The 56,348-nt window shown below is 59.0% G+C and carries 52 protein-coding genes and 3 tRNA genes (2 of these 55 running past the window's edge); 32 read left to right on the forward strand and 23 right to left on the reverse strand.

Annotated features, from left to right (window positions below):
• A protein-coding gene (rmf, locus tag V6943_RS10880; RefSeq protein WP_021207445.1) for a ribosome modulation factor crosses the window boundary here: on the reverse strand, positions 1-121 show its 5' portion. 95 nt of this gene lie to the left of the window's left edge; the window shows 121 of its 216 coding nt (coding positions 1-121); it begins with the start codon at positions 119-121; its stop codon lies off the left edge, out of view.
• Positions 122-463: 342 nt separating this feature from the next.
• On the opposite strand from rmf, the gene rlmKL reads away from it, so the two are divergent.
• Positions 464-2,644: a bifunctional 23S rRNA (guanine(2069)-N(7))-methyltransferase RlmK/23S rRNA (guanine(2445)-N(2))-methyltransferase RlmL gene (gene rlmKL, locus V6943_RS10885; RefSeq protein ID WP_197444613.1), complete on the forward strand. Its 2,181-nt coding sequence runs from the start codon at positions 464-466 to the stop codon at positions 2,642-2,644.
• Positions 2,645-2,719: 75 nt separating this feature from the next.
• Here the strand turns inward: rlmKL and dacB are convergent, their stop codons facing one another.
• Positions 2,720-4,228, reverse strand: coding sequence for a D-alanyl-D-alanine carboxypeptidase/D-alanyl-D-alanine endopeptidase (dacB, locus tag V6943_RS10890; protein WP_197444614.1), 1,509 nt, complete (start codon positions 4,226-4,228; stop codon positions 2,720-2,722).
• 205 nt (positions 4,229-4,433) lie between these two features.
• Here dacB and V6943_RS10895 point away from each other — a divergent pair, with 205 nt between their 5' ends.
• Positions 4,434-4,778, forward strand: coding sequence for a YggL 50S ribosome-binding family protein (locus tag V6943_RS10895; RefSeq protein ID WP_197444615.1), 345 nt, complete (start codon positions 4,434-4,436; stop codon positions 4,776-4,778).
• Here V6943_RS10895 and V6943_RS10900 read toward each other — a convergent pair.
• The 6 genes from V6943_RS10900 to V6943_RS10925 all read right to left on the reverse strand — a co-directional run bounded on the left by V6943_RS10900 (position 4,768) and on the right by V6943_RS10925 (position 9,957).
• A complete protein-coding gene (locus V6943_RS10900) occupies positions 4,768-5,862 on the reverse strand; it encodes an FUSC family protein (protein ID WP_340553714.1) in 1,095 nt (364 codons plus the stop codon). The two genes, V6943_RS10895 and V6943_RS10900, sit on opposite strands and share 11 nt — an antisense overlap.
• 5 nt (positions 5,863-5,867) lie before the next feature.
• The gene (locus V6943_RS10905) at positions 5,868-7,199 is read right to left on the reverse strand and encodes a deoxyguanosinetriphosphate triphosphohydrolase (protein ID WP_340553467.1); all 1,332 of its coding nucleotides are present in this window, start codon (positions 7,197-7,199) and stop codon (positions 5,868-5,870) included.
• A gap of 144 nt (positions 7,200-7,343) precedes the next feature.
• Positions 7,344-7,646, reverse strand: a complete 303-nt coding sequence (locus V6943_RS10910) for a hypothetical protein (RefSeq protein ID WP_131648495.1) — start codon at positions 7,644-7,646, stop codon at positions 7,344-7,346.
• On the reverse strand, positions 7,643-8,023 hold the full coding sequence (locus tag V6943_RS10915; protein WP_340553468.1) for a phage holin family protein: 381 nt from the start codon (positions 8,021-8,023) through the stop codon (positions 7,643-7,645). The genes V6943_RS10910 and V6943_RS10915 overlap by 4 nt, the downstream gene beginning before the upstream one ends.
• 17 nt (positions 8,024-8,040) lie before the next feature.
• Positions 8,041-8,442 carry a DUF883 family protein gene (locus tag V6943_RS10920; protein WP_340553469.1) on the reverse strand — a complete coding sequence of 134 codons (402 nt, stop codon included), beginning with the start codon at positions 8,440-8,442 and terminating at the stop codon, positions 8,041-8,043.
• 228 nt (positions 8,443-8,670) lie between these two features.
• Positions 8,671-9,957 (reverse strand): OprD family porin, encoded by a 1,287-nt coding sequence (locus tag V6943_RS10925; RefSeq protein WP_340553470.1) that lies wholly within the window; start codon positions 9,955-9,957, stop codon positions 8,671-8,673.
• A 404-nt stretch (positions 9,958-10,361) separates the two neighbouring features.
• Between V6943_RS10925 and V6943_RS10930 the strand changes: the two genes are divergently transcribed.
• The gene (locus V6943_RS10930) at positions 10,362-10,604 is read left to right on the forward strand and encodes a glutaredoxin family protein (RefSeq protein ID WP_340553471.1); all 243 of its coding nucleotides are present in this window, start codon (positions 10,362-10,364) and stop codon (positions 10,602-10,604) included.
• 193 nt (positions 10,605-10,797) lie between these two features.
• On the opposite strand, the gene V6943_RS10935 is transcribed toward V6943_RS10930, so the two are convergent.
• From V6943_RS10935 to mobA, 3 genes are all read right to left on the reverse strand, one after another.
• Positions 10,798-10,874, reverse strand: a tRNA-Pro gene (locus tag V6943_RS10935).
• Between the two features lie 101 nt (positions 10,875-10,975).
• Positions 10,976-11,197: a YgdI/YgdR family lipoprotein gene (locus V6943_RS10940; protein ID WP_340553472.1), complete on the reverse strand. Its 222-nt coding sequence runs from the start codon at positions 11,195-11,197 to the stop codon at positions 10,976-10,978.
• A gap of 54 nt (positions 11,198-11,251) precedes the next feature.
• Positions 11,252-11,848 (reverse strand): molybdenum cofactor guanylyltransferase MobA, encoded by a 597-nt coding sequence (gene mobA, locus V6943_RS10945; protein WP_340553473.1) that lies wholly within the window; start codon positions 11,846-11,848, stop codon positions 11,252-11,254.
• 65 nt (positions 11,849-11,913) lie between these two features.
• Between mobA and moaB the strand changes: the two genes are divergently transcribed.
• The 3 genes from moaB to V6943_RS10960 all read left to right on the forward strand — a co-directional run bounded on the left by moaB (position 11,914) and on the right by V6943_RS10960 (position 14,866).
• On the forward strand, positions 11,914-12,453 hold the full coding sequence (moaB, locus tag V6943_RS10950; protein ID WP_131648502.1) for a molybdenum cofactor biosynthesis protein B: 540 nt from the start codon (positions 11,914-11,916) through the stop codon (positions 12,451-12,453).
• Positions 12,450-13,664, forward strand: a complete 1,215-nt coding sequence (locus tag V6943_RS10955) for a molybdopterin molybdotransferase MoeA (RefSeq protein WP_340553474.1) — start codon at positions 12,450-12,452, stop codon at positions 13,662-13,664. Before moaB ends, V6943_RS10955 begins: the two co-directional genes overlap by 4 nt.
• A 170-nt stretch (positions 13,665-13,834) precedes the next feature.
• Positions 13,835-14,866, forward strand: coding sequence for an acyltransferase family protein (locus V6943_RS10960; protein ID WP_340553475.1), 1,032 nt, complete (start codon positions 13,835-13,837; stop codon positions 14,864-14,866).
• A 74-nt stretch (positions 14,867-14,940) separates the two neighbouring features.
• On the opposite strand, the gene V6943_RS10965 is transcribed toward V6943_RS10960, so the two are convergent.
• The gene (locus V6943_RS10965) at positions 14,941-15,270 is read right to left on the reverse strand and encodes an I78 family peptidase inhibitor (RefSeq protein WP_340553716.1); all 330 of its coding nucleotides are present in this window, start codon (positions 15,268-15,270) and stop codon (positions 14,941-14,943) included.
• Positions 15,271-15,430: 160 nt separating this feature from the next.
• Here V6943_RS10965 and V6943_RS10970 point away from each other — a divergent pair, with 160 nt between their 5' ends.
• Both V6943_RS10970 and V6943_RS10975 read left to right on the forward strand, forming a co-directional pair.
• A complete protein-coding gene (locus tag V6943_RS10970) occupies positions 15,431-15,832 on the forward strand; it encodes a PA2779 family protein (RefSeq protein ID WP_197444623.1) in 402 nt (133 codons plus the stop codon).
• Positions 15,829-16,779, forward strand: a complete 951-nt coding sequence (locus tag V6943_RS10975; protein WP_340553719.1) for a PA2778 family cysteine peptidase — start codon at positions 15,829-15,831, stop codon at positions 16,777-16,779. The genes V6943_RS10970 and V6943_RS10975 overlap by 4 nt, the downstream gene beginning before the upstream one ends.
• A gap of 4 nt (positions 16,780-16,783) precedes the next feature.
• On the opposite strand, the gene V6943_RS10980 is transcribed toward V6943_RS10975, so the two are convergent.
• On the reverse strand, positions 16,784-18,067 hold the full coding sequence (locus V6943_RS10980; RefSeq protein WP_340553476.1) for an NAD(P)/FAD-dependent oxidoreductase: 1,284 nt from the start codon (positions 18,065-18,067) through the stop codon (positions 16,784-16,786).
• Between the two features lie 163 nt (positions 18,068-18,230).
• On the opposite strand from V6943_RS10980, the gene V6943_RS10985 reads away from it, so the two are divergent.
• From V6943_RS10985 to ggt, 11 genes are all read left to right on the forward strand, one after another.
• A tRNA-Val gene (locus tag V6943_RS10985) sits at positions 18,231-18,307 on the forward strand.
• 226 nt (positions 18,308-18,533) lie between these two features.
• The gene (gene thrS, locus V6943_RS10990) at positions 18,534-20,456 is read left to right on the forward strand and encodes a threonine--tRNA ligase (protein WP_340553477.1); all 1,923 of its coding nucleotides are present in this window, start codon (positions 18,534-18,536) and stop codon (positions 20,454-20,456) included.
• Entirely contained in the window at positions 20,456-21,007 is a 552-nt protein-coding gene (gene infC, locus V6943_RS10995; protein WP_177493022.1) for a translation initiation factor IF-3, read from the forward strand. The genes thrS and infC overlap by 1 nt, the downstream gene beginning before the upstream one ends.
• Before the next feature lie 62 nt (positions 21,008-21,069).
• Positions 21,070-21,264, forward strand: a complete 195-nt coding sequence (gene rpmI / locus V6943_RS11000) for a 50S ribosomal protein L35 (RefSeq protein WP_019339386.1) — start codon at positions 21,070-21,072, stop codon at positions 21,262-21,264.
• Positions 21,265-21,291: 27 nt separating this feature from the next.
• Positions 21,292-21,648 carry a 50S ribosomal protein L20 gene (gene rplT, locus V6943_RS11005; RefSeq protein WP_131648508.1) on the forward strand — a complete coding sequence of 119 codons (357 nt, stop codon included), beginning with the start codon at positions 21,292-21,294 and terminating at the stop codon, positions 21,646-21,648.
• A 167-nt stretch (positions 21,649-21,815) separates the two neighbouring features.
• Complete coding sequence (pheS, locus tag V6943_RS11010; protein ID WP_340553478.1) at positions 21,816-22,820, forward strand: phenylalanine--tRNA ligase subunit alpha; 1,005 nt, start codon at positions 21,816-21,818, stop codon at positions 22,818-22,820.
• 34 nt (positions 22,821-22,854) lie between these two features.
• The gene (gene pheT, locus V6943_RS11015; protein ID WP_340553479.1) at positions 22,855-25,233 is read left to right on the forward strand and encodes a phenylalanine--tRNA ligase subunit beta; all 2,379 of its coding nucleotides are present in this window, start codon (positions 22,855-22,857) and stop codon (positions 25,231-25,233) included.
• Positions 25,234-25,236: 3 nt separating this feature from the next.
• Complete coding sequence (ihfA, locus tag V6943_RS11020; RefSeq protein ID WP_003282572.1) at positions 25,237-25,539, forward strand: integration host factor subunit alpha; 303 nt, start codon at positions 25,237-25,239, stop codon at positions 25,537-25,539.
• Entirely contained in the window at positions 25,520-25,876 is a 357-nt protein-coding gene (locus V6943_RS11025) for a MerR family transcriptional regulator (RefSeq protein WP_131648511.1), read from the forward strand. The genes ihfA and V6943_RS11025 overlap by 20 nt, the downstream gene beginning before the upstream one ends.
• An 83-nt stretch (positions 25,877-25,959) precedes the next feature.
• Positions 25,960-26,036, forward strand: a tRNA-Pro gene (locus V6943_RS11030).
• A 450-nt stretch (positions 26,037-26,486) separates the two neighbouring features.
• A complete protein-coding gene (gene ggt, locus V6943_RS11035) occupies positions 26,487-28,160 on the forward strand; it encodes a gamma-glutamyltransferase (RefSeq protein ID WP_340553480.1) in 1,674 nt (557 codons plus the stop codon).
• Between the two features lie 619 nt (positions 28,161-28,779).
• Here the strand turns inward: ggt and V6943_RS11040 are convergent.
• Genes V6943_RS11040 through imuA form a run of 3 tightly spaced genes read right to left on the reverse strand, consistent with a single transcriptional unit; the run spans position 28,780 to position 33,894 of the window.
• On the reverse strand, positions 28,780-31,857 hold the full coding sequence (locus V6943_RS11040; RefSeq protein ID WP_340553481.1) for an error-prone DNA polymerase: 3,078 nt from the start codon (positions 31,855-31,857) through the stop codon (positions 28,780-28,782).
• Positions 31,854-33,269, reverse strand: coding sequence for a Y-family DNA polymerase (locus V6943_RS11045; RefSeq protein WP_340553482.1), 1,416 nt, complete (start codon positions 33,267-33,269; stop codon positions 31,854-31,856). Before V6943_RS11045 ends, V6943_RS11040 begins: the two co-directional genes overlap by 4 nt.
• Before the next feature lie 7 nt (positions 33,270-33,276).
• The gene (gene imuA, locus V6943_RS11050; RefSeq protein ID WP_131648515.1) at positions 33,277-33,894 is read right to left on the reverse strand and encodes a translesion DNA synthesis-associated protein ImuA; all 618 of its coding nucleotides are present in this window, start codon (positions 33,892-33,894) and stop codon (positions 33,277-33,279) included.
• A 382-nt stretch (positions 33,895-34,276) separates the two neighbouring features.
• Here imuA and mtnA point away from each other — a divergent pair, with 382 nt between their 5' ends.
• The 8 genes from mtnA to rpsA all read left to right on the forward strand — a co-directional run bounded on the left by mtnA (position 34,277) and on the right by rpsA (position 46,651).
• Positions 34,277-35,353 (forward strand): S-methyl-5-thioribose-1-phosphate isomerase, encoded by a 1,077-nt coding sequence (mtnA, locus tag V6943_RS11055; protein WP_340553483.1) that lies wholly within the window; start codon positions 34,277-34,279, stop codon positions 35,351-35,353.
• A 168-nt stretch (positions 35,354-35,521) separates the two neighbouring features.
• Entirely contained in the window at positions 35,522-38,329 is a 2,808-nt protein-coding gene (gyrA, locus tag V6943_RS11060; protein WP_340553484.1) for a DNA gyrase subunit A, read from the forward strand.
• 142 nt (positions 38,330-38,471) lie between these two features.
• Positions 38,472-39,557, forward strand: a complete 1,086-nt coding sequence (gene serC, locus V6943_RS11065; RefSeq protein ID WP_131648518.1) for a 3-phosphoserine/phosphohydroxythreonine transaminase — start codon at positions 38,472-38,474, stop codon at positions 39,555-39,557.
• The gene (gene pheA / locus V6943_RS11070; RefSeq protein WP_131648519.1) at positions 39,557-40,654 is read left to right on the forward strand and encodes a prephenate dehydratase; all 1,098 of its coding nucleotides are present in this window, start codon (positions 39,557-39,559) and stop codon (positions 40,652-40,654) included. Before serC ends, pheA begins: the two co-directional genes overlap by 1 nt.
• A 105-nt stretch (positions 40,655-40,759) precedes the next feature.
• The gene (hisC, locus tag V6943_RS11075) at positions 40,760-41,869 is read left to right on the forward strand and encodes a histidinol-phosphate transaminase (RefSeq protein ID WP_340553485.1); all 1,110 of its coding nucleotides are present in this window, start codon (positions 40,760-40,762) and stop codon (positions 41,867-41,869) included.
• On the forward strand, positions 41,866-44,115 hold the full coding sequence (locus V6943_RS11080; protein WP_340553486.1) for a bifunctional prephenate dehydrogenase/3-phosphoshikimate 1-carboxyvinyltransferase: 2,250 nt from the start codon (positions 41,866-41,868) through the stop codon (positions 44,113-44,115). Before hisC ends, V6943_RS11080 begins: the two co-directional genes overlap by 4 nt.
• Complete coding sequence (gene cmk, locus V6943_RS11085; RefSeq protein WP_340553487.1) at positions 44,112-44,795, forward strand: (d)CMP kinase; 684 nt, start codon at positions 44,112-44,114, stop codon at positions 44,793-44,795. Before V6943_RS11080 ends, cmk begins: the two co-directional genes overlap by 4 nt.
• A gap of 170 nt (positions 44,796-44,965) precedes the next feature.
• Positions 44,966-46,651 carry a 30S ribosomal protein S1 gene (gene rpsA, locus V6943_RS11090; protein ID WP_131648523.1) on the forward strand — a complete coding sequence of 562 codons (1,686 nt, stop codon included), beginning with the start codon at positions 44,966-44,968 and terminating at the stop codon, positions 46,649-46,651.
• Between the two features lie 107 nt (positions 46,652-46,758).
• On the opposite strand, the gene V6943_RS11095 is transcribed toward rpsA, so the two are convergent.
• On the reverse strand, positions 46,759-47,202 hold the full coding sequence (locus V6943_RS11095; protein WP_131648524.1) for a MarR family winged helix-turn-helix transcriptional regulator: 444 nt from the start codon (positions 47,200-47,202) through the stop codon (positions 46,759-46,761).
• 79 nt (positions 47,203-47,281) lie between these two features.
• On the opposite strand from V6943_RS11095, the gene V6943_RS11100 reads away from it, so the two are divergent.
• Together V6943_RS11100 and V6943_RS11105 are read left to right on the forward strand one after the other, a co-directional pair.
• Positions 47,282-48,448, forward strand: a complete 1,167-nt coding sequence (locus V6943_RS11100; RefSeq protein ID WP_340553488.1) for an aminotransferase-like domain-containing protein — start codon at positions 47,282-47,284, stop codon at positions 48,446-48,448.
• A gap of 41 nt (positions 48,449-48,489) precedes the next feature.
• The gene (locus V6943_RS11105; RefSeq protein ID WP_340553489.1) at positions 48,490-49,095 is read left to right on the forward strand and encodes a glutathione S-transferase family protein; all 606 of its coding nucleotides are present in this window, start codon (positions 48,490-48,492) and stop codon (positions 49,093-49,095) included.
• Between the two features lie 107 nt (positions 49,096-49,202).
• On the opposite strand, the gene folE is transcribed toward V6943_RS11105, so the two are convergent.
• The 4 genes from folE to V6943_RS11125 all read right to left on the reverse strand — a co-directional run bounded on the left by folE (position 49,203) and on the right by V6943_RS11125 (position 51,515).
• Positions 49,203-49,748 (reverse strand): GTP cyclohydrolase I FolE, encoded by a 546-nt coding sequence (folE, locus tag V6943_RS11110; protein WP_131648527.1) that lies wholly within the window; start codon positions 49,746-49,748, stop codon positions 49,203-49,205.
• A 145-nt stretch (positions 49,749-49,893) separates the two neighbouring features.
• Complete coding sequence (locus tag V6943_RS11115; RefSeq protein WP_340553490.1) at positions 49,894-50,451, reverse strand: Smr/MutS family protein; 558 nt, start codon at positions 50,449-50,451, stop codon at positions 49,894-49,896.
• A gap of 67 nt (positions 50,452-50,518) precedes the next feature.
• Positions 50,519-50,836 carry a hypothetical protein gene (locus tag V6943_RS11120; protein ID WP_131648529.1) on the reverse strand — a complete coding sequence of 106 codons (318 nt, stop codon included), beginning with the start codon at positions 50,834-50,836 and terminating at the stop codon, positions 50,519-50,521.
• 85 nt (positions 50,837-50,921) lie between these two features.
• Positions 50,922-51,515 (reverse strand): cysteine hydrolase family protein, encoded by a 594-nt coding sequence (locus tag V6943_RS11125; protein WP_131648530.1) that lies wholly within the window; start codon positions 51,513-51,515, stop codon positions 50,922-50,924.
• 188 nt (positions 51,516-51,703) lie between these two features.
• On the opposite strand from V6943_RS11125, the gene prmB reads away from it, so the two are divergent.
• Entirely contained in the window at positions 51,704-52,624 is a 921-nt protein-coding gene (gene prmB / locus V6943_RS11130) for a 50S ribosomal protein L3 N(5)-glutamine methyltransferase (RefSeq protein ID WP_181102124.1), read from the forward strand.
• A 33-nt stretch (positions 52,625-52,657) separates the two neighbouring features.
• Here the strand turns inward: prmB and V6943_RS11135 are convergent, their stop codons facing one another.
• Positions 52,658-53,449, reverse strand: coding sequence for a hypothetical protein (locus V6943_RS11135; protein WP_340553491.1), 792 nt, complete (start codon positions 53,447-53,449; stop codon positions 52,658-52,660).
• A gap of 66 nt (positions 53,450-53,515) precedes the next feature.
• On the reverse strand, positions 53,516-54,481 hold the full coding sequence (locus V6943_RS11140; RefSeq protein ID WP_340553492.1) for an alpha/beta hydrolase: 966 nt from the start codon (positions 54,479-54,481) through the stop codon (positions 53,516-53,518).
• Between the two features lie 153 nt (positions 54,482-54,634).
• Here V6943_RS11140 and aroC point away from each other — a divergent pair, with 153 nt between their 5' ends.
• Both aroC and V6943_RS11150 read left to right on the forward strand, forming a co-directional pair.
• Positions 54,635-55,726 (forward strand): chorismate synthase, encoded by a 1,092-nt coding sequence (aroC, locus tag V6943_RS11145; RefSeq protein WP_340553493.1) that lies wholly within the window; start codon positions 54,635-54,637, stop codon positions 55,724-55,726.
• 80 nt (positions 55,727-55,806) lie between these two features.
• Positions 55,807-56,348, forward strand: partial view of an MFS transporter gene (locus V6943_RS11150; RefSeq protein WP_340553494.1) — the 5' end (the start) only. It continues 610 nt past the right edge of the window; the window shows 542 of its 1,152 coding nt (coding positions 1-542); it begins with the start codon at positions 55,807-55,809; its stop codon lies beyond the right edge, outside the window.

The raw sequence follows: 56,348 nt of genomic DNA on the forward strand, positions 1-56,348 counted from the left end.
TCCAGGCTTGGCGTACTTCGGGATGAGAAAAAGGACAGAGGTCGCGAGATTTACCGTGTATGCCATGCTGATAACCGCGTAGAAATGCTCGTTCCATCGGATCACGCTTGAGTCTTCTCATTGGGTATTGCCCTCAGTGGTTGACTGGTGTTCCTGTTGACCTCATGGCGAGGTCGGCAGATAGACTGCCAGCGAAGTCCGCTGCCGGCGTGGCGGACATCTGCCGGACATCGTTGCGATGCCGGGCTGAGTCGAGTTCTAACCTAATGGCTCCGAGGCGGGAATGATCGTTTTGTCATAAGCAGGTAACCAAACAGTAGCGCTGCCCATAAGGCAGGCAAGACGCAGCTTTCCGGCGCCCCGTTGCGTCTGATTCGCAGTAAGCCAGTCCTGACTGCACCCCTATCGAACGAGATCCGGAACGGGAATCCCCACCGGTCGCCTACATTCTCTGGACCATGCCATGACCGATCGCTACGAACTCATCCTCACATGCCCAAAAGGGCTGGAAGGCCTGCTGCTTGAAGAAGCCACCGAGCTCGGACTCGAAGAGGCGCGTGAGCAGACCGCTGCGATCCGCGGGTTCGCTGGCATGGAGATAGCGTATCGGCTATGTCTCTGGTCGCGGCTGGCTAACAGGGTGCTGCTGGTGATCGATCGTTTCGCCACAGAAAACGCCGAAACGCTGTATGACGGCGTTCATCGGATCGATTGGTCAGAGCACCTGGAAGCGAGCGGCAGCTTGGCGGTCGAGTTCAGTGGCCACGGATCGGGGATCGACAACACTCACTTCGGCGCATTGAAGGTCAAGGACGCGATTGTCGATCGCCTTCGCACGGCCACTGGCGAGCGCCCTAGCGTCGACAAGTTGAATCCGGACCTGCGCATACATGTACGTCTGGATCGCGGTCAGGCGGTTCTTTCCCTGGATCTTTCCGGGCACAGCCTGCATCAGCGTGGTTATCGTCTGCAGCAGGGTGCCGCGCCATTGAAGGAAAATCTGGCCGCCGCGGTACTGATCCGCGCTGGCTGGCCACGCATCGCCGCAGCGGGCGGGGCGCTGACGGACCCCATGTGCGGCGTCGGTACTTTCCTCATCGAGGGCGCCATGATGGCGGCGGACATCGCGCCGAACCTGCGTCGCGAGCGTTGGGGATTCAGCGCCTGGCTTGGCCACGTTCCGGCCATCTGGAACCGCCTGCATGCCGAAGCGCAGGCGCGGGCCGAGGCGGGTATGGCCCGGCAACCGTTGTGGATACGTGGCTACGAGGCGGACCCGCGGCTAATCCAGCCGGCGCGTAACAATATCGAGCGCGCCGGGCTGGCTAACTGGATCCGTGTGTATCAAGGCGATGTGGCGACCTTCGAGCCCCGGCCCGATCAGAATCAGAAAGGCCTGGTGATCTGCAATCCGCCCTACGGCGAGCGTCTGGGCGATGAGGCGAGCCTGGTCTATCTCTACCAGAATCTTGGCGAGCGGCTGCGACAGGCCTGCCTCGGTTGGGAGGCTGCGGTCCTGACGTCGGCGCCCGATCTCGGCAAGCGCATGGGCATTCGCAGCCACAAGCAATACGCCTTCTGGAACGGTGCGTTGCCGTGCAAGCTATTGCTGATCAAGGTCGAGCTGGATCAGTTCGTCACTGGTCAGCGCAAAGCGTCCACTGAAAACAAGCCTGAGCAGGAGCCCGCCATGGAACTGGCGCGCCTCAGCGAGGGTGGCCAGATGTTCGCCAACCGCTTGCAGAAAAATCTGCGCCAGCTTGGCAAGTGGGCACGTAAGGAGGGCATCCAGTGCTATCGGCTATATGACGCCGACATGCCCGAATACGCCCTAGCCATCGATCTGTACGGGGACTGGGTGCATGTGCAGGAATATGCGCCGCCGCGCTCGATCGATCCGGAGAAAGCCCAGGCGCGCCTATACGATGCACTAAGTGCGATCCCGCAGGCACTGGGCGTTTCTCGCGAGCGCGTGGTGGTCAAGCGGCGCGAGCGTCAGAGCGGGACGCGGCAGTACGAACGCCAGGCCAGCCAAGGAGAGTTTTTGGAGGTCAGCGAGGGTGACGTCAAGTTGCTGGTCAATCTCACGGATTATCTCGATACCGGACTGTTCCTCGATCATCGTGCGATGCGCTTGCGCATCGCACGCGAAGCGGCCGGCAAGCGCTTCCTCAATCTGTATTGCTACACAGCGACAGCCACGGTACATGCGGCCAAGGGCGGTGCGCGCAGCACGACCAGCGTCGATCTGTCGAAAACCTATCTGGACTGGGCGCGGCGCAATCTGGCGCTCAACGGCCTGTCCGATCGGCAGCGTCTGGAGCAGGGCGATGTGATGGCTTGGCTGGAAGAGGATCGTGGCGAGTACGACCTGATCTTCATCGACCCGCCGACCTTCTCGAACTCCAAGCGTATGGAAGGCGTTTTTGACGTCCAGCGCGACCATATCGCTTTGCTCGACTTGGCCATGGCGCGGCTGGCAGCAGGCGGCACGCTGTATTTCTCCAACAACTTCCGCAAGTTCGTGCTCGACGCAGGTATCGCCGAGCGCTACGCCGTCGAAGAGATCACCAGTGCCACGTTGGACGATGACTTCCGTCGCAACAGCAAGATTCACCGTGCCTGGAAGCTCCAGGCGCGTTGAAGCTTTCGCAGAAGGTAATCGGCTCGCCGTTTCAGTCGAGCCCGTGCCGGCGGTGCCAGCCGCCGGCACGCCGAGTTAACGTTGCGCAGTGCTTTCGTTGCCTGGGCGGTTGTAGAGACTGACCAGTACCTGGTCCAACACTGAAGACGCGCCCCAGGGCCGGGGGTGATTGAGAATCGCGACGACTGCCCAGGTGTTGCCATCGTTGTCGCGGCTATAACCGGCGATTGCTCGCACGTTGTTCAACGTGCCGGTCTTGATATGTGCTTTGCCGGCGACGCCAGTATTACGCAGACGCTTGCGCATGGTGCCGTCAATCGCTGCGAGTGGCATCGAGGAAATGAATTCCGCGGCGTAGGGGCTCTGCCATGCAGCCTGGAGCAAGCTCGCCAGTTCCCGTGCGCTGACGCGTTCGGCACGCGACAGGCCTGAGCCGTTCTCGATGACCAGGTGCGGTGAAATCAGTCCCTTCTTCGCCAGCCACTGACGGATCACACGCTGCGCGGCCATGGAATCATCCGCGTCCGTTTCGTTGCGAAATTCGGCACCCAGGCTCAAAAACAACTGCCGCGCCATGGTGTTGTTACTGTATTTGTTGATGTCGCGAATGATCTCGACCAGATCCGGCGAGTAAGCACGGGCGATCATTCGCGCGTCGTCGGGTACCGGGGCGACGCGATCCTCACCGAGGATGCTGCCACCGAGTTCCTTCCAGATCGCACGCACGGCGCCTGCGGCGTAGCGTTGATGATCGAGTAGCGCCAGATAGGTTTGGCCGCTGCAGCCGGCCGGAAGCTTGCCGGTAACGACGACCGTAACGCCTTCGGCATCTTCGATCGGGTTGTAGCGAATATCGGGCCAGCCTGGGCACTTGGCCTTCGGCAGAGCCTGAATGCGATTGTCGATACGAACCGAGGCGATCGGTGGCTCGACGACGACGTTCACGTTGCCGGCATCGTTACGGGCGATGAAGCGAAGCGCCTTGAGATTGACCAACAGCGAGTCCGGTGCGACCAGGAAGGGCTTGTTCTTGTCATTGCCGTCGTCATCGAAGATCGGCAGGGCTGGCTGAACGAAGTGGCTGCGATCCAACACCAAATCCCCGGTCACGGTCTGCACGCCGTTGACGCGCAGGTCTCGTAGCAAGAGCCAGAGCTTCTCCATGTTGAGCTTGGGATCGCCGCCGCCCTTGAGATAAAGATTGCCATTGAGCGTGCCGTTCTCAATTGGGCCATCGGCATGGAATTCCGTTTTCCATTGATGATTGGGACCCAGCAACTCCAGTGCGGCATAGGTCGTGACCAGTTTCATGGTCGAGGCGGGGTTTACCGATACATCGGCATTCACGAACGTCGGGGTCGCGTTGGTGTTGAGCGGCAGCATGACGACAGACAGCGCGCTGCTCTCGATCTTGTTTGCCTTGAGTGCCTGCGCGACGCGCGGCGGTAGGGTCTGATTGATGGCTTCGGCATATACCGGGAATGCCAGCGGTAGCGTCAGTGCGGCGGCGGCGACACGGCCTAGAAATCTGCCGATTGCGCTGCCCCTATTGGCTGGGGCAGTTCTTGCGAGAATCAATGACATGGAGGTTCCCTACTACGTTCAGGGAAAATGGCGGGCCATTATGCCCGTGACCGAGAAGTGACGTACTTCTCATCCGACAAGCGTAGACGGCGATGTCGAGAGTCTGCAAAAAGACGATGAGCAGTGCGGCCTGATGCAATCGCACAAGCGCGGCGTTGCTGTTAGAGTGCGCGCCGTCATCTCGTTAGAAAAAAGGACCGATTCAATGGCTACCAATCGCTCGCGTCGTTTGCGCAAGAAACTCTGTGTCGACGAATTCCAGGAACTGGGTTTTGAAGTGACTCTGACCTACGGTGAGGGTCTTGATGCCAAGGCGGTGGACGATTTCCTCGAAGCCTTTCTGACCGAGGCCATCGAAGCCAATGGTCTGGGCTATATCGGTGGTGAGGATTACGGTTTCGTTTGCCTGGCCAGCCGTGGCTCGGTCAACGAAGAGCAGCGCGGTCAGGTCGAGGCGTGGCTCAAAGGGCGCAACGAGTTGTCCGAATTTAACGTAAGCCCGCTGATGGACGTCTGGTACCCGGAAAACGAGATCAACGCTAAGGCATGATCGAGTCGTTCTTGTCCTGATCGGTTGTGGCCGTTTGCCCGCGTTTGCGCAATGCAATCCGGGCAAACAGCCTACGCAGCAAATACACCAGCAACGTAACGGCTAACGCTACGCCCACGCCAATCACAGCGTTGATCAGGCGCAGTTGTGGTAATTCCCAGTCTTGCGCCAGGGTTTCGGCCAATAACAGGAAACTCAGGGTCGTCTGCAAGACGAAAAGCCCATAGTGATGTGCCTGGAACGCCCGGCTGAGCATGACCAGCGGCAGCATGATCATGACCATCATCGGCGGATCGGCCAGGCTGTGGCCCATGTAGATCAACACCGCCGCTGCACAAAGTATGCCGACCCCGGCCTGCAAAGCCCGAGCGAGGCTGCGTTGCAGATCCATCTGCAGCGTGGTGAAAACCGCCAGCGTCAGCCAGTAGCCTCGTGGAAGATCCGCAATGTTGACAATCAGACCGCCTGCGGCAGCTGCGATCATGTAGGTGAGTGCATGCAGTCGCCACTGGCGAATCGGCGTGCGCAGCGCTCGTCGGCGCAGCACTTTCATCAAGCTGAGCAGCCGCGGCATGTATGGCCACATGCGCAGGCCATGCATGCCGCGTAAGCCGAAGGCGAGCAGGGTCACCCAGAGACCGCCCAGCGCGAACAGAGCGGCAATCGCTTGAGGGTTGTTGAAATCGCCGATGCCGTACTGGCCCTGGCCAAGACAGAGACAGATGGCCAAGCCTATCCCGAGCTTGCCGGCCTCGCTGCCGTAACGTTGCAGCCATGCCAACAACAGACCGTAAAAGGCGAACAGGCCGAGGCTGATCAGTGGATGAGTCGCCGACCAGAACCCGAGGCCGGCGCTGCCGGCGCCAAGGGCTATCAGCAACAGCATTCGCAACATTCCGAGACGGTGTAGCGGATTCGCCTTGGCTGCCTGGAAGGCCCCGACCGTGGCCCAGAGAAAACCCGGATGGCCGCTGAACAGGCCGAGCAGGAGCGGCAACGCGCAGCCCAGGCCCGCCACGGCCGCCGCTCCCCAGGCGGGGCGGCCAGGCTGCCATCCGACGATCTTCCACAACGGTATTTTCATCTGGCTCACGTCGGGCTCGAGCGTCCAGTCATTTCGCCGGCCATCTCGGTCGCGTAGCTGTCGGTCATGCCGGCGATAAAGTCGATCATCCGAACGAATGACTGATACAGCGGCCAGTCGGGGTCTGGAGCATTGCTGCCAAGCAGATCCAATATGCGGCGATTCTTGAACGACGGCGTACGCCCGCCGTGTTGCTCCAGCGCCGCGCCACAGAAGGCGTTGAGCAGTATCTCGAGCGTCGTGTAGGCGCCGATCTCATGCAGCGTCTTGCGTTTGTCCTGAAAGATTTTCTGCCGCGCCAAGGCTTTGGCCTGTACCACGCATCGCTTGGCGGGGCCGTGCATATGCTCGACCAGATCCCCGGTGAGTTGGCCTGCCAGTAGTGCCTGTTGCTGTTCGACAAAGGCGCGTGCAGCTGCGTTGGTGAGGTGTTCGATAGCCTTGCCTCTAAGAATCGCCAGCTTGCGCCTGCGCGAATCGCCGGGGCCCAATTGCCGGTAGGTTTCCGGCAGATCTTCGCCCACCAGATCCAGCAGCAGCGCCTCGACCTCGGGATAGTCGAGCAGGTCCATTTCGAGCCCGTCTTCCAGATCGATAAGGCCGTAGCAGATGTCGTCCGCCGCTTCCATAAGATAGACCAGCGGATGGCGCGCCCATCGCTGTTCATCCAGCTTCGGTAGGCCGAGCTTCGACGCAATCTGTTCGAGCAGCGGCAGCTCGCTCTGATAGCAACCGAATTTGTGTTTCTTGTAGCCGAGCGCCTCGGCATGGCGCGATGTCCAGGGGTACTTGAGGTAAGTGCCGAGCGTTGCGTAGGTCAGCCGCGTGCCACCATCGAACTGATGGTATTCGAGCTGTGTAAGCACCCTAAAGCCCTGTGCGTTGCCCTCGAAGTTGAGAAAGTCGGCTCGCTCGGCGTCGCTCATGTCATCGAGCCAGCCCCGCCCCGCGGCCTGCTGGAACCAATGTCGAATGGCATCTTCGCCAGAATGTCCGAACGGCGGGTTGCCAATATCATGCGCGAGACACGCCGACTGAATGACCATGCCGAGATCCGCCGGACTGCACCATTCCGGCAGGTCTTCGCGCAGAACTTCACCCACGCGCATGCCGAGTGAACGCCCAACGCAGCTAACCTCTAGCGAATGGGTTAGGCGGGTGTGGATGTGGTCGTTACTTGAGACCGGATGCACCTGGGTCTTGCGACCAAGCCTGCGGAACGCGCCGGAGAAGATGATCCTGTCGTGATCCTTGTGGAATGGACTTCGACCAAGTTCTTCATTGCTGTGGACGGATTTCCCGAGCCGTTCACGATTGAGCAGGGTGTTCCAGTCCAAAGAGCAACTCCTTGTGATGCCGTCAGTGGGGACCAATAGGCCAAGCGGCGCCATTCCGTCAGCGAGAGCGCATCATGCCGGGAAAATGTTCGCGCACAGGCAGCAGCCTACCGTATTTCGTCACCGCTAGGCGCTGCCACACCACTAATGCCGCAGCTTGCGAATCACCGGATACAGAAGGAGACCCAGTCGCGCAAGTTTGCCAACTTTCCCCAGGCGACGTCCGAAGAGCGTCATGGCCAAGGTTGCGGCAACCATCAGGGGTGCTTTTGGTATGTGCTGATCGGCTCCGGTAGCTCTATTCGCCACCATCCCCTTGATTCGCTGGAATGGGTGAGCCAAGGGCTGAGAGTGGTAGAGGATTTGTTGCCGGTTCATTTCCATGCGCAACCGGATCAAATCCTTGCGCATGGTCAGATCGCTGGAATTACTGAGAGGCAGGCTCATGGCAGTAGACGCTCCCGATTGCGGGCCAATTCTTCGACCGTCGCCTGGAAGGGCGAAGCGCTCGCCTTGGCGAGGCGGATTGCACGGCTGATACATACCGCTAGTACAACCGCGTATGTCGCACAGAGAATCAGAATCGCCGCGATAGGGTTGCTATCCCAGAAGGCGATCACGATCGCCGCCGAAAGCCCTACCAGGATCAGCAAACCGAGTATCAGACTGATGCTGGCCAGCAGAAACAGTTTGAAGACCCGTACCCGCTCTTCCTGTAGCTCTATTCCGACAAGCTCCAGATGCCCCTGGATGAGGCCGGCAAGCGCGTTGCCCATCTTTTTGATGGAGGGGGCAGGGGCCTCATCGGAATACTTGGTTTCCATTGGATCGGTTCCCCACATCAGCGGCGGGTAATCAGGCCGAAGAGAAAGCCGACCCCAGCCGCGATGCCCAGCGACTGCCAGGGGTGGGTGTGGACATATTCCTCGGTGCACTGAATAGCCGCCTGGCCTTGCTCACGAAGCGAGCCTTCCTGCTCCTTGAGCATCTGCCGGGCGCGGGTCAGGTTCGCGTTGATCTTGCCGCGCAACTCTTCGGTCTGGGTGCCTGCGGTGTCCTGCGTATGTTTCAGCAGACGCTCCGTATCGCCGATCAACGTATGAAACTCATCGATGAGCGCAGCCTGAGCGGCTTGAAGGTTGCGGCGATGTGCGGATTTATCGAACAGGGGTGCGGAGGTTCCCATGGTTGCGTCGGGAATCGGGGTGTTGTCATTGGTGCCGAAAGTCGATTCGGTAGACATCTGCAGCTCCTCTTTTAATCGCGCAGGGACGACAGGTCCCGGTGCCTAGAGTTTTCGAGCATGGTGTCGGCGCAAGGTTCCCGTTTCGGTTAGTCAATTCGCGTTGTGATCGAATTAAGGCCCGCTTGCCAGTTTCAGATTGGCTTCGCAGTAGTGTGGGATGTCAGAAAAAAGAAAACCCGCCGAAGCGGGTTTTCTATCTACTGCATTTGCATGCGGTAGCCGCTATTACATCAGCGGGATGGTGTAGCTGACGATCAGACGGTTTTCGTCGATATCGTTAGCAGTACCATTGCTGCGGAAAGTAGCGTTGCGCCATTTCAAGTTAAGGTTCTTCAGCGCGCCTTCCTGGAAGGTGTAACCGATGTCGGTGTCGCGCTCCCATTCTTTGCCTTCCGATACGCCGGCGCGCTCGAAATTATCGCCAGTAACGTAGCGGGTCATGAACGTCAGGCCAGGAATGCCGATAGAGGCGAAGTTGAAGTCATAGCGAGCCTGCCAAGACTTCTCGTCGGCCTGAGCGAAGTCACCGATCTGTACGAAGTTAACCAAGTAGGGGTCAATATTGCCGCCGACATAGGCGAAGCCTGTGTCACCGGACATTTTCTGATAACCCAGACCGAAGCTATGGCCGCTGAGCGAGTAGGTGACCATAGCGCCGAAGGCTTTGTTGTCGACGTTAGTGTTGCCGTCGTCCGTAGAGCGCTGGTAGCGCAGGTCGGTCTTCAGCGACTGGCCTTCGGCGATCGGCAGCACATGAACAAGGTTCAGTGCGTGCTGCTTGTAGAACTCTTCCAAGTTGCTGTAGTAGTAGGAAGCGCTCAGGTCCTTGGTCACTTTGTAAGTGCCGCCGAGATAAACGAACTCGTCGGATTCTACATCGGTAGTACCAGTAATGCTTTTACCGGACGTATTGACGACCATGTCTTCATAGTTGGTCGAGTTCCGGTCATTGATTTGGTCAACGTAACCCAGGTCCAGAGTCAGGCCATCGATTTCGTTGGAAACCAGCTGGGCGCCACGCATCGCGGCCGGCAGCAGACGGCTATCGCTGGTGGCAATAGCAGGGTTCTTCAGCTGCAGAGTACCGACTTTCAGAACACTCTTGGATACTTTGGCCTTTGCAGTCAGACCCAGTTGGGAATAATCATCCGGTGCGCCGGAGTCGCCGACCGGCAGAAGACCTGTTCCTGTACGACGATCGACGCCGCTTCCGCCCGAATCTAGTTTTACGCCAAGCAGGCCGAGCGCATCGACACCAAAGCCTACGGTACCTTCGGTGTAACCCGACTCAACACGGAGCAGGAAGCCTTGCGCCCATTCGTCTTGCTTGGATTGAGTAGGGTTTGTTGCCGAAGTCCTATCTTGGCGATAGTCACGGTTGTAATAGAAGTTACGCAGTTCCAGGCTGGCCTTGGTGTCTTCGATGAAGGCGGCTTGAGCCATGGTAGGGATAGCCAGTGTTGCTCCCAGAGTGGCGAGTGCCACGCCCCGGGCGATTGGGGTCTTGAGCATTTCTTATTTCTCCTCGTTGGATGATGCTCTGAAGTCGCTCTTTACGGCGCTGTGCAATAAAGCACTACATAGGTATTTCAGCCTTTAGACCTTAGTCTTTGAGGCGAGAGTGCGAAAGTGCCGGTTGAACTGATCGGTAGTTGCTTTACGTTGATTTGATGCAAGCATCAATCGCTACCGATACGCACGAACACTATTCGGCCCTACAGCTCTGTGGCCGCTTGGGTTCGCGCATCCTAGCCGTTTGCCGGCCTCGCGTCGATTCCCTAAACCAAACCATCGTTTGACTGGGGTAGAGATCACACTTTCTCGTTCGTTACGCCAAGGAATGAGGTCGGCTAGCGGCAGTCGGATCAGGGCGAGGCTGCTAGAATTGCGTGCAGCCAGTTTCAATGAGCGCACTTATGTACCTTCCTGAATGCCAACTATTTGGAACGTTGGGCTGCCATCTATGTGAGCAGGCCGAGGCAGTAGTGTTGCCGTTGGTGGAGCGTGGTCTGCTGGTGGAATTGATGGATATAGCGGACAGGCCTGAATGGGTCGACGACTATGGGCTGCGTATACCCGTGCTCCGGCGAGTCGATACGGGGGCTGAGTTGGATTGGCCATTTGAAACCGAACAGGTCGTCTGGTTTCTGCGTCAATAAGCCGTTGCGCCTGGGCAATTGCAGCGATAGATGGCTTGGTTAGGGCGCTGGGTTAGATAGTTGTTACCGAAACGGCAGGACGCCATGTTGGCGAATCCTGGCTGCTCGAATCGAGATAACGAAATGAAATCTGGAAAACAAAAAACCGGCCATTAGCCGGTTTTGTAATCAGACTGTTTCCAATATCGGGATTTGGTCGGAGCGACTGGATTCGAACCAGCGACCTTCTCGTCCCGAACGAGACGCGCTACCAAGCTGCGCTACGCTCCGAAGATGGCGCGCATTTTACATAAAAACTTTTGCTTCACAAGAGGTTAGAACGGGCTTTTTGGTGGTGCCCGGCAAGCAGCCTGGCACCAGAAGGGTGGTCGTCAGAGTTCCTTGACAGTACGAACCTGATCCTTGTTGACTCTGCCCGGCTTGCCGTCGATGCTTTCGTATTCATAGAAGCCAGCTTCATCGTCGTACTGGGGATGGTCCAGTGTTTGGATCTCGCGGCCATCGTTCAGGGTGATGACGCTGGGGTTCGAGCAGCCCGCTAGCAGGGTCAGTCCGACCAACAATGCCAAGGCGGGTCCGGTTGCTGCGCGCATAGTGCTTCTCCTCTTGGTTAGTTGCGTTTGTGACGGCGTTCGAGGGCGCTAAGTTCAATCTGGGGGCTTTTGCTCCGAAAGCAGTTCGGGTGAGTTCAGATTGGCAAGCCGAGGATCATTCTCATTAAGATCGAGAGCGCGGGATTGTAGGCTCAGCAGTATCTTGCGATTGCTTCGCTCGCCGGCCCGCCAGGCCTCCTCGATTGCAGAAGCAAGCCTGATCGGGATGACGCAAAACAGCGGTTCCCATTGCTCACCTCGCCGAACCATCACGGGAACGTTTGGTTCCGCTCGAGCCGCTGCATGCAGGCCTGCGAGCAGTGAGTCATCGATCAGCGGTGCGTCGCATGGCACTACCAAGAGCCAGCGATGACGAGCCGCCGCGAGGCCGGCGCGTATACCAGCAAGTGGTCCGGGAAAGTCCGGCTCGTCGTCGCTAACCACTCGATCCGCGAAGGCTGCGTATCGCTGGTGGTTGCGGTTGCAGGAAACAAGCAGATCATCCGTCAATGCCCGTACGATCCGATGCTGCCAGGCTATGAGCGGCTCGCCATGCCACTCGACCAAACCTTTGTCCTGGCCTCCCATCCGCTGCCCGCGACCACCCGCTAGCAGCAGGATTGAGCAATCGGCAAGCATGCTTTGTTGCATCAAGGGCTCCATTAAAAGCTTGTGATATAACACCCGGCATTCAGACCAACAACCGGAATGCCGCCATGAGCCACCTTGCCGATCAATCATTTGTTCCGCTGAATATCGCTGTCCTGACGGTCAGTGACACTCGCTCGCTGGAAACCGATACCTCAGGGCAGTTACTCGTCGACCGTCTGCAGGCTGCTGGTCATCGGCTCGCTTCGCGTGTGCTGCTCAAGGATGATCTGTATCGGATCCGAGCGCAGGTCGCGAGCTGGATCGCCGAAGATATGGTGCAGGTCGTATTGATCACTGGTGGCACTGGCTTTACAGGTCGCGACAGTACGCCGGAGGCGGTTGGATGCCTACTGGACAAGCAGGTCGATGGCTTTGGCGAGCTGTTTCGCCAGATATCGGTAGGCGATATCGGCAGTTCGACTGTCCAGTCGCGCGCATTGGCTGGATTATCGAATTCGACCCTTGTCTGCTGCCTGCCGGGATCGACCAATGCTTGCAGAACCGCCTGGGACGGCATTCTCGCCGAGCAACTCGATGCGCGTCATCGTCCGTGCAACTTCGTGCCGCATCTCAAGCAGGCCGAGCCATGCGAGAGCCGCTCATGACATTGACCGACTCGCCAGCGCTGATGCCTGTAGAACAGGCGCTCGACGCTTTGCTCAGGCAAGCGGAAAGCACTGCAATCAAGGACGTCGAGAGCGTTTCGATCGAGGATGCGGTTGGACGAATACTGGCCGAGCCACTGGTTGCGCAACTGGATTTGCCACCCTGGCCGAACAGCGCAATGGATGGTTACGCCATCCGCGAAAGCGATCTTCGAGGGCAGCCGCTTCGGGTCAGTCAGAAGATCTTCGCCGGTAGCCAGCCTGAGCCTTTGGAGGCCGGCAGCTGTGCGCGGATTTTCACCGGCGCGCCGATGCCGGACGGCGCTGATAGCGTGGAAATGCAGGAAAACGTCGAGCTGCTCGACGATGGCCGAGTGCGCTTCCTTGAGCCGGTGAGGCGAGGGCAACACGTTCGTCCCCAGGGTGGCGAGGCGCGAACGGGAGATGAGGTACTAGCAGCCGGCGCTCGGCTGGGGCCTATCGAGCTGGGGCTCGCTGCGTCATTAGGCGTGTCGCGGCTGAGCGTAAGCCGAAAGCTCAAGGTTGCGCTGCTGTCCACGGGTGACGAGCTGGTCGAGCCGGGTGAAACGCTGCAGCCGGGACAGATCTACAACAGCAATCGCATGCTGTTGCGTCGTTGGCTGCAACGCCTGGGATGCGAGGTTATAGACGCCGGGATCGTGCCGGATGATTTGGTAAGGGTTCGCCAGTGCCTGGCGGATCTGCATGAGGTCGATCTGATTCTCTCTACCGGAGGCGTTTCGGTTGGTGAGGCTGATTTTCTCGGGCAGGTGCTTCGAGAAGAGGGCGAACTGTCGCTCTGGAAGCTGGCCATCAAGCCTGGCAAACCCTTGACTTGCGGAAGTTATCAAGGTGTTGCCGTCATTGGCTTGCCAGGCAATCCTGCCTCCACGCTGGTCACCTTTGGTCTGTTGGCGCGCCCTTATCTGTTGCGCCGAATGGGTGTGTTACAAGTCGAACCGCTGAGCTTTCAGGTTCCTGCGAACTTCGATTGGCCCAGGCCTGGCAAGCGCCGGGAATATCTGCGAGCGCGTCTCGAATCGGGCAAGGCAGTGCTGTATTCCAACCAGAGCTCGTCGATTCTGCGTAGTGCAGCCTGGGCGGATGGATTGGTCGAGGTGCGGGAGCACAGGCAACTGAAAGATGGCGATTTGGTGCCCTTTATCTCATTCGCCGAATTGCTCTGCTGAGTTCAACGCTCGCGCTTGATTCAGGCGCCGAAGTTGTGCCGCATTCCGTCGGGAATAGCAGCGGCTCGGCGCCTACATCAAACGGATTGCATTTTCCCTTGTCTACCTTTCCCATCTGCGCCAGGTCTGGCTGCGATGTGTCTGGTATTACCGATAACAAGGAGAATGTGATGCAGGAGAGAAATGCCTGGGTCGATTACGCCAAAGCCATTGGGATCATTCTGGTTGTCTACGGACATGTCGCGCGCGGGGTGTTCAACGCTGGGCTGCCGATGAATGAAGATAACTATCTTCTCGTCGATAGCATCATTTACAGCTTCCACATGCCGCTGTTTTTCTTTCTATCCGGTTTGTTTTTTTACGATTCGCTGATCAAGCGTGGAAAGGCGGGATTGATAGTCAACAAGGTGGACACTATCGTCTATCCCTTCATCGTATGGTCGCTACTGCAGGGCCTGCTTGAGGTAGTGCTGTCGAACTACACCAACGGCGACGTGACGTTAGGGCAGGTGTTCTCGCTGCTTTGGTCGCCCCGTGCGCAGTTCTGGTTCCTCTACGCGCTGTTCCTGGTCTTCGTGGTGTGTTCCTTTATCTACGCCAAGGTCGATCGCCGTTATTTCCTTCCTGTATTTCTGGCCTTCGGCGCGCTTTATGTCTTCAAACAGGATTTGGCGATGGGGAACATTGGCCGATTCATCTTCGGCAATGCGGTTTTCTTCGCGCTAGGCGTGTGGTTCAACGAAATAAAGGCGTTTTTCCTGGCCCGTTATGTTTCGCTCACCTTGCTGTTCGGCGCGTTATTCCTTGCTGGCCAATATTTGTTTCACATCACCTTCGGCTTGAATTGGGAAATAGGCGGCTTGCCGGTACTTGTATTGGCGACCGTTTCTATCTTCTTCGTGATCGCGCTGTCGATGTGTCTGGGCCAGGTCCGCATCGACTGGCTGCTGTTCATCGGGGCTTCTTCGATGACTATTTATCTGGCGCATATTCTGGCCGGAAGTGGAATTCGAGTCATCCTGAGCAGCTTTATGGGTATTGATTCGATCCCAGTGCATTTGGTGGTTGGCACTCTGGTCGGGCTACTTGGGCCGTTGCTGGCTCAGATCATCATCAAACGATATGACCTTTATTTCCTGTTGACCCCGCCCAAGCCTCTGTCAGCGACCGGCCTGCGGACACGCAGGGCAGTGGCTCAGTAGCGGTACGCTATACCAGCGCAGTTGCCATGCCGATCATGGCACCTGCGCAGCCATACACCGTGGCTATGGTCGGATCAGCCGCAGCTAACTCGCTGCACTGTTAGTGCCTCGTCTGTCGTAAGCGTTAAACGATGCGCGTTGTATTCCAGCGTGACGATGTCCCCGGGGCGAATGATGCGAGCGACCGAGGCCCCGCTTTCGCGACGGGCCCGATCGAGCAGTTCCGGACTCGCCTGTTCTCCAACAAGCTTCTCCACGACGGATGTATCGCATCGGTCGGCTGAGCCGTGAGGCGAATGTGCAGGCTCGGGTGATGATGATTGGCAACCGGCCAGAATGGTGCAGCACAGCGTCAGCGTTATCGAACAGGTAGTTTTCATGCTTTTTCCTTGTTTTGGGAGCATCACGTCGTTTGGCACGATGTGTGTAAATCCGTGGTAGGTAAGTCGAACGTTTCTGTCTGCGAAACCATAACGCTCAAAGGGAACTGGCGGAACAGAGGCGCCGTCTTACTCCTGACGGCCCGAGCACACTACGCTGGGCTAACGAATAAGGAGTTCCGCCATGTTCAACTCGTCCGTGATGAAGCGTGTCGCCACACTCTTGGCCGCGTTGCATTTCATGCTGTTTGCACAGATTCCGCTGGCCCAGGCAACCATGATCGGCACCCCGGAGGTTATCGCCGAGCAACAACAGCAGGTGGATCGCCAGCAATTGCTGACGATGCTTGAAGATGAAGACGTTCAGAAAAAGCTGGTGTCGATGGGCGTCGAGCGGGATCAGGTCGAGCAGCGAATCAACAGTCTGACACCGGCGGAACTCGCACAATTCAATCAACAACTGGATCAGGCGCCTGCCGGTGCCGGAGTGGTTGGGGTCATCGTTCTGTTTCTGGTGATCTTCATCATCACGGACATGCTGTGCGCCACCAATATCTTCAACTTCATCAACTGTATCAATCGTTGATCCGGCAGCTAATCTTGCTGTTGGTGGTAGTCCTTCTCGGGGCGTGCGCGCGGGCGCCGGTCATTCCGATCGGTTCCGTAGGGCTCCCCGAGCGGGTTGAGTTGGATGAGGTTCCTTTCTTTCCGCAGGAAGACTATCAATGCGGGCCGGCAGCACTTGCCACAATGCTTACCCAGCGTGGCGTTGCTACCGCGCCGGAAGATCTCGTTCCGAGGGTCTATCTTCCGCAGCGTAAAGGCAGCCTGCAGGTCGAAATGGTAGCCGCTGCCCGAGCGCATGACTTGCTGGTTTATCCGTTGGAGCCTCGGCTGGAGGCGGTGTTGGCCGAAGTGGCGGCGGGGAACCCCGTTCTGGTGCTGCAGAACCTTGCGTTTGATCGCTGGCCTCAGTGGCACTTTGCGGTCGTGGTGGGATACGACCTTGCGGCTCAGACTGTGGTACTGCGTTCCGGGACCACTCGACGCTGGACCGGCAGCTTTCATCAGTTCGAACGAAGCTGGGCCAAAGGTAAACGTTGGGCGGTAGTGACCGTGGCACCTGATCAGCTGCCTCGCACTGCCACGGAAACGGTTTGGCTGAGGGCGTCGAACGATCTTGAGCAAACGGATCATGACGATGCGGCTATGATCGCTTACGAGACCGCAGCCGAGCATTGGAACAGCGGGTTGGCCTGGTTTGCGCTGGCCAATGCTCGATATGCGCAGGGTGACAAACGTGCCGCCGAGCGAGCGCTGCGGACTAGTGTTCAGCGCGACGATTCCTTTGCTGCTGGCTGGTTCAACCTCTCGCAGGTATTGGCGGAGCAGGGATGCCCCGTGCAGTCATCCGCCGCTCGTGCATGCGCCGCACGACTCATGCCCGACGACGAGCGATTTAAGGCGGAGTTGCCTCAAAGGCGCGGCGAAGCGGCTGCCTGTCAGGAACCTCCGCCTTGTCCGGTGTTGTGATCGGTCAAAAGCCAATTCTGTCTCGCAGGCTGTAGTAGAGCGCGCCGAGCGCACTGAGCGGTGCGCTGAAAGTTTGTCCACCGGGGAACGGGTAGTGAGGCAGGCTGGCAAGGGCATCGAAGCGTTCAGCCTGTCCCCGTAAGACCTCGGCGATTACCTTTCCCGCCACATGGGTATAGGTGACGCCGTGGCCGCTGCACCCTTGGGAATAATAGAGGTTGTCATCGAGCCGGCCGACTTGGGGTAAGCGGGACAGCGTCAGCAGAAAGTTGCCAGTCCAGGCATAGTCCGTCTTGATGTTTTGCAATTGAGGGAACGTCTTGAGCATCTTGGGTCGGATGACCGAATCGACATCGGCTGGATCACGCGCGCCGTAAACCACTCCGCCACCGTAGATCAGGCGTTTGTCAGCGGAGAGGCGGAAGTAATCGAGCAAGTAATTGCAGTCCTCGACACAGTAATCCTGAGGCAGCAGGCTCGCCGCTAGGTCAGGGGCCAGGGGTTCGGTGGCGATGACTTGCGTACCGCAGGGCATGGATTTCGCCGCCAGCTCGGGAACCAGCGCTCCAAGATAAGCATTTCCGGCGATCACTACGAACTTCGCCGTCACCTGCCCGTTTGGGGTATGCACACGTGGGGTGCTTCCTCGTTCGATACGGATTGCCGGGCTCTGCTCATAGACAACGCCACCGAGCGACTCGATCGCCGCCGCTTCGCCCAGGGCGAGGTTGAGTGGGTGAATATGGCCGCCGCCGTGATCGAGCATGCCGCCGATATAACGATCGCAGGACACGACATTTCGAATGCCGTCGTGATCGAGCATCTCCAGCTGATCGTAACCGTAGCGTTCCCAGAGCGACTTTTGTGCTTCCAAATGACGCATCTGCTTGAGATTGAACGCCGCGAACACGCCTCCGTTTTTCAGGTCGCAATCGATGCCATAACGTGCGACTCGCTCGCGAATGATTCGCCCGCCTTCGAATGCCATCGCTCCGATCAGGCGCGCTTCGTCGCTCCCGGCGCTGCGTTCGACCGCGTCGATATCACGACTGTAGCTATTGACGATCTGACCGCCATTGCGCCCGGATGCGCCGAAGCCGACTTTCGCTGCCTCCAGAACGACGACCCGAAAGCCTTGCTCCAGCAGGAATAGTGCGCTTGACAGTCCTGTATAGCCTGCGCCGATGACGCAAACATCAGTTTCGATACTGCTGTTCAGGGCATCGCGCGCGTTTGCTGGATTCGCCGAAGCTGCGTAATACGATGACGGGTACGGGGTGTGCGACATTCTGAGTGTCCTGTTCCGAATATTTGACGAGGATGCTAGCGCTGCCGGAACCGCGATGCCATATCAAAGAGCGGAGGGCGTCCCTGGTTTCTAAAAATATCAGTGGTTTAGCTAAAAAGCGCTTGACTCCCTCCGGCGGATCTCTAGAATGCGCGTCCATCGGAGGCACATAGCTCAGTTGGTTAGAGCACCACCTTGACATGGTGGGGGTCGTTGGTTCGAATCCAATTGTGCCTACCAAATTCCGAGAAAGGGTCGCGCCAGCGACCCTTTTTTTATGCCTTGCTTGTCAGTGCGGCGGCTTTCTGAAAGCATCCGTGCTCCCGTACTTCCAGTGACTTCGGTCCGCCTCGATCAGCCTTAGGGCTCCTGCCACCGTGCGGCAGGTTATCCGGCGGGCCGCTTTCCTGGCTCATCCCAACCCATGTGGCCTTTGGTAGGGGTCACCACTAGGAGAGGAGGCGCCATGCCCATCGTTACTCTTCCTGACGGCAGTCAGCGTTCATTCGATCATCCGGTTTCCGTTGCTGAAGTGGCGCAGTCCATTGGTGCGGGCCTGGCCAAGGCAACCGTAGCCGGCAAGGTCGACGGCAGGCTTGTCGATGCTTGTGATTTGATCAAGCAGGACGCTTCCCTGCAGATCATTACGCCAAAGGACGAGGAGGGGCTGGAGATCATTCGCCACTCCTGTGCGCACTTGGTCGGGCATGCGGTCAAGCAGCTCTATCCGACCGCTAAGATGGTCATCGGACCGGTGATTGCGGAAGGGTTCTATTACGACATCGCCTATGAGCGCCCCTTCACACCGGACGATATGGCCGCAATCGAGCAGCGCATGAAGCAGCTGATCGATACTGAGTACGACGTGATCAAGAAGGTCACACCCCGCGCGGAAGTCATCGAGGTGTTTCAGGCGCGCGGTGAAGATTACAAGCTGCGTCTGGTTGAAGACATGCCAGACGAGCAGGCGATGGGGCTGTACTACCACGAAGAATACGTCGACATGTGCCGCGGGCCGCACGTGCCTAACACGCGCTTCCTCAAGTCCTTCAAGCTGACCAAGCTGTCGGGTGCTTACTGGCGTGGCGATGCGAAGAACGAGCAGTTGCAGCGTATCTACGGCACCGCCTGGGCTGACAAGAAGCAGCTGGCGGCATACATCCAGCGTATCGAGGAAGCCGAGAAGCGCGATCACCGCAAGATCGGCAAGCGTCTGGATCTGTTTCATACCCAAGAAGAAGCGCCGGGCATGGTGTTCTGGCATCCGAATGGCTGGACGCTGTATCAGGTGCTCGAGCAATACATGCGTGTCGTGCAGCGTGAAAATGGCTATCAGGAGATTCGCACGCCTCAGGTCGTCGATCGCAGTTTGTGGGAGAAGTCCGGACACTGGGCCAACTACGCCGAGAACATGTTCACCACCGAATCGGAGAGCCGCGACTACGCGATCAAGCCGATGAACTGCCCGTGCCACGTGCAGGTGTACAACCAGGGCTTGAAGAGCTACCGCGAGCTGCCGCTGCGCCTGGCCGAATTCGGCGCCTGTCACCGTAACGAGCCGTCGGGGGCGCTGCATGGCATAATGCGGGTGCGCGGCTTCACCCAGGACGATGCGCATATCTTCTGTACCGAAGAGCAGATGCAGTCGGAGTCGGCGGCCTTTATCAAACTGACCCAAGCGGTCTATGCGGATTTCGGCTTTGACAATATCGAACTGAAGCTGTCGACTCGTCCAGAAAAGCGTGTCGGCTCCGATGAGCTCTGGGATCGCGCCGAAGCGGCGTTGGCGGCGGCGCTCGACAGTGCTGGTCTCCCGTACGATCTGCAGCCGGGCGAAGGTGCCTTTTATGGGCCGAAGATCGAGTTTTCGCTAAAGGATTGTCTGGGGCGTGTGTGGCAGTGCGGCACCCTGCAGCTGGACTTCAATCTGCCGATCCGCCTGGGCGCCGAATACGTCAGCGAGAACAACGATCGCCAGCATCCGGTCATGCTACACCGTGCCATTCTCGGCTCGTTCGAGCGGTTTATCGGCATTCTCATCGAGCACTACGAGGGCGCTTTCCCCGCCTGGCTGGCTCCGACGCAAGCTGTGGTGATGAATATCACCGACAAGCAGGCCGATTTCGCTCTGGAAGTGGAGAAAACACTCAACCAAAGCGGCTTCCGTGCCAAGTCCGACTTGAGAAACGAAAAGATCGGCTTTAAAATCCGCGAGCATACCTTGCTCAAGGTTCCCTATCTCTTGGTTATCGGAGATCGGGAAGTAGAGACACGAGCCGTTGCTGTGCGCACCCGTGAAGGCGTCGATCTGGGCTCCATGCCCCTGAATGACTTCGCCCAGTTGCTGGCACAAGCGGTTTCCCGGCGTGGTCGCCAAGAATTGGAGTAATGACTATTAAGCGTGAAATGAGACAGGATAAACGAGCTGCACCCAAGGCCCCGATCAACGAGAATATCTCGGCTCGTGAGGTCCGTTTGATTGGTGCTGATGGCGAGCAGGTTGGCATCGTCTCGATTGATGAAGCGCTTCGTATAGCTGAAGAAGCCAAATTGGATCTGGTGGAAATTTCCGCCGATGCGGTTCCTCCCGTATGCCGGATCATGGATTACGGCAAGCACCTCTTTGAAAAGAAGAAGCAGGTCGCTGCAGCGAAGAAGAACCAGAAGCAGATCCAGGTTAAAGAAGTAAAGTTTCGTCCAGGGACGGAAGAGGGCGACTACCAGGTTAAGCTACGCAACCTGGTGCGTTTCCTGAGTGACGGGGACAGGGCCAAGGTATCGTTGAGATTCCGTGGTCGTGAGATGGCTCATCAGGAGCTGGGGATGGAATTGTTGAAGCGGGTCGAAGCTGATCTTGCTGAATACGGTTCGGTCGAACAGCATCCAAAGATGGAAGGACGCCAGCTGATCATGGTCATCGCTCCCAAGAAGAAAAAGTAACCACCAGGGCACTGGCAGGCCTTGCGGTTATTTGAAATCACCCACACTGTGGAGTACCGAACATGCCAAAGATGAAGACTAAAAGTGGCGCTGCGAAGCGCTTCAAGAAGACGGCAAATGGCTACAAGCACAAGCACGCTTTCAAGAGCCACATCCTGACCAAAATGTCTACCAAGCGTAAGCGTCAGCTACGTGGTACATCTCTGATGCACCCGTCTGATAACGCAAAAGTAGAGCGCATGCTGCGCGTTCGTTAATTCGGTCAAGACTCAGAGGAATAACTCATGGCTCGTGTTAAGCGTGGCGTCGTCGCTCGTCGCCGTCACAAGAAAATTCTGAAACTCGCTAAAGGCTATTACGGCGCTCGCTCGCGCGTGTTCCGTGTTGCCAAACAGGCGGTGATCAAGGCTGGCCAGTATGCCTACCGTGACCGCCGTCAGCGGAAGCGTCAGTTCCGCGCTCTTTGGATCGCTCGTATCAACGCTGGTGCTCGTGTAAACGGTCTGTCTTACAGCCGTTTGATCGCTGGCTTGAAGAAAGCGGCCATCGAGATCGACCGCAAGGTTCTGGCCGAGCTGGCAGTGAACGAAAAAGCAGCGTTTGCTGCAATTGTCGAAAAAGCTAAAGCTTCTCTGGCCTAAGCCCATCGATAATCGGATCTTCGGATTCGTAGTGTCACCGATAGGGGAAGAGCCTTGTGCTCTTCCCCTATTTCGTATCTGAAGGGGCACTTGCAAAAGTGCACGTCGCGTAACGCCTGAGTGCTGATCGCTTGGTGCGGTTCTGCAAGAACCTCTGGAGGTTGTACATGGAAAACCTGGATGCACTGGTCTCGCAAGCGCTTGAGGCGGTGCAACATAGTCAAGACATCAATGCCCTGGAGCAGATCCGGGTCCAGTACTTGGGTAAGAAGGGTGAGCTGACGCTGCTCATGCAGACCTTGGGCAAGCTGTCTGCAGAAGAGCGGCCAAAGGCCGGTGCCCTGATCAACGCAGCGAAGGGTCGTATTCAAGAAGGGTTGCATACCAAGAAGGCAGACCTCGAACATACTGCGCTGAGCGCCAAATTGGCTGCCGAGCGTGTCGACGTCACCCTTCCTGGGCGCGGTGAGATTTCCGGCGGGTTACATCCGCTGACTCGCACCCTTGAGCGGATGGAGCAAATCTTCAGCCGCATTGGCTACAGCGTTGCCGAAGGGCCCGAGGTTGAAGACGATTATCACAACTTCGAAGCCCTCAACATCCCCGGCCACCATCCGGCGCGGGCGATGCACGATACCTTCTATTTCAACGCTAACATGCTGCTCCGTACCCATACCTCATCGGTTCAAGTGCGTACCATGGAGGCCCAGCAACCGCCGATTCGCATTATTTGTCCTGGGCGCGTTTATCGTTGCGACTCGGATCAGACTCATTCGCCAATGTTTCATCAGGTAGAAGGTCTGCTCATTGACGAAGGGGTTAGCTTCGCAGACCTAAAGGGCACCATCGAACAGTTTTTGCGTGCGTTCTTCGAGGCCGATCTGGAGGTCCGTTTCCGGCCCTCGTTTTTTCCCTTCACCGAGCCTTCGGCTGAGGTGGATATTCGTCGTGTGGTTAAGAAAGGTGACCAAGAGTCGCAAGATTGGCTCGAAGTGCTTGGCTGCGGCATGGTGCATCCCAATGTCTTGCGGATGTCCGGCATTGATCCAGAGAAATACCAAGGCTTTGCCTTTGGTATGGGTGTAGAGCGACTGGCTATGTTGCGTTATGGGGTTAACGACCTGCGTATCTTTTTCGATAACGATTTGCGCTTTCTCGAACAGTTTCGATAACCGCCGATCGTCCGAGTAGGTTTAGGAGAGCAGGATGAAATTCAGTGAACAATGGCTGCGCATTTTGGTAAACCCTGGTGTTTCGCGCAACGAGCTGGTCGCGCGCTTATCTATGGTCGGCCTCGAAGTGGATGCTGTGACCCCGGTTGCCGGCGAATTCAGCGGCGTGGTGGTGGGAGAAGTGCTTAGTACCGAACAGCACCCTGACGCCGACAAGCTGCGCGTATGTCAGGTCAGCAATGGCAGCGAAACCTTTCAGGTGGTCTGCGGTGCCCCAAATGTGCGCCCCGGTCTGAAAATCCCCTTCGCCATGATCGGCGCTAAGTTGCCGGGCGATTTTAAGATCAAGAAGGCCAAGCTCCGTGGCGTCGAATCCAATGGCATGCTGTGTTCGGAAACCGAACTGCAGATCGGTGTCGATGACAGCGGGCTGATGGAGCTGGCTGCGGATGCGTCGGTGGGTAGTGATCTGCGTGAATACCTCGGCCTCGATGATGCGAGCATCGAAATCGGTCTGACGCCGAATCGAGGGGATTGCCTATCCATCGCCGGGCTTGCGCGTGAAGTGGGTGCGATTTACGCGGCGTCGGTTTCGCCAGTCGATATTGCTCCTGTGGATGCAGCTCATGACGAGGTGCGCCCGGTCGAGGTGCTGGCTCCGAAAGCCTGCCCTCGCTATCTTGGTCGTGTCATTCGCAATGTCGATCTGGCGCGGTCGACTCCGCTGTGGATGGTCGAGCGGCTGCGTCGTTCCGATATCCGCAGCATCGATGCTGTCGTGGACGTAACGAACTACGTGATGCTCGAACTGGGCCAGCCGTTGCACGCATTCGATCTTGCCGAAATCAATGGTGGCATCAGGGTTCGGATGGCTGAAGAGCAGGAAAAGATCGTCTTGCTCGACGGACAGGAAGTAACACTGCGTGCCGATACGCTGGTTATCGCCGATCACCAGCGTGCCCTCGCGATTGCAGGTGTAATGGGTGGTGAGCACAGCGGTGTAAGCGCCTCAACGCAGGATCTGTTCCTTGAAAGTGCCTTCTTCGACACTATTGCACTTGCGGGCAAAGCACGCTCTTACGGTTTGCATACAGATGCATCGCATCGTTACGAACGCGGTGTCGATTCACAGCTTGCGCAGGCAGCTATGGAGCGCGCCACGACATTGCTGCTCCAAATAGTTGGAGGCAGCGCCGGCCCAGTGACCGAAGTCGCAAGCGAAGCCGATCTGCCAAAAGTCGCTCCGATCCAGCTGCGGGCGCAGCGTATTGAGCAAATGCTCGGTCTGGAGATGGCGGGAGAGCAGGTCGTCTCGCTGCTGTCCGCTCTCGGCCTGGGCGTCGTGGAACAGTCACCGGGCTGCTGGGAAGTGAGCGTGCCCAGTCATCGTTTCGATATCAGCCTTGAAGTAGATCTCATCGAAGAGCTGGGGCGCCTATATGGTTACGATCGTCTTCCGGTGCGTTATCCGCAGGCGCGACTGGCCCCAGAGGCCCGTCCCGAAGCCCGTGCGGAATTGCCAGCGTTGCGCCGTCTATTGGTTGCGCGTGGCTACCAGGAAGCGATTACCTACAGCTTCATAGACCCGAAGTTGTTCGAGCTTTTCAGTCCTGGTGTCGAACCGCTGCGGCTAGCCAATCCGATCTCTTCGGACATGGCTGCCATGCGCGAGACGCTTTGGCCGGGTTTGATCAAGGCTTTGCAGTACAACCTCAATCGTCAGCAAACTCGGGTGCGTTTGTTCGAAAGCGGCCTGCGTTTCGTCGGCCAACTCGGCCAGCTGAAACAGGAGCCGATGCTGGCAGGTGTAATTACCGGAAGCCGTCTGCCGGTGGGCTGGAGCAACGAACGGGCTGCGGCCGATTTCTATGACATGAAAGCCGATGTCGAAGCTCTGCTCGGACATGCCGGGGATGCCTCTGCGTATGATTTCGTTCCGGCTGAGCATCCTGCTTTGCATCCGGGGCAGACTGCTCGGATTGAACGAGGCGGACGCCCGGTTGGCTACATCGGCGGCCTTCATCCAGAGCTGGCCGCCACTCTGGGTATCGATCAGCCCGTCTACCTTTTCGAATTGTTGGTTGCTGAGGTCAGCGAAGGATGTTTGCCGAGTTTCAACGAGCTCTCCCGTTTCCCCGAGGTGCGACGTGATCTTGCAGTTCTGGTGGCGCAAGACGTATCGGCTGACGACCTGTTGCGGTGCATCCGTAGTGCCGCGGGCGAGAACCTGACAGACCTCAAGCTATTTGATGTGTATCAGGGTAAAGGTATTGATCCCCTTAGCAAAAGTGTGGCAGTCGGCTTGACCTGGCAACACCCTTCGCGCACTCTAAACGACGACGAGGTGAGTGGTGCGCTGCAGCAAATCCTCTCCTCCCTGGAAGAAAGGTTCAATGCCACGTTAAGGAAATAGCGTATGGGGGCTCTGACGAAAGCTGAAATGGCGGAACGTCTATATGAAGAGCTAGGCTTGAATAAGCGCGAGGCCAAGGAGTTGGTCGAGCTGTTTTTCGAGGAAATCCGTCAGGCGCTCGAGCATAACGAACAGGTAAAGTTGTCCGGTTTCGGCAACTTTGACTTGCGCGATAAGCGACAGCGCCCTGGGCGTAATCCGAAAACCGGCGAGGAAATCCCAATCACGGCGCGTCGTGTCGTGACATTCCGGCCAGGCCAAAAATTAAAAGCCAGAGTCGAAGCGTATGCTGGAACCAAGTCATAACGACGAATTGCCGACGATACCTGGCAAGCGCTACTTCACTATCGGTGAGGTAAGTGAGCTTTGTGCGGTAAAACCACACGTGCTGCGCTATTGGGAGCAGGAGTTCCCCCAGCTGAACCCGGTGAAGCGGCGTGGTAACCGGCGCTATTACCAGCGTCAGGACGTCTTGTTGATCCGGCAGATTCGGTCGCTGCTATACGAACAGGGATTCACTATCGGTGGGGCTCGTCAGCGAATGTCTGGTGATGAGGCCCGAGACGACACCACTCAGTACAAACAACTGATCCGGCAAGTGATTACCGAACTTGAGGATGTGCTTCAACTCCTTAAGAATTAAGTGCTCCTGCACAAAAAACTTTCACATATTCAGATGCTTAATGTATAGTTCGATCCGCTTTCAGCAGTGCTGATGGCAACAGTCGGGGCGTAGCGCAGCCTGGTAGCGCACTTGCATGGGGTGCAAGGGGTCGAGTGTTCGAATCACTCCGTCCCGACCATATACTTCAATAACTTAGCCACCTTCGGGTGGCTTTGTTGTTTTTGTCTTAGTAATTTTCCGAGTAAACCGGCTTTTTTCCTATCCTGCCTCCTCTTATCGAGCGGGTGCGCATGAGTCGGTGGCAGAGACATTATTGGCGGCCGCAACCAGCTGGACCAGTAGTGACTGGCCCAGCAGAACCCTTCTTTCTTTCCCCAGTACACATTTTCCTTTCACGTAAAGAACAGGCATAGCGTTGCGGCGCTCGTCGGGATTGCCGTAGGGACGTCCGGGCGTGACACCTCTCCGTCTTGCCCCGATTGTCTACCAGCATCCGCATAACGAACGGTTCCGACATCTGTCTGCAGCGAGCGACACCCTGTGCCCACCTTCTTCTAAGCTGACTATCAGCCAGCGCCTGCCAAGCAGCCGGCGCTCGTTCTCATCACAATAAGAAGGAATGGTCACTATGCATCCCCTCCACCTATCCAAACTGACCCTTTGTGTGGCGGTTGTTGTCACCAGTCATGCCGCTCTCGGAGCTAGCCTCGAAGGCGGTGCGGTCGCGGCTCCTGACGAGTACAGCGCTAAGGTCGCCGCGCAAGTATTAAGGGGCGGGGGCAACGCGGTGGATGCAGCGGTGGCGACAGCCTTCACGCTTGCCGTTACCTATCCCGAGGCCGGTAATATCGGCGGTGGTGGATTCATGACGTTGTACATGAACGGCAATCCCTATTTCCTGGATTACCGTGAAGTCGCGCCCAAGGCAGCGAGCAAGACCATGTACCTCGATGACAAGGGAGAGGTGATCGAGAATCTCAGTTTGGTCGGCGCCAAGGCAGCGGGCGTTCCGGGGACCGTATTGGGTATGTGGGAGGCGCATCGACGTTTTGGCAAACTGCCTTGGAGCGAGTTAATAACACCTGCAGTTGGCTATGCGCGGGCAGGCTTCAAGGTGGCCGACCAGCAGTTCCAGTACCGTGAGGACGCCATCGGGCTTTTCAACGACAAGACCAATTTCGAAGACTACTTCGGCACCATGAGTCCAGGAGCTAACTTCCGCCAGCCAGAGCTGGCCGAGACGCTGGAGCGCATCGCCGACCGAGGCGCCGACGATTTCTACAAAGGCAAGACGGCCGGGCTACTGGTCGCCCAGATGCAGCGCGACGGCGGGCTTATTACCAAAGAGGATTTGGCCGACTACCGCATCAAGTGGCGCGAGCCGATGCGCGTTGACTGGCAGGGCAACAGTCTCTACACCGCGCCGCTGCCCAGCTCAGGCGGCATTGCGCTGGCTCAGCTGATAGGCATCAAGGAACGGCGTGCTGAAGATTTCAAGGCGGTTGAGCTGAACTCGGCGCGCTACATCCATTTGTTGGCGGAAATCGAGAAGAGGGTCTTTGCCGACCGTGCCGACTATCTTGGCGATCCAGACTTTTCCGACGTGCCGGTAGCTCAACTGATCGCTCCTGACTATCTGGAGCAGCGCGCGGCCGAGATCAACCCTTCGGCCATCTCTGCGACCGAAAAGGTGCGTCCTGGCTTGGAACCACGGCAAACCACACACTTCTCGATCGTCGATGCCGATGGGAATGCGGTCAGCAATACCTACACGCTGAACTGGGACTTCGGCAGCGGGGTCGTGGTCCAGGGGGCTGGGTTTCTGCTCAACGATGAGATGGATGATTTCAGCGCAAAGCCGGGCGTTGCAAATGCCTTCGGCGTGGTTGGCAGTGATGCCAACGCCATCGAGCCGGGCAAGCGCATGCTTTCTTCTATGAGCCCGAGCATCGTCATGCGCGATGGAAAGGTAAGCCTGGTGCTCGGTACGCCCGGCGGCTCGCGGATATTCACGTCCATCTTCCAAGTGCTGAACAACGTCTATGACTTCGGCCTCCCCCTGGAGAAAGCCGTGGCCGCACAGCGCGTACATCATCAGTTACTGCCCAAGGACACTATCTATTACGACGCCTACGCACCGTTAGCGGGCGAGGTTGCGGACGAGCTGAAGGCCATGGGCTACATACTTGAAGATCAGGGCTGGTCTATGGGTGATATCCAGGCGATACGGGTGGATGGAAAAACGCTGCAAACCGCGTCGGACCCTCGTGGTCGAGGCGTTGGGATAGTCGTTAGACCCTGATGGTTGAGTGTTGAGTCGAGCCTTGTGGCTTCGTTTCGCAATCCGGCAATCGGCCCCCTTGTGCTGGGGGGCTACCGGCTCGATACAGTCAGAACAGTTCCACGAAGCCAGGTGCCGTATTAGTCGACGTGCGGACTGCACGAACATGGTTGGGTTATTTCAAACGTAAGAGCCATCAAACTCAATCGGAGATAGCCCATGAGCATTGATCCACTCGACAGGCCCCATGATCAGCAGCCGGTCCCAGGGCAAAGTCAGAACCCGAGTCACTCCCCCGAGCCGGATTTCATTACTGATAATCCAGACGTGCAAAGAGGCCCTGGCAATCGTGGAAATCCGGCTGAACGGCCGATTGGTGTGTCGGATTCAGATACCCCTAGCGGTAGCGAGCCAAACATTTATGACCCGAACGAGCCTGGTCTCGGTAACCCGCTTCCCTGATTGGGATCGTGAAGCGAACCCGGCCTTGGGAATACGCCGGGTGCGATAATCGGCGGGGTCGAGGTGGCCGGGGTTAGATCAAGGCTGGCGGAACGTATTTGCTGATTTTGGCCTAGCGACTCAATCGTTGAGGCTTCTGCTCGGCTACGGTCTTGATGTGCACTTCCATCGCCGCGTGTCACTGAAAATCTCGACTACGTACATCCAACCCTGTCAGTAACGCTGTGAGGTCGTTTAAGCGTCCGGCAATGACATGGCGTACTCCGTTAGCCGACTCCAGGTGACCATCGATTCGCAGCATCTGCGACTGGATCAATACGCGCCGTTGGCGCTCTGCCAGGTTGCGCCAGACGACGACGTTGATCATGCCGAACTCGTCTTCCAGCGTGACGAAGATGATTCCGCTGGCGGTTTGTGGGCGTTGGCGACCGATGACCAGGCCGGCAACGCTGATAGGGCGGCCAGGCTCGATGGTGACCAGCTCTTGAGAGCTGCGACAGCGCTTTGCTCTCAATTGATCACGTAGCAGCGCCAGTGGGTGTGGACCCAGCGTGGTGCCGAGCGTGGCGTAATCGGTCAGCAGATCTTCACCGACCGTGGGTAACGGCAAGGGGGGCGGAACTTCATTTTGTGGAGGTCGACCAGCGAATAAGGGCAATTGTGGCTCGTACCCTGCCACCGCCCAGCGGGCCCGGTGGCGATGGCCTGCGAGGTCTCGCAGAGCGCCAGAGTCGGCCAGGTGCTCCCGAGCACGGATATCCAGCCCGGCACGCGTGCATAGATCATGGGTGTCAGCAAATGGCCGAGCCTGACGGGACGCCTCGATGCGTCGTGCATCCGCTTCGCGAAAACCGCGTACCAAGCGCAAGCCCAGGCGGATAGCCGGTTGCTCGCTGCCGCTCGGCTCCAGGCTGCAATCCCAATCGCTGTGGCGGACATCCACGGGCCGGATCTCCACCTTGTGCCGGCGAGCATCCTGAAGAATCTGGTCGGGGTTGTAGAACCCCATGGGCCAACTGTTGATCAGCGCACAGGCATAGGCAGCCGGTTCGTGGCATTTCAGCCAGCTGCTGGCGTAGGCGAGCAGGGCGAAGCTGGCGGCATGGGATTCGGGAAAGCCGTAGCTGCCGAATCCTTTTATTTGCTCGAAGATACGGGCGATGAATTCAGCTTTGTAGCCACGGGCAAGCATGCGTTCGGTCAGCCGTATGCGATGCGGCTCCAGGCTGCCATGTCGCTTCCAGGCCGCCATGGCACGGCGAAGATTGTCGGCCTCGTCAGGGGTGTATTCGGCTGCAACCATCGCCAGATCCATCACCTGTTCCTGGAAAAGCGGCACGCCGAGGGTGCGTTCGAAAACCGGCTTCAGTTCTTCGGAAGGATAATCTTCGGGTTCCTCACCATTGCGCCGACGTAGGTAGGGGTGAACCATGTCGCCCTGAATCGGCCCCGGCCGCACGATGGCGACCTGGATCACCAGATCGTAAAAGGTTCTGGGGCGCAGCCGCGGCAACATCGCCATCTGTGCCCGCGATTCGATCTGGAACACACCGACGGTATCGGCGCGACTGATCATGTCATAGGTTGCCCGGTCTTCCTGGGGCAGGGTGGCTATGGTCCAGCGCGTGCCGCGATAATGTTCGATCAGATTGAAGCAGCGGCGTAGGGCGCTGAGCATGCCGAGGGCGAGTACATCGACTTTGAGCAGTCCGACCAGGTCGAGATCGTCCTTGTCCCACTGGATCACGGTGCGTTCGGCCATGCTGGCGTTTTCGACCGGTACCAGTGTTTCCAGCGAATGTTCGGAGATGACGAAGCCGCCTGGATGTTGGGACAGGTGACGGGGAAAGCCAATCAATTCGCCCGTCAGCACCAATACCCGGCGCAGCACTGGACTGTCGGGATCGAAACCGGCTTCGCGCAGGCGCTCGTGGTCGGGTACCCGGTCGCTCCAGCGTCCGCAGCAATCGGCCAGTGCATTGATTTGATCCGGCGGCAGACTGAGCGCCTTGGCCACGTCACGCAGGGCACCTGTGGCGTGGTAAGTGCTGGCCACGGCGGTCAGCGCTGCGCGATCACGACCGTAGCGGCGGAATACGTACTGGATGACTTCCTCTCGACGATCATGCTCGAAGTCGACGTCGATATCCGGCGGCTCCTTGCGTTCGCGCGAGAGGAAGCGCTCGAACAGCAGCCTGGTGTGCGCTGGATCGAGTTCGGTGATGCCGAGCACGAAGCACACCGTGGAATTGGCCGCCGAGCCGCGGCCCTGGCAGAGAATTTTGTGGTTGCGGGCGAAGCGAACGAGGTCGTGTACCGTGAGGAAGTAATTCTCGTACTCTAGTTCAGCGATCAGTTGCAGCTCATGTTCGATCTGTGCGCGGGCTTTCGTCGTTGCCCCGTCCGGCCAGCGCTGGCGGATGCCGTCCTCGACCAGCTTGCGCAGCCAGGAGGTGGCGTTATGGTCGGTGGGCACCAATTCGTGGGGATATTGGTAGCGCAATTGGTCAAGCGTGAACTGGCACCGCTCGGCAATGCGCAGCGTCTCGGCGAGCAGCTTGGGTGGATAGAGTTGGGCCAGGTCTTCGCGTTGACGCAGGTGCCGTTCGCCGTTGGGAAACACATAGCGCCCGGCTTCGGATACCGGCAAGTGATGACGAATCGCGGTCATGCAGTCCTGCAGGGCGCGACGGCCGCGGGCGTGCATATGTACATCGCCGCACGCCACAGCAGGGATGTTCAGGCGCGCCGCCAAGGCTTGCCATTGCTCCAGGCGCAGCCTGTCGTCTGGCCCACGGTGCAGTTCGATACCCAGCCAGAGGCGCGCGCTAAAGCGTTCGTGCAACCAAAGACCTTCGGCGTCGGCGTCAGCTTGTTGAGGGAGCCAGATAGCCAGCAGTCCATCTACCGGCTCACTCAAATCTTCAGGCAGCAGCTGATAGCGACCTTTCTCCGCGCGGCGTCGGGCGCGGGTGATCAGCCGGCATAGTGCCTGGTAGCCGGTCAGGTTCTCCGCCAGCAAAACCAGCTTCGGTCCGCCCTCGATCTGAACCTCGCTGCCGATGATCAATGGCAGGCCAACCTCCTTCGAGGCTTGCCAGGCGCGCACGATGCCGGCCAGGGTGCATTCGTCGGTGATGGCCAAGGCCCGGTAACCAAGGCGGACGGCGCGCTCGAACAATTCACGGGCACTGGAGGCGCCCCGTTGAAAGCTGAAATTGGACAGGCAGTGCAATTCGGCATAGTCGGCTGTCATGCGAACCAACCGTGCAACGACAGCGGCCCCCCGTCCGTGATCGAACGAAAGGCCCAGCCACGCTGGCCTGAGCGGGTTTCCACCAGGTAATAGTCGCGGCGCATGTCACCGCCGTCCCACCAGCCGGACTCGATTCGCTCGGGGCCAGCAAGAATACGCAATGAGGCTTCGTGCAACGGCTTCGATTCGGCCAGCAGCCAGCCGGGGCGTGGAGCGGTGCTGAATGGAGGTTCGTTACGGTCGGCGTGCTGCGGCCGCCAGGCGCACTCGGGGCGATGGTCGTAACGAGCGCCGAGTTCCTGCACGGCATCGTCACCCAGCCGGGCGCGCAGACGTTCGCGCAGTTGCTCCCAGGGCAACGATTGCTGTGGCCGTTCTTCGAACAGTTCGCGGTGCGCTGGGGTGAAGGCGGGTAGCTCGCGTGCTGTCAGGCGGATCGCCAATACCGGGGCCGATAATTGCAAGTTTTCCAGGCGCCCACGGGTGAGTTCGAACAGCATGGCCGGATCACGCTCGGCGCTGAGCAGGCCGACCGGTACTTGGCTGTCTGTCAGGTTGCGGTGTTCCAGGTGCAAAGCGAAGCGCTGCACGCCACTGTCGCGTCCGGCCAGGTAGGCGGCGAGATCGGCTGTCAGGCGTCGCAGCGGGAATAGCAATGCCTGATGCGACTCGACTTCGAAGTTCAGTTCAAGCCGGGCATCGAACACATCTGGCGGTCGATAAAAGTCCAGCGCCAGTGGTTGATGGCCGAGTAGGGTGTCGATGTGCTTCAGCGCGCCGGTTGAAAATCGCTGTGTCAAACCATCGCGTGGCATTTCAATCACCTGCTTAAGGGTCCGAAGCCCCATGCGCACAAGGGCGGTTGCCACTTCACGGGGCACTCCGATGCGCTCTACCGGCAATGCAGCGAGCACGCCAGGCAGCGTTTCGGTATCCATCACCGCCAGACCGTCATGCGCGTTGGCCAGGACTCGCGCGGCGGCAGGGTTTGGCGCCAGGGTAATGCGATGCTGAAAACCCAGCGTGTTCAATTCTTCGCGCAGGCGTGCCTCCAAGCGAGGCCAGGGGCCGAACAGGCCGAGACTGGATTGCACTTCCAAAAGCAGGCAACGCGAATAGTGCAGGCTGACCTGCGAGCTAAAGCCATAGGCCCAGGCGGCGAGAAATTGCTGCCAACGCTCGATCGACGCCAGGTCATATTCAGCCGTGGCGAAGGCGTGAGTCAGCGCCTGGGCAGCGATCAACGATTGTCCTGGCTTGAGGCCCAGAGCCCGTGCAGCGGGGTTGACTGCCTGCAGCACGCGGCGTTGTGGTGTGCCGCTCAAGAGCGCCAGCGGCGATTCAGCATCGTCTCGGCCTCGCAGCACGCCGTCCATGGCCAGTTGAGGCAGCAATATGCAGACCCAAAGCATGAGGACCTCAGCCCAACGCCGCAGCGGGAATGGGGAGCGTTCTGGGCAGGCCACCTCGGCACTTGAGGACGCGCAGTTGCGCCGGTCGGTTTTCGACAGCCAGGCGCAGCGCTGCTGGGGACGGATTGACCTCTTCGCGTAGCGGACGATAAGCGAAGGCCAATGTCTGGCCTGTTTCGGCCGCGACCTGCAGGCGGCGCAGAGCGCGATCGTCAACCTGTTGCGGCCAGCACAACACCGCACCGCAACTGCCCGAGCGCAGGCATTGTTCGGTAGCCCACAAGGCGTCACGGCCCCGTGCGTTGATAATGAACAGCTGACGCAGATCTATGCCGGCAGTCAGCCAGGCCTGGGGATAAGGCACATGGGGCGGAGCCACCAGCACTACGCGCTCGCCGGCGGCGGTGAGGCGCGCCAGGGTGGGCCAAAGCAGGCGTAACTCGCCGATTCCGGTAGTGGCGAAGAGAATCTCGCTCAATGCCGATTCAGGCCAGCCGCCGCCGGGTAATACGTCATCCAGCGCAGCATGCCCGGTTGGCTGGGCGTTAGGTGTAAGGACTTTGGTCTGGCCGCGCCAGAGCCGGCGCGTATCGATCAGGTGGTTGAGGGCGACCACGGACGTCATGGCAGTGAATAATCCTAATACTGTATATCGGTACAGTATTCTGGCTGTCGACTACAGGTCAAGGTGAAACGATGAAGAACGCTTTTTCAAACTAAAACTGAAATCCAGAACGTAGCCGCCGCCATCCGCCTAATGCCGCTGATCACTGTATCCGCTCCGTATCGAGTGCGGCAGATGAGCTTTGCTTGTGCTGAAAAAATCAGTCGATTAGGATTCGCGCCCGGGTATGAGTGCGAGGTCGAATGACGCTGCATATTCATGCCGAATGTTGAAGCCCGGCTCGAGGATGACCGGGCTTTTTCATGCGCCGGCTCGTAGCCATGAGCGGGCCGGTTCTATCCCTGGTGATCCGGGGTGCTAGTCAAGAACAGAGAGGATTGCCATGCGCGAACGCTTGTTGGCCGCAGAAAAGGTGAAGGCTATCGAGTGGCGGGACGGGCAGTTGCGTTTGCTCGATCAGTGCAAGCTGCCGCTGGAAGAGCTATGGCACACCTATGATTCTGCTGCGGCTGTCGCCAAGGCTATCCGTGAGATGGTCGTGCGCGGCGCGCCAGCGATTGGGATCAGCGCGGCGTATGGACTGGTTCTGGGACTCAGGGCGCGGCTTGCCGAGGGAGGTGACTGGCGCGCGGCGTTGGAAGCAGACTTTGAGGTGCTTGCCGGCTCACGCCCGACCGCCGTCAATCTGTTCTGGGCATTGAATCAGATGCGCGAACGGCTCGATCGTTTGAAGCCGGGCGAAGATCCGCTGATCGCAGCCGAGGCCCAGGCGACCTCCATTCACGACAGTGACCGCGAAGCCAATCTCACCATGGCGCAGTTCGGCGTCGACCTGATCCGCAAGCACCAAGGCAATCCGCAGAACCTGCTCACCCACTGCAATACCGGTGCGCTCGCCACTGGTGGTTTCGGCACCGCCCTCGGCGTGATCCGTGCTGCGCATCTGGAAGGGCTTGTCGAGCGCATTTATGCCGATGAAACCCGCCCCTGGCTGCAGGGCTCCCGGCTGACTGCATGGGAGCTGGCGGGCGAAGGCGTGCCGGTGACGTTGAATGCCGATTCGGCTGCCGCACACCTGATGAAAACGCGCGGCATCACCTGGGTGATCGTCGGAGCCGACCGGATCACCGCCAATGGCGACGTCGCCAATAAGATCGGTACCTATCAGCTCGCAGTACTCGCCATGCATCACGGGGTGCGGTTCATGGTCGTGGCGCCCAGTTCGACCATCGACATGGAGCTGGAATCTGGTGACGACATTCCTATCGAGGAACGTGCCGGAAGCGAGTTACTGGAAGTGAACGGCCAACGGTTGGCGGCGGAGGTCGATGCCTTCAACCCGGTATTCGATGTGACCCCGGCGGATCTCATCGATGCCATCGTGACCGAGAAGGGTGTGGTCGAGCGACCAAGCGCGGCTAAACTCGCGGCCCTGATGAGCCGCAAGCGGTTGCATTAAGGCGCAAGATGACTAAAGCGGCTGGAGGCTAGGGCGGCAGTAATTGAATTTTGTTGGCCTCGGCGAGCGCTTCTTCGTTACGCCTCCGGCCTCCAGCGACCTCCCGCCTTGTGATACTATCCCGCGCTTAATCGCAGGACCCTGCTGACTATAAGGAACCAGGCTTCCATGGGCGAACTGGCCAAAGAAATCCTCCCGGTCAATATCGAAGACGAACTCAAACAGTCCTACCTCGACTACGCCATGAGTGTAATCGTCGGCCGTGCGCTGCCGGATGCGCGCGACGGACTGAAACCCGTGCATCGCCGTGTGCTTTTTGCCATGAGCGAGCTGGGTAACGACTGGAACAAGCCGTACAAGAAATCCGCCCGTGTGGTCGGTGACGTGATCGGTAAATACCACCCTCACGGCGACTCGGCGGTTTATGACACCATCGTGCGGATGGCGCAGCCATTCTCGCTGCGCTACCTGCTAGTCGATGGCCAGGGCAACTTCGGTTCGGTCGATGGCGACAGCGCGGCGGCCATGCGATACACCGAAGTGCGCATGGCCAAGCTGGCTCACGAGCTGCTGGCCGATCTGCACAAAGAAACCGTGGACTGGGTGCCGAACTACGACGGCACCGAGCAGATTCCAGCGGTCATGCCGACCAAGATCCCGAACCTGTTGGTCAACGGTTCCAGCGGTATCGCGGTGGGAATGGCAACCAACATTCCGCCCCACAACCTGGGCGAAGTCATCGATGGCTGTCTGGCACTGATCGCCAATCCGGATATCACCATCGATGAGCTGATGACCCATATCCCCGGTCCGGATTTTCCGACCGCAGGCATCATCAATGGCCGTGCTGGTGTCATCGAGGCTTATCGCACCGGCCGCGGTCGCATCTATATGCGTGCCCGCTCGACCATCGAAGACATCGACAAGGTGGGCGGTCGTCAGCAGATCGTCATTACCGAGCTGCCTTATCAGCTGAACAAGGCGCGTCTGATCGAGAAGATCGCCGAGCTGGTAAAGGAGAAGAAGCTCGAAGGCATCACTGAGCTGCGCGACGAGTCTGACAAGGACGGTATGCGCGTAGTGATCGAGCTGCGCCGCGGCGAAGTGCCGGAAGTTATTCTCAATAATCTTTATGCCCAGACGCAGCTGCAGAGCGTGTTCGGCATCAACGTGGTGGCGCTGGTCGACGGTCAGCCGCGCACCTTGAATCTCAAGGAGCTGCTGGAAGCCTTCGTTCGCCACCGCCGTGAAGTGGTGACGCGCCGCACGGTATTCGAGCTGCGCAAGGCGCGCGAACGCGGCCATATCCTCGAAGGTCAGGCGGTCGCGCTGTCCAATATCGACCCGGTCATCGCGCTGATCAAAGCCTCGCCGACGCCGGCCGAAGCCAAGGACGCGCTGATCGCCACCGCCTGGGAATCCAGTGCGGTGGAAGCCATGGTCGAGCGCGCCGGAGCCGATGCCTGCCGCCCGGAAGACCTCGATCCGCAATACGGGCTGCGCGATGGCCGTTACTACCTGTCGCCGGAACAGGCGCAGGCCATCCTCGATCTGCGTCTGCATCGCCTGACGGGGCTCGAGCATGAGAAGCTGCTCAGCGAGTACCAGGAAATCCTGGCCCAGATCGGCGAGCTGATTCGGATCCTGACCAGTCCCGAGCGCCTGATGGAAGTCATCTGCGAGGAGCTGGAAGGCGTCAAGGCCGAATTCGGCGACGCCCGCCGCACCGAGATCCTCGAAGCGCGCCTGGACCTGACACTGGCCGACCTGATCACCGAAGAAGAACGCGTCGTCACGATTTCCCATGGCGGCTACGCCAAGTCGCAGCCTTTGGCGGCCTACCAGGCACAGCGCCGTGGCGGTCGCGGCAAGGCGGCGACCGGCGTCAAGGAAGAGGATTACGTCGAGCATCTGCTGGTCGCCAACAGCCACACCACGCTGCTGCTGTTCTCCAGCAAGGGCAAGGTGTACTGGCTCAAGACCTACGAAATTCCCGAAGCCTCACGCACCTCGCGCGGTCGTCCACTGGTGAACCTGCTACCGCTTTCCGAAGGCGAGCACATCACCGCGATGCTGCAGGTCGATATCGAGGCAGCGCGTCAGCAGCAGCTGAACGGTGATGACGATATCGAAGACGCTGAAATCATCAGCGAAAGCGATGAAGTGGAAGAGTCGCTCGACGGTGAGGACGCCGACGAGTCGGTGGACGAGCCGACCGGTACCTACATCTTCATGGCGACCGCCAAGGGCACCGTTAAAAAGACTCCGCTTTCGCAATTCAGTCGTCCACGCAGCGTCGGCCTGATCGCGCTCGGTCTGGAGGAGGGCGACACGCTGATCGCCGCTGCGGTTACAGATGGTGCACGCGAAGTCATGCTGTTCTCCGATGGTGGCAAGGTGATCCGCTTCAAGGAGAAACACGTTCGTACCATGGGCCGTACCGCCCGCGGCGTTCGTGGCATGCGCCTGCCGGAAGGCCAGCGTCTGATTTCCATGCTGATTCCCGAGTCCGATGCGCAGATCCTCACCGCGAGCCTCAATGGCTACGGTAAGCGCACGGTGATCGATGAGTTCCCGCGTCGCGGTCGTGGTGGTCAGGGGGTCATCGCCATGGTGACCAATGAGCGCAACGGTCCGCTGGTCGGTGCCGTTCAGGTGCAGCAGGGCGAGGAAATCATGCTGATTTCCGATCAGGGCACACTGGTGCGTACGCGTGTCGATGAGGTTTCATCACTGGGGCGCAATACCCAGGGTGTAACGCTGATCAAGCTGGGCAAGAACGAGCATCTGGTTGGTCTCGAAAGGGTTCAGGAACCATCCGAAGAGGATGTTCTGGAAGATATCGAGGCGGTTCTCGATGACGAGGCGCTGGATAAGGAAATGCCTGTCGTCAGCACCGAGCCTAGCGAGGACGAGCTGCTTGGCGGGGGTGGGGACGTTCCGCCGGATGTAGTGCCCACCGACGACGAAAACTGATTCGACAGATTGCGGCGCCCAAGGGCGCCGCGCGTGTTCGATCGGCAACCCGCTACGGGTGAAGAAATTGCAAGCGCTTGACCTGAGCGCCTCGGCGACGGGCGGAGCGAGCATGGTATCGACCGTTTTTGAGAGAACGAAGATGAGCAAACGCGCCTTTAATTTCTGTGCCGGTCCGGCCGCGCTTCCTGAAGCTGTGCTGCAGCGCGCCCAGGCTGAACTCCTTGACTGGCAGGGCCGAGGCCTGTCGGTGATGGAAATGAGCCACCGCAGCGACGAATACACGGCCATCGCCGAGAAGGCTGAGCAGGATCTGCGCGATTTGCTGAACATTCCCACCAACTACAAAGTGTTGTTTCTGCAGGGTGGCGCCAGCCAGCAATTCGCCGAAATCCCGTTGAATCTGTTACCGGACGATGGCGTCGCCGATTACATCGATACGGGTATCTGGTCGCGCAAGAGTATCGAAGAGGCCAAGCGCTTCGGTCATATCAATATCGCTGCCAGCGCCAAACCCTACGACTACTTCGCGATTCCGGGGCAGAACGAGTGGGCGCTCAGCAACAACGCGGCCTATCTGCATTACGCCAGTAACGAAACCATCGGCGGACTGCAGTTCGACTGGACGCCTGAACTGGGTGACACGCCGTTGGTGGTCGACATGTCTTCGGACATTCTGTCGCGCCCCATCGATGTGTCGAAATTCGGTCTGATTTACGCCGGGGCGCAGAAAAACATTGGCCCGTCGGGTCTGGTGGTAGTGATTGTGCGTGAGGATCTGCTCGGTCGCGCGCGTTCCAGTTGCCCGACCATGCTCGATTACAAGATCGCAGCCGACAACGGTTCCATGTACAACACGCCGGCAACGTTTTCCTGGTATCTCTCCGGCCTGGTGTTCGAGTGGCTGAAGGAACAGGGCGGTGTCGAAGCGATGGAGCAGCGCAATCGCGCCAAGAAAGACCTGCTTTACGGCGTGATCGACTCCAGCGACTTCTATTCCAACCCGATTGCCAGCAACGCTCGCTCGTGGATGAACGTGCCGTTCAGGCTGGCCGATGAAAAACTCGACAAGGCCTTTCTGGCAGGGGCCGATGCGCGCGGCCTGCTCAACTTGAAAGGTCATCGCTCGGTCGGCGGTATGCGTGCCTCTATCTACAATGCGGTCGGGCTGGACGCCGTGGAGGCGCTCGTCGCCTACATGCGCAAATTCGAGAAGGAGCACGGCTGATGAGTGATGCCGACCGGCTGAAGGCGCTACGCGTTCGCATCGACAGTCTCGACGAGCGGATTCTCGAGCTGATCAGCGAGCGCGCCCGTTGCGCCCAGGACGTGGCCCGTGTCAAAACGGCTTCGCTGGCCGAAGGCGAGGAAGCGGTGTTCTATCGTCCCGAGCGCGAAGCCTGGGTGCTCAAGCACATCATGGAGCTGAACAAAGGCCCGCTGGACAACGAGGAGATGGCGCGCCTGTTTCGCGAAATCATGTCCTCATGCCTGGCACTGGAGCAGCCGCTGCGGGTCGCCTATCTCGGCCCTGAAGGTACCTTCTCGCAGGCGGCGGCGCTCAAGCATTTTGGTCACTCGGTGGTTAGTAAGCCGATGGCGGCCATCGACGAAGTTTTCCGAGAAGTGGTTGCCGGTGCGGTGAACTTCGGCGTGGTGCCGGTGGAAAACTCCACCGAAGGCGCCGTCAACCATACGCTGGATAGCTTCCTCGAGCATGACATCGTCATCTGCGGCGAGGTCGAGCTGCGTATTCACCATCACTTGCTGGTGGGTGAGACGACCAAGACCGACCGCATCACCCGCATCTATTCCCATGCGCAGTCGCTGGCGCAATGTCGCAAATGGCTGGATGCCCATTATCCGAACGTCGAACGCGTAGCAGTTTCCAGTAATGCTGATGCGGCCAAGCGCGTGAAGAGCGAGTGGAACTCCGCAGCGATCGCCGGTGACATGGCCGCTCAGCTTTACGGCCTGAGCAAGATTGCCGAAAAGATCGAAGACCGTCCGGACAACTCCACGCGCTTCCTGATCATCGGTAGCCAGGAAGTACCGCCTACCGGTGACGACAAAACCTCAATCATCGTTTCCATGCGCAACAAACCTGGCGCGCTACATGAACTGTTGATGCCATTCCATTCCAACGGCATTGATCTTACGCGGATCGAAACCCGCCCTTCGCGCAGCGGTAAATGGACCTATGTATTTTTCATCGACTGCATCGGCCACCACCAGGACCCGCTGATCAAGGACGTTCTGGAGAAGATCGGTCGTGAAGCGGTGGCGTTGAAGGTGTTGGGGTCGTATCCCAAGGCGGTACTTTAATAAGCAGCTGGAAGCCGGAAGCTGGAAGCTGGAACTTTGGGCAATGCGGATTGCTTCAAGCTTCAAGCTTCAAGTTTCAAGTTTTCAGCTTCAGCGGAGCTGAATATGTCCTGTGATTTCCTCGCCCTGGCGCAGCCAGGCGTGCAGAAGCTGTCGCCCTACGTGCCCGGTAAGCCCGTTGACGAGTTGGCTCGGGAGCTCGATCTCGATCCGCAGACCATCGTCAAGCTGGCCAGCAACGAAAATCCACTGGGCCCCAGTCCGAAAGTCATCGCTGCGATCAGAGCGCAGCTCGACGAGTTGACCCGCTATCCCGACGGCAACGGTTTTGTGCTCAAGCAGAAATTGGCCGAGCGATACGGCGTCGATACCTCCCAGGTCACCCTCGGCAACGGCTCCAACGATATTCTCGAGTTGTTCGCTCGGGCCTATCTCGCGCCTGGGCTCAATGCGGTATTCAGTGAGCACGCCTTTGCGGTCTACCCGATTGCTACCCAGGCCGTCGGCGCGCAGGCGAGGGCTGTCCCAGCCAAGCACTGGGGGCACGATCTCGACGCCATGCAGGCGGCTATCGATGAGAATACCCGTGTAGTGTTCATCGCCAACCCCAATAACCCGACTGGCACCTGGTTCGATGCCGACGCGCTCGGCAGCTTCCTCGCCAGTGTTCCGTCGCACGTTCTGGTTGTGCTGGATGAGGCTTATATCGAATACGCAGAGGGTGGCGAGCTGCCGGATGGATTGACCTTTCTGGCTTCGCATCCCAACTTGCTGGTGTCCCGCACCTTCTCCAAGGCCTACGGCCTGGCTGCGTTGCGTGTGGGGTATGCAATCTGTTCGGCGCGGATTGCCGATGTGCTGAATCGTGTTCGCCAGCCATTCAACGTCAACAGCCTCGCCCTTGCCGCCGCCTGCGCCGCGCTTGACGATGCCGAATATCTGTCTCAAAGCAGGGCGTGTAATAGCGCTGGTATGCAGCAGCTCGAGATGGGCTTCAAACAGCTGAGGCTGGACTGGATACCGTCCAGGGGGAACTTCATCGCGGTTGATTTTGGCCGTGACGCCTCGCCGATCAACCAGGCGTTGCTGCGCGATGGCGTTATCGTTCGACCTATGGCTGGCTATGGAATGCCAACTTTTCTTCGTGTGTCGATCGGAACCGAAGCCGAGAATGCACGGTTTCTCGACGCCCTGCGCAAGGCTCTCGGGCGTTGAGCCGCGACACTGGATCGACGAGCGCTGACGTCCCTCAGGTACGCCGGCTGGCCGTGATCGGTCTCGGCCTGATTGGTGGCTCGTTCGCTAAAGGGCTGCGTGAGCGTGGGCTGTGTAATGAGGTGGTCGGCTTCGATCTCGATGCCCGTTCTCGCGAGCTTGCCGTCGAACTCGGCGTGGTGGATCGCTGCGCAGATAGCCTTGCAGACGCTTGCCACGGCGCGGACGTGATTCAGTTGGCCGTCCCGATCCTCGCGATGGAACGGCTGCTGGCGGAGCTTGCGACGCTGGATCTCGGAAACGCGGTGCTCACCGATGTAGGCAGCGGCAAGGGCAACGTGGTGCGTTGTGCTCGTGAGCGGTTCGGGCGGATGCCGCCTCGTTTCGTGCCGGGCCATCCAATAGCGGGTTCGGAACAGAGCGGCATTACCGCTGCCGAAAGCACGCTTTTCCGTTGCCACAAGGTGATCCTCACGCCGTTGGAGGACACCGATCCGGCCGCGCTGACGCTTGTCGACGGCTTGTGGCGCGCATTGGGTGCTGATGTTGAGCATATGGCTGTTCAGCATCATGACGAAGTGCTTGCAGCGACCAGCCACCTGCCTCACCTGTTGGCGTTTGGTCTGGTGGACTCACTGGCCAAACGCAACGAGAATCTGGAGATTTTCCGTTATGCGGCAGGCGGGTTTCGTGATTTCACCCGTATAGCCGGTAGTGATCCGGTCATGTGGCACGACATCTTTCTCGCCAATCGCGAGGCCGTGCTGCATACCCTCGATGATTTTCGTGCCGACCTCGATGCGCTACGCGCCGCGGTCGATGAAGGAGACGGGCATACGTTGTTGGGCGTGTTCACGCGCGCCAGGGCTGCCCGGGAACATTTCAGCAAAATACTGGCTCGCAGAGCCTATGTGGACGTTATGCATTCCAAAGATCTGATCTTCCTCGCCAATTCTGGCGGCAGCCTTAGCGGCACACTTCGAGTACCAGGCGACAAATCCATTTCCCACCGGTCGATCATGCTCGGCTCGCTTGCCGATGGAATCACCGAAGTGGAAGGGTTTCTCGAGGGCGAGGATGCCCTGGCAACCATTCAGGCATTCCGCGACATGGGTGTGGTGATCGAGGGGCCGAATCAGGGACGCGTGACCGTCCATGGCGTCGGCCTGCATGGCTTGAAGGCTCCGCCAGGCCCGATCTATCTCGGTAATTCCGGGACCTCGATGCGTCTGCTGTCCGGCTTGTTGGCTGCGCAGCCGTTCGACACCACGCTGACCGGTGATGCTTCTCTGTCCAAGCGCCCAATGAATCGCGTCGCAAAGCCCCTGCGTGATATGGGTGCAGTGATCGAGACGGCCGCCGAGGGGCGCCCGCCGTTGACCATTCGTGGCGGGCAGAAGCTTTCCGGGATGCATTACGAAATGCCGATGGCCAGTGCTCAGGTCAAGTCCTGCTTGTTGCTGGCAGGACTGTATGCTGCAGGGAGGACGTCCGTGACCGAGCCGGCGCCCACCCGTGACCATACCGAGCGGATGCTCCAGGGCTTCGGTTATCCGGTTATGGTGGAGGGCAGCACCGCTGCTGTCGAATCTGGCCACAAACTGCACGCCACGCAGATCGAAGTGCCTGCGGATATTTCTTCCGCCGCCTTCTTCATGGTCGCTGCCAGTATTGCAGAAGGTTCGGACATCACCCTCGAACACGTTGGGATAAACCCGACGCGTACCGGCGTCATCGACATTCTCAAGCTGATGGGTGCCGATATCGAATTGACCAACCAGCGTGAAGTAGGCGGCGAGCCGGTTGCGGATATACGGGTGCGTGCCGTTCAGCTCAAGGGTATCGAGATACCGGAGAACCTCGTCCCGCTCGCCATCGATGAGTTCCCGGTGCTGTTTGTCGCAGCGGCTTGTGCCGAGGGCCGGACGACCTTGCGTGGTGCCGAAGAGTTGCGAGTCAAGGAGTCCGACCGCATTCAGGTGATGGCCGATGGTCTGCAAGCGCTCGGCGTGCAGGCTACACCGACCCCGGATGGGATTATCATCGAAGGCGGCGCTGCCTTCGGTGGTGGCGAGGTCTGGGCGCACGGCGATCATCGAATTGCGATGTCTTTCAGTGTCGCTGCGCTTCGTGCCGGTGCTGCGATACGCATCCACGATTGCGCTAACGTCGCCACTTCGTTCCCGAACTTCCTGGCGCTGGCCGAACGGGCCGGAATGCGGGTGACTGTGGAGGCTGATTCATGATCAGACAGGTTCCGGTCATAACCATTGACGGCCCTAGCGGGTCCGGCAAGGGCACGGTGGCGGCGCTGCTGGCTGCAAAGCTGGGATGGAATTTTCTTGATTCCGGGGCACTTTATCGCCTGCTTGCCTTCGCAGCCCGCAACCACGGGGTCGATTTGACCAATGAAGAAGCGCTGAAGCTGCTCGCGGCTCATCTTGACGTCCAGTTCGGAGCTGGGGACGGCCATGGTATGCAGATCATTCTCGAAGGGGAGGACGTCACCAGCGCGATTCGCAACGAGCAGGTCGGTGCGGGTGCGTCCCAAGTGGCCGCACTACCGGTCGTTCGAGATGCACTCTTACAGCGTCAAAAGGCCTTTCGTGAGCCGCCCGGGCTCGTCGCGGATGGGCGAGACATGGGGACCGTGGTCTTTCCGGACGCTCCGCTGAAGATTTTTCTCACCGCCAGTGCCGAGGAAAGGGCACGTCGGCGCTTCCTGCAGTTGAAGGCCAAGGGTGATGATGTTAATCTCGCGAGTCTTCTCGATGAGATACGGGTGCGCGATGAGCGTGATACCCAACGTGAAGTGGCTCCGCTGAAGCCGGCAGACGATGCGGTACAGCTGGACTCTACCGATCTTTCCGTCGAGCAGGTGCTAGGACAGATTCTGAGCGAAGTCGCCAAACGCGATTTCGCCTGAAGAGCGACCGCCGAGGTGCGGTCCGACGGTTCTCGTTTCGAGAGCTGTTAACAAGGAGGCATGTGGGAGACCAGATCCAGTCCCGCAGGCCTTTTTTTATATGAATGAACCCACGTTATCTGGGGCGTGGAGATAGGGCGGATCCTCGCCCGAAAACAGCAGGAATAAACATGAGCGAAAGCTTTGCAGAACTTTTTGAAGAAAGCCTGAAATCCCTCGACATGCAGCCGGGCGCCATCATCACCGGCATCGTGGTCGACATCGATGGTGACTGGGTCACTGTCCATGCCGGTCTGAAGTCCGAGGGCGTCATCCCGGTCGAGCAGTTCTACAACGAGCAGGGCGAGCTGACCATCAGCGTGGGTGACGAAGTTCACGTGGCGCTGGACGCGGTTGAAGATGGCTTCGGTGAAACCAAGCTGTCCCGCGAGAAAGCTAAGCGTGCCGAGTGCTGGATTGTTCTGGAAGCGGCTTTCGCAGCTGAGGAAGTGGTCAAGGGCGTTATTAACGGTAAGGTTAAGGGCGGCTTCACGGTCGACGTTAACGGCATCCGTGCGTTCCTGCCAGGTTCCCTGGTTGACGTTCGTCCAGTGCGTGATACCACTCACCTGGAAGGCAAGGAACTCGAGTTCAAGGTCATCAAGCTGGACCAGAAGCGCAACAACGTTGTCGTTTCCCGTCGTAGCGTCCTGGAAGCCGAGAACAGCGCCGAGCGTGAAGCTCTGCTGGAATCGCTGCAGGAAGGCCAGCAGGTCAAGGGTATCGTCAAGAACCTCACCGACTACGGCGCGTTCGTGGACCTGGGTGGCGTCGACGGCCTGCTGCACATCACAGATATGGCCTGGAAGCGCATCAAGCATCCTTCCGAGATCGTCAACGTTGGCGACGAGATCGACGTCAAGGTGCTGAAGTTCGACCGCGAGCGCAACCGCGTCTCCCTGGGTCTGAAGCAGCTGGGTGAAGACCCATGGGTTGCCATCAAGGCCCGTTACCCGGAAAACACCCGCGTCATGGCCAAGGTCACCAACCTCACCGACTACGGCTGCTTCGCCGAGCTGGAAGAGGGCGTGGAAGGCCTGGTACACGTTTCCGAAATGGACTGGACCAACAAGAACATCCACCCGTCGAAGGTTGTACAGGTCGGCGACGAAGTGGAAGTCATGGTTCTGGACATCGACGAAGAGCGTCGTCGTATTTCCTTGGGTATCAAGCAGTGCAAGTCGAACCCATGGGAAGACTTCTCTGGCCAGTTCAACAAGGGCGACCGCATCTCCGGCACCATCAAGTCGATCACCGATTTCGGTATCTTCATTGGTCTGGACGGCGGTATCGACGGTCTGGTTCACCTGTCCGACATTTCCTGGAACGAAGCTGGCGAAGAAGCCGTGCGTCGCTTCAAGAAGGGCGACGAGCTGGACACCGTCATCCTGTCGGTCGATCCGGAGCGTGAGCGCATCTCCCTGGGCATCAAGCAGCTGGAGGACGATCCGTTCTCCAACTACGCTGCCGTCAACGACAAGGGCAGCATCGTTCGTGGCACCGTGAAAGAAGTTGACGCCAAAGGCGCCATCATCGATCTGGGCAACGATATCGAAGCGACCCTGAAGGCGTCCGAAATCAGCCGTGATCGCGTTGAAGATGCGCGCAACGTGCTGAAGGAAGGCGATGAAGTCGAAGCCAAGATCATCAGCATCGACCGCAAGAGCCGCGTCATCAGCTTGTCCATCAAGTCGAAAGACGTCGAGGACGAGAAAGACGCGATGAAGGAACTGCGTACCAAGCAGGACGTAGAGCCAGCCGCTGGTCCGACCACCATTGGTGATCTGATCCGCGCGCAGATGGAAAACCAGAACTAAGTTCTGCAATCCATAAAAAAGGGCGACCTCGGTCGCCCTTTTTTGTGCTTCGAATAAGCTGGAGATCGCGTCAAAACCTTCAGGCGCATCTGTGCGCCCAAGGCTGCTTAATGTCGATTGGTGCCGGTCGCCAGCGTCTGGTTCACTGCAAGCCAGCCGGATACGGCGTCATCGCCCGCCTGCTTGAACGCTCGTTCGAGTAGCCGTACCTGCTCTCGTCTAAGTAGCTGTTCCAGCTTGGCGCCTTCCGCTGTGAAGCGCAGTATGCGCTTGCGCTTGTCGTCCTCCGCGGTTCTGCTTTCCACCAAATGCATCTCGATGAGCTGCCGTAGCGGGATATTCAGTGCCTGTTTGCTCACGCCGAGGTAGCCGAGCAGCTCCTTGACGCTGAGGTCGGGATAGCTTGCGATGAAGAAAAGAATGCGGTGATGGACCCGAGAAAGTCCGCGGCGCGCGAGCATTTCGTCCGGCTTGGCTGTGAAGGCCTGATAGCCAAGGAAGAAACTTTCCATGATCTGGCGCTGGATTGTGCTTTTTTTTAGGTCAGCCATATTGACGTATTCGGGGGCGTAAGCGTAATTTCGGTCAAGTAGTTTGACTTAATTTTCCCCTTAATGCATCTGGTGCCCCATGGTCTTTTCCGAACGCGTCGACCGCCTGAAAAGCTCGCTGATCCGTGAAATTCTCGCCGCTGCGCAGCGTCCCGAGGTGATGTCCTTTGCCGGTGGGTTGCCGGCCGAATCGATGCTGCCGAAGGTGGAATGGGCGCAGATGCCGGCGACCATGGGGCAGTACGGTATGAGCGAGGGAGAGCCGGCGCTGCGCGAGGCCATTGCCGCCGAAGCGCGTTCACTCGGTGTCGACTGTTCGGCCAGCCAGGTCCTCATCGTCAGCGGCTCCCAACAGACGCTGGATCTGGCATCGAAGCTGTTCATCGATCGAGGTACCGAAGTGTTGCTGGAGGCGCCGACCTATCTGGCGGCGTTGCAGGCTTTCCAACTATTCGGTGCGGACTGCCTGGCGGTACCGCAGGAAGCTGACGGGCCGCACCTCGCTGCGCTACGCCAACGGCTGGAGCAACACAAACCGGCTTTCGCCTACCTCATTCCAACCTTTCAGAACCCTTCAGCGGTGCGCTACAGCGAAGAAAAACGCGACGCTGTCGCGGCGCTGCTCGATGAATTCAACGTCACTCTGATCGAGGACGAGCCTTATCGAGAGCTGGTTTTCGACGAAGGTAGCGCCAAACCCATCGTCAGCCGCATGCACAGGGCAAGCTGGATCTACACCGGTACGGTCTCCAAAACGCTGCTGCCGGGGCTACGGGTCGGCTATCTGATCGCGACTCCGGATCTGTTTCCGTATCTGCTTCGGCTGAAGCAGTCAGCCGACCTACATACCAATCGCATCGGCCAGTGGCAGGCGTTGCAATGGCTGGGAAGCGAGCAATATCAGTCGCACCTGGTCGAGCTACGACGTTTTTATCGCCTACGCCGTGATGCGATGCAGGCTGCGCTGGAGGCTCATTTTGGCGATCTTGCCGACTGGCAGCTCCCGCGGGGTGGGCTGTTCTTCTGGTTGCAGCTGAAGCGTCCGGTAGATACGCGAACCCTGCTCGATTCGGCGTTGGCGCAGGACGTGGTATTCATGCCCGGCGAGCCGTTCTTCGTCGACCCGGAGCAGAATCCAGGATACCTGCGGCTTAACTTCAGCCACGTCGCGCCGGAGCGGCTGGCTGAGGGCGTTCGCCGGCTGGCGAGCGTAATTCGGAGTGCCGAAATGGTCGATGCGGCGTAGTTTCATTTAGCGGTGCTTGCGCTGCCGCATGGAGAAGAGATATGGCGTACAAGGTTTATGGCGACTATCGGTCTGGCAATTGCTACAAGGTGAAGCTGATGTTGCATCTGCTCGGGCGGGATTACGAGTGGATACCGGTAGATATCCTTCGTGGCGAAAGCCGTGAGGGGTGGTTTCTGAAAAAGAATCCTAACGGCAAGATTCCCGTGCTCGAATTGGAAGACGGTTCCTGTCTGTGGGAGTCGAATGCGATTCTCAATTTTCTCGCGGAGGGAACCGAGTTCCTGCCCAAGGATGCGCGCTTGCGCACCCAAGTGCTGCAGTGGCAGTTCTTCGAGCAATACAGTCACGAGCCGTTCATTGCCGTGGCACGATTCATCAAGGTATATCTGGGTTTGCCTGATGATCGTCTCGATGAATATGCTGCCAAGCAACTGGACGGCTACCACGCGCTGGACGTCATGGAGCAACAGCTACTGCGCACGCCGTACCTTGTTAGCGATCACTACTCAATTGCGGACATCGCGCTGTATGCCTATACGCACGTAGCGGAAGAGGGCGGATTCAAACTGGAGAAATACCCAGCAATCTGCGCGTGGCTACAGCGGGTTGCCAGCCATCCGCGGCACGTCGGGATGTTCGACTAAGGAAGACGAGAAAGAGGCTGGAGGCTTGAGGCTTGGCGAGAAAGCAGCTGCGCGCTGCAAGTCTCAAGCAGCAAAGAAAGCATGAAGCCAGCCCAGCCTCATTTCTCCTATCTGACCAACCCGAGAAATTCGCTGCGGGTGGCGGCGTTTTCCCGGAACTGTCCGAGCATGACCGAGGTGACCATTGAGGAGTTCTGCTTCTCGACGCCGCGCATCATCATGCACATGTGCTGGGCTTCAATAACAACAGCCACGCCCCAGGCGCCGGTGACCTTCTGGACCGCCTCGGCAATCTCGCGGGTGAGATTCTCTTGGATCTGTAGCCGGCGAGCGTACATCTCGACGATACGCGCTACCTTCGACAGTCCGAGTACCTTGCCGTTGGGCAGGTAGGCAACATGGGCCTTGCCGATGAAGGGGAGCATGTGGTGTTCGCACAAGGAGTACAGCTCGATGTTCTTTACCAGCACCATTTCGCTGTTGTCGGAGCTGAACAGCGCGCCGTTGGTGACTTCTTCCAGCGTCTGCTGGTAGCCCTTGCATAGATACTGCATGGCTTTGGCGGCGCGCTTGGGCGTATCGAGCAATCCCTCGCGGGTGACGTCTTCTCCGAGCTGGCCAAGGATCTCGGTGTAATGTTGTTCCAGTGACATTGAGCTACCTGTCGGGCTTCGTGTGAGCGCAAGCGCGAAGGGTAGGGTGCACCCGCCGCGCTGGCAAGGGGGAAAACAGCAAGCTGTACGCTATGAGCCGCAACAAGAGCCTGAGGGCTCGTTTGGTCTCGTCAGCTTGGAGATGCTATTCATCTCTCCCCTCGAGCATGGTGCGCTTGAGCATCACGTAAACCGCCCCGGTGCCGCCATGTCTCGGCACGCATGAGGAAAAGCCAAGCACTTGGGCATGCTGACGCAGCCAGGTATTGACGTGGCTCTTGATCATTGGGCGTTTGCCGTCGACGCGTGCGGCCTTGCCGTGGGTGACCCGCACGCAGCGAATTTCGAACTTGCTGGCTTCGGCAAGGAAATCCCAGAGCAGCTCGCGCGCCTTTTCGACACTCAGCCCATGCAGATCCAGGCTGCCTTCGAAGGGGATCTGGCCGGCTTTGAGCTTGCGCATCTGGCTGTCTTGCACACCGTCGCGTGCCCAATACAGCTCGTCTTCCGCTGCGACATCGATGACGAACTGATCGGAAAGCCCATCGATGCGGATTTCGCTGTCGCTGATGATTGCGTTTGCGCGTCGAGTGGCGATCTGCGCCTTGTTGCTGCGTGGTTTGCCGGTGTCGGCGCGGTCGTGTTTGATTGGCTTGACGCCATGAACGGCTGATTTGAACAGGGAAAAGTCGTCGTCTTGCATGGGGCCTCCGCGTTGCAGGCGATCTTACCCGAAAGCCTCCGCTTTCAACCTGCTCGAAGCGCAGAGGTCAGCGCTTCTTCTTCAGTCCAGGGGACAGGCTCAGCCCGCCGGGTTCACGCAACCGGCGACGCACGCGGTGTCGGATGAGCAGACCGATAACCAGCAAAGCCAGGCCAAGCACCAATAGCGTCACTGCTTCTTCATATTCGAACGCCATGTTGGCGAAGGCTGCATGGCTGCCGAACAGGGACGCCGCACCAGATCCCGCCAGAAGCACACCGAGGATGCTCAACAGCAGGCCCAGCATTGCGCCGAGGCGTGCGCCCCAGCTCCGTTGCTCGCGAGGGCGAAGTCGGCGTGCATCGAATCCATCGGTTCGTTTCATTCCGGTTACCTCGTCAGAACAGGCTATGACCGGGGCAGCCCGGTCAGTTTTATTCGCGGTCAGGTAACGCTTACGGCGCGAACGATTACGCCAGTGCTCCTACGTCAGCCACGCAAACAGCGAAGTTGTCCGCGAGAATGGTCATTTCCATGCGATGCACCTGCGCCGCCTCGAGCACACCGTCTCCCATTGGCAGATCGCGGGTGGCGCAGGCTTTATCAACGAGGGTACAGCGGTACCCATAGTCTTTCGCCGCGCGAACCGTGGTGCTCACGCTTGAGTGAGTCATGAAGCCGCAGACGATGAGGTCGAGGCGGCCATGCTGCTGCAACAGCTCGTGCAATTCAGTGCCGGCGAAGGCGTTGGGCAGGGTCTTGCCGATCACGGTTTCGCCGGGAAGCGGCGCGGCTTCCGGCATGATCTGGCCGCGTAGGCCCTGCGGGTCGAACAGCCCGCCTGGAATACCCAGGTGATGAACATGCACGACGGGTGCACCGGCAGCGCGCGCAGCGCTGACCAGGCTCTTGATTTCCTCCAGCGCTGAGCTCAGGTTCGGTAGCGCAAGAGTCCCTGTCCGATATTCTTCCTGAGCGTCAATGACCACAACGGTCGCGTTAGCCAGAGTCGCCGGTGCATAACTGCGGCCACTGAGCTGAAGCATGGTCTGTGGCTTGGACATCACTGACTCCTTGTTTTGAGAGGGGCCTGATTGTGGCGCTAGATGACCGATATGTGAACTGCCCAAGATGATGATTTCGCCAGCGGAGTTGCGCAATCCTGCAATAGACCCATGATCCTTCTATACGATTTGAGAAAGTCGCGAAGCCATCGGCTAAACTCTCGCGCTTTTCAGAAGGAGATGCTGCCGTGACCGCTTCGCCGTCCCAATTGCGCACCTTGCGCGATTACATTCGCTGGGCCGTCAGCCGCTTCCAGGCCGAACAGCTGTTCTTCGGTCACGGCACGGACAATGCCTGGGATGAAGCGCGTCAGCTGGTGCTTGGTGCCCTGCATCTGCCCTGGGAAATGGCTGACAGCTATCTCGACTGCCGGCTGGAAGACGATGAGCGGCAGCATTTGCAAAACCTGCTGCATCGTCGAATCGAGCAGCGTGTGCCCACCGCCTACCTGCTGGGGCAAGCCTGGTTCTGCGGGCTGCCGTTCATCGTCGACGAGCGCGTGTTGATTCCGCGTTCGCCAATCGGGCAACTGATCGATCGTCGCTTCGAACCCTGGCTGGCGCAGCCCCCCGCTCGGATTCTCGATCTGTGCACCGGCTCCGGTTGTATCGGAATTGCCTGTGCTTATGAGTTTCTCGATGCCGAAGTGGTACTGGCCGACCTGTCATTCGAGGCGCTCGAAGTGGCGAATCGCAATATCGAGCATCATGGCGTGGAGGATCGGGTCTACACCGTACAGAGCGATGGCTTCGACGGGTTGCCCGGCCAGCGCTTCGATCTGATCGTCTCCAACCCTCCGTATGTGGATGCGGAAGACTTCGCCGACATGCCGGACGAATATCATCACGAGCCGGCCCTGGGGCTAGCCTGTGGGGATGATGGACTGGACTTGGTGCGGCGCTTGCTGGCCGAGGCGGCTGATCACCTGACCGAAACCGGCACCCTGATTATCGAGGTAGGTAACAGCCAGGTGCATGTCGAGGCGCTTTACCCCGAGGTGACCTTTACCTGGCTGGAATTCAGCGAAGGCGGGCATGGCGTATTTCTGCTTGCGGCCAGCCAATGCCGCGAGCATCAGGCATTGTTTCGCGCTCGCCTCAAAGGCTAGAAAGCGGCGCTGCGATGTGGGGCGGCACGGGACTCAGCGAGTCGCAATCCAGATCAGCAACCCCGCCTGGAACAGTGAGAAGGCGATCAGGCAGGCGATGGTGAATCGGAGCGTGCCATCTTCCCGGCGGAATTTGTTCAGCCGCTCCTGCAGGTCTCGGATCTTGTTTTCCTGCTCCAACAGATTCTGATCGGCCTGCTCCAGCATCGCGGCAGCATCCTTCAGGTCGATGATTTGGACTTTCTCCAGGTTCCAGTCGGGGCGCAGTGAGCTGACACGAGATGCGCTATAGGTTGCCTTGAGCTTGCTGGGCTCCGGATAGAGCACATCGAAGCCTTGACTCAGCAGGCACTGGTCGCGGCGCAAGCGCATGTCTTCGCTGGTTATGTCCGCAGCGGAAAGGGCGCCGCCTTCGACTAGGTAGTGTGCCCAGCGCTTCTGAGCCCAAAGCGCACCCTGCGCCAGCAGAAAGCGTCCGAGGCCACGATTGACTGGCTGCATATGCAGGCCGGAGTCGGGACCAAAGCGCAGCTCCTTGGCACGATGATCCGCCCAGACTTCCAGTGCATTGTGCTTCTTCGGCAAAACCTGGCCCGGTAGCCGCACGAACAGCTTCAGTAAACTCTGCTGCGGTGTATGCCGTTCGACTTGAGCCAGTTCAACGAACCTCAACGGCCGCGCACCGGTATCCCGATCGGTCGGAAGTGGCGCCAGGCGCAGTAGTCGAAAACGATCCGGGGCGAGCTCCGCCCAGGGATGCGGCTGCGGCGTTGTTTCAGGCGTTTGGGCCTCGCTGTCGTTAGCGGAAGGCGAGCTGTCGGTCATGTCGGCGTCCATAGGCTCCAGGAGCGAGTCGTTGCGTGGGCAAAGAGCGTATCGGCCGACGTTCGGCTAGCTGGAGGCTGGCAATAAGCCATTCCTGCGCAGAAATTGGCTGATCCGCTCCGTCAGCGCATAGCCGATCGGCAGCTCGGGTTGGTTGTAGGAGGCGGTCTGTTCGTTGCGATCCATCGGCACGATGCGCAGTACGTGGTTCATCCCCTCAATCAGTGCCAGCTCGGCGTCTCCTCGGGCGCGCTGCAAGGCTTCGGCATCTTCCTGCTCGACCTGGATGTCATGGGTGCCCTGGATGATCAGGGCCGGCACGGTCGTGCTGGCGAAGGCCTCTGTCGGGTCTTTACCGAACAGGGAAATCAGATAAGGCTGCACGCTTGGACGAAACAGAATCTGTAGCGCATCAGGCACTTGCTCATGCACTCGTCCCGCCTTGAGTTCGTCGATCAGGTAATGCGCGGTTGCCAGTAGCGCTGGCGGCAGGCGGCCCTGGAGTTGCTCACGCAGCAGCAAGTCGATTGGGCGGCCGCTGCCGGCAATGCTGATCAGTGCGTCGGGCTTGGCGACAGGCGTGGCCAGGCTGGCGATCAGCGCGCCCTCGCTGTGCCCGACCAGCACGACAGCAGAGAAGCGCGGGTCGGCTTTCAACATCTGTGCCCAGGCCACCGCGTCAGCGGCGTAGCGCTCCACGTGCAGTTGCCTTTCGTCTGGAGCGACTGCAAGGCTTTGCCCAACGCCCCGTTTGTCATAGCGCAGGCTGGCAATGCCGCGCTTGGCCAGCGCCTGTGCCAGCCGCTTGAGGCTGTCGTTGTGGCCCATTGGGCTGTTGCCGTTGCGGTCGGTGGGGCCCGATCCGGCAATCAGCAGCGCGACCGGTATAGGTTCGGCGCTTTTGGGAAGCAGCAGAGTGCCATGTAGACGACCTTCCGGTACTTGCACCGTAACGGCCTGATTCAGCAGCGTCTGAGCTTGGATATGTGGAGCAAGCATGGCGAGAAGGACAAACAGCAAGAGCGTGCGCATGAGTAGGGGTCAACCATCGGCGAAGCGGGTTGGATGCGATGCGAAGCACTTGGTTCGCCTGCCAACCATACGCGCAGTCACCGAAGCGGTGAAACCTGCGGCGGCTCGGGTATACTTCCGCCCCCTGTTTAGGTCGATCGCGGAGCGCCCTGCATGTCCGGCAACACATACGGCAAGCTGTTCACCGTCACCACAGCTGGTGAAAGTCACGGTCCTGCGCTGGTCGCGATCGTCGATGGTTGCCCGCCGGGGCTGGAATTAACCGTCGCCGACCTTCAGCGCGACCTCGATCGACGCAAGCCCGGCACCAGCCGGCACACGACTCAGCGACAGGAAGCCGACGAGGTCGAGATTCTCTCAGGCGTGTTCGAAGGACGCACCACCGGTTGTCCGATCGGCCTGCTGATCCGCAATACCGACCAGAAGTCCAAGGACTACTCGGCGATCAAGGATCAGTTCCGCCCGGCCCACGCCGACTACAGCTACCACCACAAGTATGGGCTACGTGATTACCGCGGCGGTGGTCGCAGCTCGGCGCGTGAAACCGCGATGCGCGTAGCGGCCGGCGCCATCGCCAAGAAATACCTGGCGACCCTCGGCATTGAGGTGCGCGGCTACATGAGTCAGCTAGGTCCGATCGATATCCCCTTCAAGACCTGGGACAGCGTCGAGCAGAACGCCTTCTTCAGCCCCGATCCAGACAAGGTGCCGGAGCTCGAAGCTTATATGGATCAATTGCGTCGCGATCAGGATTCGGTCGGCGCAAAGATTTCCGTCGTTGCCGAGGGCGTACCGCCAGGCCTGGGCGAGCCGATCTTCGATCGTCTGGATGCCGACCTGGCCCATGCGCTGATGAGCATCAACGCCGTCAAGGGTGTGGAGATTGGTGCCGGTTTCGCCAGTGTTTCCCAGCGTGGCACCGAGCATCGTGACGAGCTGACCCCGGACGGCTTTCTCTCGAACAATGCCGGCGGCGTGCTCGGCGGAATCTCCAGCGGCCAGGCGATCATCGCCCATCTGGCGCTCAAGCCGACCTCAAGCATCACCACGCCCGGCCGCTCGATCGACATTGACGGCAACCCGGTCGATGTCATCACCAAAGGCCGCCACGACCCCTGCGTAGGTATTCGCGCCACGCCCATTGCCGAAGCGATGATGGCCATCGTCCTGCTGGACCATCTGCTGCGGCATCGTGGTCAGAATGCCGATGTGCGGGTGACGACTCCGGTGTTAGGGCAGCGATGAGCTTGAAGCTGGACGCCTGAAGCCGGAAGTAGGAATTCCATCCTTCTACGGTTTCGCTTCCAGCTTCTGGCTTCCAGCTTATGGCTGCTTCTCTTCCTTACTGGCGCCTGTCCAGCTTCTATTTCTTCTATTTCGCGCTGCTCGGCTCCGCTGCGCCGTTTCTTGGGTTGTATTTCGATCACCTGGGATTCAGTGCCGAGCGCATTGGCGAGCTGGTCGCCATACCGATGCTGATGCGCTGCCTGGCACCGAATCTCTGGGGCTGGCTGGGCGACGTCACCGGACAGCGTTTGGCCATCGTTCGCATTGGCGCGCTCTGTACGCTGCTGTCGTTCGGTCTGATTTTCTTCGGCAAGAGCTACGCCTGGCTCGCGCTGGTCATGGCGTTGCATGCGTTCTTCTGGCATGCCGTGCTGCCGCAGTTCGAAGTCATCACGCTCGCGCATCTTCGTGATCAGGCATCGCGCTACAGTCAGATCCGTTTGTGGGGCAGCATCGGCTTCATCGCGGCGGTGGTGGGGCTTGGTGCACTGTTCGAGCGTCTGACCCTGGATATTTACCCCGTGGCGGTGATGGTGGTCATGGTGGGCATCGTCATCGCCAGTGTCTGGGTGCCCAATGC

It is taken from the genome of Pseudomonas sp. CBC3 (assembly GCF_037967085.1).
In the GTDB taxonomy this organism is placed as follows: Bacteria; Pseudomonadota; Gammaproteobacteria; order Pseudomonadales; family Pseudomonadaceae; genus Stutzerimonas.

What these genes read in the sequence shown, in the direction of transcription:
- rlmKL (WP_197444613.1), top strand. Translation starts at nt 464, where the DNA reads ATGACCGATCGCTACGAACTCATCCTCACATGCCCAAAAGGGCTGGAA.
- dacB (WP_197444614.1), bottom strand. Translation starts at nt 4,228, where the DNA reads ATGTCATTGATTCTCGCAAGAACTGCCCCAGCCAATAGGGGCAGCGCA.
- V6943_RS10895 (WP_197444615.1), top strand. Translation starts at nt 4,434, where the DNA reads ATGGCTACCAATCGCTCGCGTCGTTTGCGCAAGAAACTCTGTGTCGAC.
- V6943_RS10900 (WP_340553714.1), bottom strand. Translation starts at nt 5,862, where the DNA reads ATGAAAATACCGTTGTGGAAGATCGTCGGATGGCAGCCTGGCCGCCCC.
- V6943_RS10910 (WP_131648495.1), bottom strand. Translation starts at nt 7,646, where the DNA reads ATGAGCCTGCCTCTCAGTAATTCCAGCGATCTGACCATGCGCAAGGAT.
- V6943_RS10915 (WP_340553468.1), bottom strand. Translation starts at nt 8,023, where the DNA reads ATGGAAACCAAGTATTCCGATGAGGCCCCTGCCCCCTCCATCAAAAAG.
- V6943_RS10920 (WP_340553469.1), bottom strand. Translation starts at nt 8,442, where the DNA reads ATGTCTACCGAATCGACTTTCGGCACCAATGACAACACCCCGATTCCC.
- V6943_RS10925 (WP_340553470.1), bottom strand. Translation starts at nt 9,957, where the DNA reads ATGCTCAAGACCCCAATCGCCCGGGGCGTGGCACTCGCCACTCTGGGA.
- V6943_RS10930 (WP_340553471.1), top strand. Translation starts at nt 10,362, where the DNA reads ATGTACCTTCCTGAATGCCAACTATTTGGAACGTTGGGCTGCCATCTA.
- V6943_RS10940 (WP_340553472.1), bottom strand. Translation starts at nt 11,197, where the DNA reads ATGCGCGCAGCAACCGGACCCGCCTTGGCATTGTTGGTCGGACTGACC.
- mobA (WP_340553473.1), bottom strand. Translation starts at nt 11,848, where the DNA reads ATGCAACAAAGCATGCTTGCCGATTGCTCAATCCTGCTGCTAGCGGGT.
- moaB (WP_131648502.1), top strand. Translation starts at nt 11,914, where the DNA reads ATGAGCCACCTTGCCGATCAATCATTTGTTCCGCTGAATATCGCTGTC.
- V6943_RS10955 (WP_340553474.1), top strand. Translation starts at nt 12,450, where the DNA reads ATGACATTGACCGACTCGCCAGCGCTGATGCCTGTAGAACAGGCGCTC.
- V6943_RS10960 (WP_340553475.1), top strand. Translation starts at nt 13,835, where the DNA reads ATGCAGGAGAGAAATGCCTGGGTCGATTACGCCAAAGCCATTGGGATC.
- V6943_RS10965 (WP_340553716.1), bottom strand. Translation starts at nt 15,270, where the DNA reads ATGCTCCCAAAACAAGGAAAAAGCATGAAAACTACCTGTTCGATAACG.
- V6943_RS10970 (WP_197444623.1), top strand. Translation starts at nt 15,431, where the DNA reads ATGTTCAACTCGTCCGTGATGAAGCGTGTCGCCACACTCTTGGCCGCG.
- V6943_RS10980 (WP_340553476.1), bottom strand. Translation starts at nt 18,067, where the DNA reads ATGTCGCACACCCCGTACCCGTCATCGTATTACGCAGCTTCGGCGAAT.
- thrS (WP_340553477.1), top strand. Translation starts at nt 18,534, where the DNA reads ATGCCCATCGTTACTCTTCCTGACGGCAGTCAGCGTTCATTCGATCAT.
- infC (WP_177493022.1), top strand. Translation starts at nt 20,456, where the DNA reads ATGACTATTAAGCGTGAAATGAGACAGGATAAACGAGCTGCACCCAAG.
- rpmI (WP_019339386.1), top strand. Translation starts at nt 21,070, where the DNA reads ATGCCAAAGATGAAGACTAAAAGTGGCGCTGCGAAGCGCTTCAAGAAG.
- rplT (WP_131648508.1), top strand. Translation starts at nt 21,292, where the DNA reads ATGGCTCGTGTTAAGCGTGGCGTCGTCGCTCGTCGCCGTCACAAGAAA.
- pheS (WP_340553478.1), top strand. Translation starts at nt 21,816, where the DNA reads ATGGAAAACCTGGATGCACTGGTCTCGCAAGCGCTTGAGGCGGTGCAA.
- pheT (WP_340553479.1), top strand. Translation starts at nt 22,855, where the DNA reads ATGAAATTCAGTGAACAATGGCTGCGCATTTTGGTAAACCCTGGTGTT.
- ihfA (WP_003282572.1), top strand. Translation starts at nt 25,237, where the DNA reads ATGGGGGCTCTGACGAAAGCTGAAATGGCGGAACGTCTATATGAAGAG.
- V6943_RS11025 (WP_131648511.1), top strand. Translation starts at nt 25,520, where the DNA reads ATGCTGGAACCAAGTCATAACGACGAATTGCCGACGATACCTGGCAAG.
- ggt (WP_340553480.1), top strand. Translation starts at nt 26,487, where the DNA reads ATGCATCCCCTCCACCTATCCAAACTGACCCTTTGTGTGGCGGTTGTT.
- V6943_RS11040 (WP_340553481.1), bottom strand. Translation starts at nt 31,857, where the DNA reads ATGACAGCCGACTATGCCGAATTGCACTGCCTGTCCAATTTCAGCTTT.
- V6943_RS11045 (WP_340553482.1), bottom strand. Translation starts at nt 33,269, where the DNA reads ATGCTTTGGGTCTGCATATTGCTGCCTCAACTGGCCATGGACGGCGTG.
- imuA (WP_131648515.1), bottom strand. Translation starts at nt 33,894, where the DNA reads ATGACGTCCGTGGTCGCCCTCAACCACCTGATCGATACGCGCCGGCTC.
- mtnA (WP_340553483.1), top strand. Translation starts at nt 34,277, where the DNA reads ATGCGCGAACGCTTGTTGGCCGCAGAAAAGGTGAAGGCTATCGAGTGG.
- gyrA (WP_340553484.1), top strand. Translation starts at nt 35,522, where the DNA reads ATGGGCGAACTGGCCAAAGAAATCCTCCCGGTCAATATCGAAGACGAA.
- serC (WP_131648518.1), top strand. Translation starts at nt 38,472, where the DNA reads ATGAGCAAACGCGCCTTTAATTTCTGTGCCGGTCCGGCCGCGCTTCCT.
- pheA (WP_131648519.1), top strand. Translation starts at nt 39,557, where the DNA reads ATGAGTGATGCCGACCGGCTGAAGGCGCTACGCGTTCGCATCGACAGT.
- hisC (WP_340553485.1), top strand. Translation starts at nt 40,760, where the DNA reads ATGTCCTGTGATTTCCTCGCCCTGGCGCAGCCAGGCGTGCAGAAGCTG.
- cmk (WP_340553487.1), top strand. Translation starts at nt 44,112, where the DNA reads ATGATCAGACAGGTTCCGGTCATAACCATTGACGGCCCTAGCGGGTCC.
- rpsA (WP_131648523.1), top strand. Translation starts at nt 44,966, where the DNA reads ATGAGCGAAAGCTTTGCAGAACTTTTTGAAGAAAGCCTGAAATCCCTC.
- V6943_RS11095 (WP_131648524.1), bottom strand. Translation starts at nt 47,202, where the DNA reads ATGGCTGACCTAAAAAAAAGCACAATCCAGCGCCAGATCATGGAAAGT.
- V6943_RS11100 (WP_340553488.1), top strand. Translation starts at nt 47,282, where the DNA reads ATGGTCTTTTCCGAACGCGTCGACCGCCTGAAAAGCTCGCTGATCCGT.
- V6943_RS11105 (WP_340553489.1), top strand. Translation starts at nt 48,490, where the DNA reads ATGGCGTACAAGGTTTATGGCGACTATCGGTCTGGCAATTGCTACAAG.
- folE (WP_131648527.1), bottom strand. Translation starts at nt 49,748, where the DNA reads ATGTCACTGGAACAACATTACACCGAGATCCTTGGCCAGCTCGGAGAA.
- V6943_RS11115 (WP_340553490.1), bottom strand. Translation starts at nt 50,451, where the DNA reads ATGCAAGACGACGACTTTTCCCTGTTCAAATCAGCCGTTCATGGCGTC.
- V6943_RS11120 (WP_131648529.1), bottom strand. Translation starts at nt 50,836, where the DNA reads ATGAAACGAACCGATGGATTCGATGCACGCCGACTTCGCCCTCGCGAG.
- V6943_RS11125 (WP_131648530.1), bottom strand. Translation starts at nt 51,515, where the DNA reads ATGTCCAAGCCACAGACCATGCTTCAGCTCAGTGGCCGCAGTTATGCA.
- V6943_RS11135 (WP_340553491.1), bottom strand. Translation starts at nt 53,449, where the DNA reads ATGACCGACAGCTCGCCTTCCGCTAACGACAGCGAGGCCCAAACGCCT.
- V6943_RS11140 (WP_340553492.1), bottom strand. Translation starts at nt 54,481, where the DNA reads ATGCGCACGCTCTTGCTGTTTGTCCTTCTCGCCATGCTTGCTCCACAT.
- aroC (WP_340553493.1), top strand. Translation starts at nt 54,635, where the DNA reads ATGTCCGGCAACACATACGGCAAGCTGTTCACCGTCACCACAGCTGGT.